The following is a 41,035-nucleotide window of genomic DNA, read 5'->3' on the forward strand; positions in this document are numbered from 1 at the left end:
GATCAGGTTCGGGCGGCGGTGCGGCAGGAAATCCGAACGGCGGTAATGGTTCCAACGGAGGCGGGGGAGGCGGCGGCGACGGGGGCGGCACGAATGCTGGCGGCACCGGTGCCCCAGATACCACCTGGACCCAAACAAGTGATAGCGCAACTGCTGGACCGGGCGGTGGTGGTGGTGGTGGCGGTGCACGCGTTGGTGGCACTGCCGGGGCAGGTACGATTTCAAACGGTTCCGGTGGTGGCGGCGCTGGGGGTGGTGGCGGAGCGACCACAGGCAACGGCGCTGATGGCCGTCAGGGCATCATCGTCATTACCTACACGCCGGTAGTATCTCCCGACGCTCCCACTAATCTCCTCACGACATCAATAGTCGGCGGTGTTTCTCTAAGTTGGGCCGCTCCCGCGAGCTCCGGAAGTTCCGGCATTACCAGCTACAAGATCTATCGCAACACGACTTCGCCGGCGACGACACTTCTTGCCACGGAGACAAGCACAACTACGGCAACCCACTCCGACACGTCCGCTGTTCACGGCACTGTCTACTACTACCGCGTGACCGCGGTGAATGCCGCCGGAGAAAGTGACTACTCCAACCAAAGAGCATCAGGCTCCAATAGCGGGCGCATCATCCGCCTGGGGGGCATGCGATTGCACTGACGCGCGCGGCAGCAGCTCAGGGTGCACGCGCCCGACCAATCAAATGCAATACTCACATCCGCTAAACGATTGATCCCATAGCGCAACGCTGCTACGCTCACCGTCAATAGTGATCCTTGTTACATTAGGTAGCGTAATGGCATGACAGCAACGGCTATTCCTCATATTTCACCTGAGCTGATCGGTCAGCTAGCACCGCTTGGTATGACCATTATGCTCGGAGGTCGCGTTATTCGTGTGTCGGCGCAGCGAGCTGAACGTATCGCTTTTTGGCACAAAGCTGAGTCGGGTGCCTGGGAAGACTGCACGCTGCGATTCGTCAAGGATACAACTGACCGAGAAACAACCTTCATCGACATCGGGGCCTGGATAGGTCCTATTGCGGTTGTCGCCGGAGCACTAGCCAAGAGGGTTATCGCAGTCGAGCCCGATCCGGTGGCCGCAAGCGAGCTTGAAGAGAATGTAGCTCTCAACAACGCACCAGTAGAAGTTTGGCGCGCTGGAATTGATACCGGGTCAGGCTCACTCAAGCTTTTCGCAAAGACGGGCTTTGGCGGCTCAATGACCTCGTCTCTCGGCGATCCTTCTTCCGAATCCATAAGTGTTGCGACTGTGTCATTCGACGATATCACCGCCGCTATAACGAGCAGGGCGGGGAACGCGGGTAGAGTTGTCTTAAAGATGGACGTGGAGGGCCACGAGTTTACGGTCGGGGAACAGCTTGTTGCTTTTGCGCGCAAGCACCGCGCACCCATGAACCTATCGTTGCATCCCGCAATATTTTATCGCGCCGCTCGCCGCACGGAAGGACCTCTTGCCGCGCGTTTGCAGACGTTCTTGGCAACTAAGACTCTGCTTGACCGCTTGGCGTCTTATGGGCGCGTACGTGTTTCCAAAACCGGGCAACCCCTTACACTCCCGCTCTTGGCTTCCTTTGTATTCCTTCGCCGGCGGCCGAAAAATTTCAGCGTCGATGTGTTCCCGGATAGTCGGAACATGGCACCGCGGTTTCAACGTTCGCCTCAGAGACGAGCTGCTCGACGGTGATATTTTCTACTCCCTCCGCGAGGCTCAGATCGTGATCAAGAGTTGGCACCGGCATTACAACCGTCCGTCCGCACGGATCGCCCGGTTACGACCACCGGCGCCCGAAGTGTTCGTCCCTGGGCTCACGAGAGCGTACCATCTGCGCAACCCCATCCAGCTCCGACGGCCACGCTCTCGCTGGCGTCGAACATGCCCCTAAACTAACACTCCACCTGGACCACTCAGTGGGGGCTGATCCACGGCTTCACTACTCTTTTGCCTCCGGCCCGAAGCGGGAAGTACTCGTCGATCACCGCCGCCCATTCGGGACGGCCTCCGGGGGGTAATGCTTGATCTGAGATGTGTCTGCGAGCATGAGCCTAAGCCACTGCAAACCACAGAGATCGCATATGAGCTAGGAGCATAATCTATGGCGAACGCCGCTGTTGAGTATTTACGCAAAGCGTTCCGGCTTTCTGCGCTAAATCAGCTTAGGAGAAGGCTCCGCCCCCGTCGCTCGCAACTATTTGGCGTGGGAATGGCAAAAAGCGGCACCCATTCCATAGCCGAGATGTTTGACGACACAGTCAACGCGAGGCATGAGCCTGAAGGCCGGAAGTTAATTCTCAAGATCCTCGAAATCGCTGCCGGGCGTATGACACAGGCGGACCAGCGGTCCTATGTTCGGCACAGAGATCGGCGCCTAAATCTAGACGTCGACTCGTCGCAACTAAACTTTTTCATATTGGAGGCGCTTATATCGGAGTTCGAAGACGCGCGATATTTGCTAACTATTCGTGATCCTTATTCGTGGCTCGACTCATTTATAAATGACTCGCTTCGACGCCAAATAACGGATCAATGGAGGCGACTGCGGGATCTACGCTTTCGCCCGGAAGTTTTTGGGCATTCAACTCTCGAGCAGGTGCTGAAGCAGAAAGGCCTGTATACCTTAGATGGGTATCTGTCTTATTGGTCGATGCACAATCAAAGAGTCCTCGATATCGTGTCGCCAGACAAGCTGCTTGTTGTCCGTACGGACCAAATATCAGCTAAAGCTGCCATTATCGCTGACTTTGCTCGCCTTCCACGCGAAACCGTTCGCATGGAGCGGTCCCACGCTTTCCAAAACCCAATGAAATTTGAAGTTCTCGGGCAGATAGATCAGGCCTATCTCAAGCACAAAGTAGAACAGTATTGCCGACCTTTGATGACCCGGTTTTTCCCTGAAATATTGTCGCTAGGGACGCGGTCAATCCCCAATAAGCCTGCGCGACCCGACCTCTCTCATAAGGATGGGACACCAAGCGTAGGCTAACTTTTTCGGTATAAGCCCATTTCTACTCGGAAACAGGCGTGCAGCCGACCGTCTCCAACCTTGTCGCCACTGTCTGCAGTAGGCGTTGTCTGACCGGCGAAATATCGAGCGGTCTGGGTGACCAATCAATCATACCTTGGCTAAGCAGCGGGACCCTGTAAAGGCGCTTGTTATAAATGATACCGCCGATGTCGCTGACGATCATTGTGCGGGTATCCTTCGGATTTCCGAAGAACACAGTTGGAATCCCCATGGCAATGCACGGAAGAGCGCAATGCAGGCGACGGGTTATGACGAGCGCGGCGTTTTCGCGGTAGAACTCGATAAGCTCTTTCGCGTATTGAAGCTTCGTCGCTGTGTTCATCCCAGGAATGATGTGCGTCAATCGAACGGCTCCCCGACGAAGCGTTCTAGGTACGCTGATGTCGTTCGCGTCGACGATTACCACCTTGCCGCGTACTGGCACCTTATTGCGGGGCGGCAGCGTTAAGGTAACGCAGTAGGTGACCTCCGTACTTATTCCGTGCGAATTCAGATAGTGAGCGGTGCCGCGATCGCGCACACCGATCGGTTCATAGCGACGAAGATACTCGCTGTGTCTCCCTATCTTAGGTTGCGACCCCGGTGTCGTGTGAAAGCCGACAAAGATTGGACGAACAAAAGGGGACGGCGGCCAACCGTCACCGGCCATGAACCACGCATTCATTATGATGCATACGGGTTTCGGACCCGGCACTGAATTCAGTGACTCTCGATCGACATATTGATCCACTTGCGGCAACAACCGTGCGGCGGCGACTGACTGAATATCATCACCAATGTTGACGCTCATCGCACAAATCATCTGAGCAAATTTCATGCAGACACCCCCACACATCCCAGCCAAATAGTGACCCGACGACCTGGCTCTCGTCCATGGTTATTTACGCGTCTAACTTATCCGCCATCCGCATCAAAAGTAACTTTTCCGATTGGGCTCTTCCTGGGGGACGACGCATTCGAGGCCCTTCGGCTCGCAGCAGGCCATTGGTTAATCAAAGAACTAAATGGTCCTGAATTGAAGCGGCCCCAACAGTTACGGTCCGAGCGGCTGTACTAATGGGACGCAGCGCAGCTGCGAAAATAGCACCTTAGCTCGTTAAGCTCGATGGACTGCAACTTGGTCTTCGAACTGGAGGTGGTAAAGGCGGGCATAAAAATCGTTCCTACGCAGGAGCTCTTTGTGAGTGCCGGACTCGACGACACGGCCTTGATCGATGAGGTGAATATTTTGGGCACGAAGAACAGTTCCGAACCGATGGGCGATTACAATCGTCGTACGGCCCTTCATTAGCTCGCCAAGTGCCTCCTGAACGTTCTTCTCGGCCTCGCTATCGAGTGCGGAGGTGGGTTCATCCAACAAGAGGATCGGTGCATCTTTCAGGAAAGCGCGCGCGATGGCAATACGCTGCCTTTGACCTCCGGATATCATATCCCCGAGCTCACCGACGGGGGTCTCATAGCCGTGTGGAAGCTGTTCAATGAACTCGTGGGCATAAGCGGCACGAGCGGCGGCTTTGAGCTCTGCATCAGTCGCGCTCGGTCGGGCGGCCATAATGTTGTCGCGAATAGAGCCTTCGAACAGGAAGACGTCCTGACTGACGAGTGCGATTTTTTGCCTCCAAGAGGCGAGCGCAACAGACTCAATCGATTGCCCGTCAATCGTGATCTGACCGGCGCCCGCTTTCCAGAACCTCTGCAACAAGCCAAAGACCGTGGTCTTGCCGCCCCCCGAGGGGCCGACCAGGGCAGTCGTCTCTCCTCCGTTGGCCGCCAACGAAAGACCTCGCAGAATTGGTTTGCCATTCACATAAGCGAAGCTAACGTCGTCGAGGCGGACGTTGCCTGAACGAATGACCAGATGAGGCCCCTTACCCTTCTTTGACTCAGCAACAGGCGTATCAAAGATCTCAAACATCAATTCCACGCCAACAGCGAACGACTTCAGCTCAAGGTGGCATTTGGAGAGGCGTCGCGCTGGATCTGCTGCGAGCAGCAGCGCAGTGACAAACGCCATCAGGTGGCCTGGCGTCTCGATCCCCAGCGTTATCTGCCAGCCGGCGTAGGCAACAACGCCCGCAACCGACAGCCCCCCCAAAGTCTCGATAAGCGGATTCACACCGGCACGGACGGTCGCCGCCTTATTCGCCGTGATCTCCATCGTCTCGACGGCGGAAGACATGCGCTTGCTAAGCAAATCCTCAAGCTTAAACGACTTGATGATTCGGGCGCCTTGGGACGTCTCTCTAATAATCCCAATCGTGGTTGCTGTGGTCGCGGCCTGAACTCGTGCTGCCTTCCTCGCCATATGGCCCATTTTGCGAACCGCGAGCCCGACAATCGGGCCGACAATCAGCACGATGACCGACATGAGCGGGTCCTGGCTCACCATCACGACGACGAGAGCGACAAGTGTGAGAAGATCCCGACCGAGACTCACGGCAACTAGGTTGATCAAACCCCGCGCCGCTTCCGCACCTTTCGTCGTGCGCATGATGAGATCATTGGATTTATATTTCTGAAAAAAAGCCACGTTCATCTGCAACAGATGCTCGTAGATTTTTCTCTGATAGTCGGCGACGAGACGATTTCCGATGCGGCTTAGCCAAACCTCCTGAGCATAGATCGCCGAGCCCTTAACAACGAAAATGACAACAATCGCGATTGGTATCCACACCATGGCGGTTTCGTCGCGCCGCACGAAGATATCGTTCACGACATCCTTCATCATCCACGCCGTAAAAGCGGTCGCACCCGATGTAATAGCCATGAAGACGAGTGCGATCGCGTAACGCCCTGCGTATTCGCGCCAACGCTCTCTAACCAAACGCTCAAGCACCGCCCAAGGTGATGCTATCGATGAGCGGGCCTTGTTTTGCCTAGGTGCGGCAGCCCACTCACTCGCCTTCTGAAGCATTCGCTCGACCCCCAACTTGAACGCTACTGACACTGGAATGTACGCGCAAATATGGTTCAGACTCTGGCTTTTTGTGGCCCTGTTGATCCCTGCAGTGGTGTCGCTGCTCAGCGATAGCCTAGCGCTCTTAAGCTCGGCTAACAGTAGCGATGTTTATCCGCGATCCGCGGCCAACGATAGGCCCGCGGCCTGCCCGTTCCGCGTAAGGAGGTTCGTGGGGGGACTCGTGCCTCAGACGCCGGTCAATCTCAAGAGCGACCGATGCGCTTCGGCAGATATTTCAGCAGAGGCCATTGGCAAAACTCATGACGGCCAGCCTCTGGCGATGAGCTAGCGTACTCCGCAGATAAAGTGGCCGTCTAAGGTTGCCCCACCAGTCTTTTCAATCCCAGCATACCAGCCGCCCTGGCATACGCGTTCTCCAGCGAGCAGCGCGCCCACGAAAGCGGCCCAAGGGCCCTAAAATTATAGTAGACGCCTTCAGGACAGTGAAGGGGATTTCCTGTCCAGGAATGGAACGACGGTCGAGGTAGGCCGCGGCGCGCCCTTGCGCGACCGCCCATCGACTGGATTGGAGAAGGCAGAGAGTCGCTATGATCTATGATCTTTGGTGCAACGCCATATGTCTCCAGCCCAAACAGCCAAGGACGTCTAAAGTCAGTATCGACGGGCCACGATCTCTTAATTGGCGCCAGGAACTTCCGAGCGCCGCCGCGGCTGATCAAATAACCGACCGTGCCGCTGGGGACGCGCGAATATCGAACGAGTGTTCCACGGTGTTTAAGCCTGCGCACTGGTTTTACGGCACGCCGTGGATCGCCGCACAAATGCACGAGGTCCCACGAGTGAGGAAGACATGCCAGAACGTCGTCAATCACTCTTCGAAGATCGCGCGGGAGGACCGCATCATCCTCCAAGATGAGCGCGTATTCGAGTCCACGCTCGATCATAGTCTTCAGGGCTTTCAGATGACTTGCGTAGCAGCCAACTTCCCCCGGCTTGAGTGCGGAACTCAGTCTCTCGGCGTCAAAGAAGTAGGCCCTCAAATCCTCCGGCACGGCAAGGCCTTCAACGGCGCGAATCCGTTCCGCCGCGATACCGGCTGTCCTCAGCTCGAGCTCGATGGCAGCACGACGATCTTCGTCACAGTCCCTGTTGATGTAGAAGGTGGGAACGGAAAACTGGCATTCCCGAGAGGGCCCGACCTGCGGTTCGAAAAATGGAATCGTGCCGCCACGTAGGTCGACAGCGCCACCCCGCGAAGCGATCTCGGCCGCGGTACTCATACGCACACTCACAAAGTCAAACCGCCACTCTCGGCAGCGAAGGCTACAGGGCGCACCCATTGCTATTCAACGCACAAAACCCGAATGACAACTGCCCGGGCTTTACTTGTGGCGGAATTAACACGCACGGATCAGCTTTCTTGCTACCTGCCAAATTGCTCGTTCGATAGCAGGTCTGATAGGAGATTCGGCAACGAGACCTCTCGCAACGTCTCTTCGAGCACCTTAATCGCGCGCTCCCGGCCGCAAATCACCTTAAGGCGCTCGGCGTGCCGCAAAATCGCAAGCTCGTCGACGCGACCCTGCTGCTCGCGTTCTGATGTAAACGTCGTAGAATTAAGGCTCATGGACGCATACTTCCCAATGGCCCCGCTCCACTACACTAGAGCGGATAGAGCATGCTAGCAATCCTCGTGATGCTCTCAGGTAGCGAGCCTACGGGCCCGCGGCCATCGTAGAGCTATCCGCTGTACGGTGAGGCCGGGCTGGACCACCTGTCGGGCGGCTACAATTGGAAGTGTTAAGTACCACCGTCGATGGTCTCCCCCTCTGGGGCCATCATGTCGAAGGAGCGTTCGCTGCTCGACGTTTGCGATCGACGCCCAATGTTCCGCAATTACGGATCATTTGCATCAGGCGTTAAGCTTGCCCGAATAGCTGTGCAGGAAGATTAGGAATCCGTGGACAGGACCCCCGCCCCACTCGCTTCCCTAGAGTTCCAGTCTAAAGTCCGCGATCGCAAGGGGTTACGACGAGCATCCGTAAGCTAGCCGCTGCAGGCGCGGGGTGAGGTAGAGTTCCTTGGCATGGTTCTAGTAGTTAAATCCAGACAGCAGGTGGGGCAATGCGGCACAACATTCTCCTCGACACATCCGTGACGGGCAGCCTCTTTCACACCCTGCGCGCCTTCTTATGGAACGTGAAAACGCTGGGCGTCTGGTGGTGGGTGCGCTGCTTCGTCGAAAACGTGACCCGATCCGCCCTCGAATTTGCCAGGCGCGCAAAGCCAATTCCCATCATGACGAAGACCTCGTGGCTCCAGTCGAACTGATAAGCCTCCCCCGGCGCAAACGAGAGCGGGACATAAGCTTCAGCGATTTGTGCATCCCGAGCTCGTTGCCAGCGCCGCGCATAGCGTCTCACCGCATCGTGGCCACCTTCGCACCTTCGCAGCCTCGGCTTGCTCCGGCGCCCACGCGGCATCTAGCCGATGGAGGTGCCATGAACTAACATTCCACCTGGGCCACTCAGTGGGGGCCGATCAGTCTCACTCGTTCTTAATCCATGGGTTAGAATTTGGGTTAGAACGCCCCTTCAGGCGCTCGGAAAAAATCATTTAATCTCTGATGCTTCCGTGGCCGGATTAAATGGCTAACAACTGCTGCGCTGATCTCGAGGAGCGTATTGCCGAGCTCGAGGCTACCACCGCTCGCAAGGGCAACCGTAAGGTCTCGCTCACGGTCTCCGGCTGGGTCGGTGAGCAGGTCATGTGGTGGGACGACGGCGTCGAGCAGAACGTCTACGTCGTCGGCCTTGGATCAACGCTGGCTTCGCACTTCAAGATGACGGGCCAGGCCACGATCTCGCCAGGCTGGTACGCTGGTTACGTGCTGCACATCGAAGCGATCTCCAGCGACAGTCTGACGATCAGCCAGGCAAACGCCATCGGGCCTGCGGCGTTGGCTGGTACAGGTGCTGGTGGCTTTCCGGGTTATGCGACCCAGCTGCTGCAGTCGTTCTGGTTCGTCAAGAGCGATCACCTCGGCAAGCTGTCGGTCGGTCTGCAGTCGCAGGCGTCGGACAACACCGCGATTCTCGTTGACGGTTCGGGCTCGCTCGTTCCGGCCAACTGGGTGGCGTTCGAGTACAACAGCTTCAACATCATCAACTCGGCCACTGGTGTCAGCTCCGGCTTCCAGTGGGGCGATAACGTGAAGTGCTTCGGTGGCGGCACCATCGGCGACTGCAACGGCGCCACGCAGCACGTCGTTCGCTACGACTCGCCGACCTTCGGCGGCTTCTCGGTGTCGGCCTCTTGGGGTGAAGACGACATGTGGGACGTCGCCGCTCGCTATGCGGGTGAGTTCAACGGCTTCAAGTTCGCCGCTGCCGCTGCATATAACGAAATCAGCGGATTCAGCAATGTCATCCTCGCTGACACTTTCAAGTACTTCCAGGTCGGTGCCTACCTCGAGCACGTTCCGACTGGCATCTTCGTCTACGGCGCCTATGGCCACAACGAGTCTGATCTGCTCGTCGGTGATGCTGACACGTACTACGTGAAGGCCGGTCTCCGTGAGCGTTGGCACCCGCTGGGCCACACGGTGCTCTACGGCGAGTACGAGAATGCCCAAGGTGATGACAACTTCGCACTGCAGGGCGCTCTTGGCCAGGACTCCGAGTTCCAGCTGTGGGGCGTGGGCGTGGTGCAGGAAATCGACGCAGCAGCCATGTCGCTGTGGGTTTCCTATCGCCACCTCGACCAGGAAGACAGCACGGCCATCGACTTCGAGGACTTCCAGTACGTGAAGGCCGGCGCGCTCATCAACTTCTAAGCCTCGACCATCACTTTCGAAAAATGCGGAAGCCGCCCCACAAGGGCGGCTTCTTGCTTTTCGGCCCCTGGGATGGCGACCACGCATGCGCAACAAAACGTCACCCCGACACCTCCCGTCATTCCGGCGCAGGCCGGAATCCACGCCAGCTCCGCACGCGCTCTTGGTGAGGCGAGTTGAGATGCTTCGGCGTCGATGCTTAACGACAGCCGTGGTGCCCGCGGAGACTTGCGTAGATCCCGCTCTGCAGCGGGATGACGTTTCACGAGGCATACGGCGCGCCGATTCTCGACGCGGCCATGACGAGAGGCAACGCTCACCATTGGGCCACGCCGCGCGGCCAGCCGCAGCGACGCTGCCTTCTTTTGCAGCAAGAAGACTTCGGCTCACAACACGCCAGGAACCGCGATACGAAATGGCCGAAGCCGCGCATTCGCACTCCGAAAAAATCGGCAATTCGCACCCAGAAAGAAATTGCCCAAGCCGATCAAAGGGCCAGCGTCGACGCCGAAAGAAGACGGAACACTTGACGCATAGCCCCCTCGCCACAGCAGTTTTGTCATGAACTGTCACAAAGCCCTTTGCGGTTTATTGTGACAAAGCTCTCCCCTAACTCTCAGCGCAGCGAGGCTCACCGGCGTAACGGCGGTGCAGGCTGAGCGGCGTGGTCGCGTAGTTGTGCGTTCGTGTGTGTGCAGTTGCGTCGATCGAAGGCCTGGTAGAGGCGTACCTTCGTGGGAGTTGCGTATATGTTCGGGGGAGTAGGTAAGGCGGGGTGGGCAACCATCCTCGTGACGGGCGGATTGATGCTGGGAACCAGCGTCTCTGCCCAGGCGGCGGATCTCGGCGGCGATTGCTGCGGAGATCTCGAGGAGCGGGTGGCCGAGCTCGAGGCGACCACGGCCCGCAAAGGCAACCGCAAGGTCAAGCTGACCGTCTACGGCAAAGTCAACCAGGCGGTCATGTTCTGGGACGACGGCGACGAGCAGAACGCTTACGTCGTCACCAACGATGCCTCGCGCTCGCGCTTCGGCTTCAAGGGCGGCGCCAAGATCAACGACGATCTGTCGGCCAACTTCCAGATCGAGATTGGCGTGCGCTCGGCCAACTCCAAGCGCGACAACCAGTTCGACGCCATCAACGCGGACGAGTCGGGCCTCGACGTTCGTCACGCCTGGTGGAACCTGAAGAGCAAGAAGTACGGCACCATCCAGGTCGGCCACACGCCGGGCGCTGCGCAGGAGATCACCGAGATCAACCTCGCCGGCACGAGCGACGTTGGCAAGTACGCCGACGTCGAGGACAGCGGCGGCGGCTTCTTCCTCGTGCGTGAGGGCTCTGCTGCGGCTACAAATGGCCTTCAGTGGCGTCGCTTGATTGCCCGCACGGGCGCGGCTCCGGGTGAAGGCGATCGCCGTGAGGCCGTTCTCTACGAATCGCCGGAGTTCGCCGGCTTCACCGCCAGCGCGGCCTGGGGCGGCGACGACTTCTGGGACGCCGGCCTGCGCTATGAAGGCGAGTTCGGCTCTATCAAGGTCGAGGCCGGCATCGCCTACAGCGAGAACACCGACAACGTCGACGACAGCGCGTCCCACGGCTGCCCGGCGCGAAACGTCGACCCCAACACCAACTCGAAGTGCCAGGGTCTGGCCGGATCGATCAGCGTCCTCGACACCAAGTCCGGTCTCTACGGCAACTTCGCGGCCGGCGAGATGTGGGATGACACCGTCGACTCGGCTGCGAACTTCGCCGGCACCGGTGTCGACGACACCTACAAGTTCTGGGCTGCCGAAGTCGGCATCCAGCAGAAGTGGAACCACCTCGGCAAGACCACGCTGTTCGGCCAGTACTACCAGTACACCGGCGGCGGTATCACCCAGACGGTCAACGGCGGCGATCCGATCAATTCCTTCGGCGCCCAATCCGCGCAAATCTTTAGCAGCGAGGTCGACATGTGGGGTCTCGGCGCCATGCAGAAGATCGATGCTGCCGACATGAAGCTCTACGCGCTCTACCGGCACTACGAGTTCGATCTGCAGCTTGCCCGCGGCGGCGTCGTCCAGGACTCCGAGCCGCTCGAGGACTTCCAGGTCCTGATGACGGGCGCGGTGATCAACTTCTGATCGCCTGCCTGTCACTTCAAAAATGCGGAAGCCGCCCCACAAAGGGCGGCTTCTTGCGTTCCGGCCCCCTGCCCGATGACATCTATCCTCTATCGCGGCGACATCTCTGCCCTACGGCGCGGCGCTCGTGGCGCGCCAACGTTGCAGCCGCAATCGCTGGCGCCGCCCAGTCAGCCGCGCCGCTCACGCAGCGCATGTGCGGCTGACCCAAGCGATATCCACATCCCATCCCCAGCGGAATATGACGGCCGGCGAGGGCTGCATGGCAACCGCTGACGGCGCTCGGGCGACCGCTCATCGGCGCCCCATAGGCGCGGCCCGTCGCGCCCCGCGGCAGCGGCGGCAAACCCTTGACCCTTCCTCGCTTTCCTGACCAGGTGCGGGGCGCGCCCAGGCGCCGGCCGGCGCATAGATTGCGTCGGTTTCAAAAGTGTTACCGTCCGCACTCTCGTGGCCCCACCGCCACACTCGTGGACTCGTCACCACGAATTCGGCACTGCCTAATTGTTGCACTCCTACGAATCACAGCAGTGTCCGCCCTGGCACGCAGCGATCCTTGAGGGATACGCATTGCGCATTGCTAGGGCGGTTTTTTGTCTCGCGTTCCTTTTGTTCAGCGTCCGCCATCAGCTGAGACGAAGACGGGAGACTAATGATGAATAAATTCAGCCTTAGCGCCCTGGTGGCAGCGGGCCTGCTAGCGGGCGGTCTCTCCGCTGGCAGCGCATCCGCAGCCGACCTCGGGGGGAATTGCTGCGCAGATCTCGAAGAGCGTATCGCTGAACTCGAAGCAACCACGGCCCGCAAGGGCAACCGCAAGGTCTCGCTCACCGTATCCGGCTGGGTCGGCGAGCAGGTCATGTACTGGGACGACGGCGCAGAGCAGAACGTCTACGTGACGGGTCTGGGCTCGACGCTCGCCTCGCACTTCAAGTTCACCGGTCAGGCGACCATCTCTCCAGGCTGGTCGGCCGGCTACGTGATCCACGTGGAAGCGATGGACAGCGACTCGCTCACCATCGACCAGTTCTCGCAGCACAACGTGTCGGCGCTGCAGCCCAACAACCTTTCGTCGGGCGCCTATTCGGTGCAGCTCCTGCAGTCCTACTGGTTCATCAAGAGCGACCACCTCGGCAAGCTCGGCGTCGGCCTGCAGTCGTCGGCGTCGGATAACGCCGCGATCCTGGTCGACGGCTCCGGCTCGCTGGTTCCGGCGAACTGGGTCATGTTCGACTACAACGCCTTCCTCGTCCGCAACAGCACCACCGGTGGTCTGACCGCTCTCAACTGGCAGACGCTGGGCGGCTTCTGCTACGGTGGTGGCGGCACCGGCGGTGACTGCTTCGGCGCTCCGCGTGACTCGGTCCGCTACGACTCGCCGACCTTCGGTGGGTTCTCGGTCTCCGCGGCCTGGGGTGAGGACGACTTCTGGGACGTCGCGGCCCGCTACTCGGGTGAGTGGAACGGCATCAAGCTCGCTGTCGCCGCTGCCTATTCGCAGTGGAGCCAGGACTTCTTCAGAGAGCCGGGCTTGGTCAACACTGGCATCACGATCAACGCCTACAACAACATCCTCGCGCTCAACCCGACTTCGGCGCAGGGTGACAACCGCTGGATCGACTACTTCCAGCTCGGCGCTTACATCGAGCACGTGCCGACCGGCCTGTGGCTGTACGGCGCCTACGGTCACATCGATCCGGATGGTGTCACTGCCACAGTCAACTTCACGAACACTGCCGGCGCCGTCACCAACACGTTCGTCGGTGGTCTGAACCGGGCTTCGGGCGACACCTACTACATCAAGGGCGGTCTGCGCGAGCGCTGGCATCCGCTGGGCCACACGGTGCTCTATGGCGAGTACGAGAAGTTCTCGAACGCCAACCCGGACATCCTGGTCGACATGGGCTTCAGCGCCAGCTCGCAGCTCTGGGGTCTCGGTGTGGTGCAGGAAATCGACGCGGCCGCCATGTCGCTGTGGATCTCCTACCGCCACATCTCGGCTGACATCTCGGGCGCGGGTTGCGCCAGCGCCGTCAACACGGCCCTTCTGGGATTGTCCGTTGGCTGCGCCACCGATGACTTCGACTACGTGAAGGGCGGCGCTCTGATCAACTTCTGATCGCCACTCTTCTATCTCTCTCGGTTACTGAACCGCCCCGGTACCCCCGGGGCGGTTTTTTTGTGCGCCGTGCGTCGCCACCTCGTGCGGATGCGCACGCGCATCACTTCGTCCATTTGCACAGGCAAGCGCATTGCCGCGCGCCGGAGCGATGCTCCGAATCACCGCGCGTGTTAGCGACGACCTTCCCAGGGGGCGGGTTCAAGGCGCGGTGGCTGTGACGGACAATCGAGGCGAGCGCACGCGGCGGACCGGGCTGCGCGCGGCGGCAGCGGCGGCGCGGCGGGGCGCTATGATGGCGGTGCTGGCAACGGCACTTGGCGGCTGCGCCTATCAGGGCAGCGGCCCCATCGAGGTCCACTACCAGAAATACAAGGCGCGCCTGCCCGAGAAGGACAAGGTGTTCGTGTGCAGCTCCTACGGCTGCCGCACGCAGACGCCCTTCAAGTTCACCCCGGCCGACATCGCCGAGGTCTCTAAGATCATGGCCAAGGGGGCCGCTTCGCCGGCTGCCGAGCGCGAGGCGACCAAGGCGGCCTTGGCGTGGATGGGCCACCGCGCCGACACTGCCGTCGGCACGGCCGGCGACCGGCCGGGCGACGACCTGGCCGGCAACGGCGATCCGGGCCAGATGGATTGCGTGGACGTCGCCACCAACCTGACGAGCTACATGCTGGTCATGGAGCGCCACAAGCTGTTCCGCCATCACAGCGTCGGCTCGATGCACGTCAAGGAGGACCTGCGCCGCGGCATCGACGGCTGGACGCATTACGCCGGCATCCTCGTCGAGAACAAGACGAAGCAGCAATACGCCGTCGACGGTTGGCTCCTCGCCAGCGGCAAGCCGCCGGAGATCGTCGAGACCGAGCGCTGGTACATCGACGACAACGATCTGCTGTTCGGCGGCAAGGGCGCCGTCGCCGCGATGAAGCCGTCCACCGACAAGAAGTAAGCCCGCCAGGCCAAGGCACACCGACCCGCCGCACCACACTGACGTCACCCCGACGTCATGGCGGAGCCATGCTTCGCGGCTGGCTCAACCCTCCCTTGACGGTAGCGCTAGCGGATATTTGCGTGGATGCCGGCCTTCGCCGGCATGACGTTGGAGGGGAGGTTGCCTGTCCGCCCGGCCACACCGTCATCGCGGCGCAGGCCGCGATCCACGCAAGTCTCCACGGATGCTCGCTTGAAGTTGCCTAGCTAGCGCTAAGGGGCCGCGTCCCTTTATCCTAGGCAAACATCCGTTGAGGACTGCCGATGTTCGTCACGTTTTTCCATGCCCTGAAGCGAGCGGGGCTGCCCGTCACCTTGAAGGAGTATCTCACGCTGCTCGAGGGGCTGGAGGCCGGCGTCACCGGGCGCCAGGTGGAGGACTTCTACTTCCTGTCGCGCGCCTGCCTCGTCAAGGACGAGCGCAACCTCGACCGCTTCGACCGCGTGTTCGGCGAGGTGTTCAAGGGCATTGCGGCTCTGCCCGATGCCATCGAGGCGGAGATCCCCGAGGAGTGGCTGCGCCTCGTCTCGGAGTTGCACCTCTCCGAGGAGGACAAGCGGCGCATCGAGGAGCTCGGCGGCTGGGAGAAGATCATGGAGACGCTGAGGAAGCGTCTCGAGGAGCAGAAGGAGCGCCACGCGGGCGGCAACAAATGGATCGGCACCGGCGGCACCTCGCCCTTCGGCGCCTACGGCTACAATCCGGCCGGCGTGCGCATCGGCCAGAAGGAGAGCCGCCACCGCCGCGCGATCAAGGTGTGGGACAAGCGCGAGTTCAAGGACCTCGACGACACCGTCGAGATCGGCACGCGCAACATCAAGGTGGCGCTGCGCCGCCTGCGCTCGTTTGCACGCACCGGCGCTGCCGAGGAGCTCGATCTTTCCGGCACCATCCGCGGCACGGCCGAGAAGGGCTATCTCGACATCCGCATGGTCCCCGAGCGCCACAACGCGGTGAAGGTGTTGATGTTCTTCGACGTCGGCGGCTCGATGGACTGGCACATCAAGGGCGCCGAGGAGCTGTTCTCGGCCGCGCGCTCAGAGTTCAAGCACCTTGAATACTACTACTTCCACAACTGCCTCTATGAACAGCTCTGGAAGCACAACGTGCGCCGGCGCAGCGAGCTCTCCCCCACCTGGGACGTGCTCCATACCTACCCGCCCGACTACAAGGTGATCTTTGTCGGCGATGCCTCGATGAGCCCCTACGAGCTGACGCACGTCGGCGGCGCCGTCGAGCACATGAACGACGAGCCGGGCGCCCTGTGGCTACGCCGGGTTGCGCAGACCTGGCGCCACTGCGTGTGGCTCAACCCGGTTGCCGAGCGGCATTGGGGCTATACGCCATCAATTGCCATGATCCGGGACATAATGGAGGGGCGCATGTACCCCCTGACGCTCGAGGGGCTCGATCGGGCGATGGTCGAGCTGATGCGCTAGGCGGCTCCGGCTCCGTTAAGAGTTGCCTAGATCGCTTGGGCGAACACAGCGGGAAGCCGGCATACGGCAATTGACGGCACCGCAATTGGCGCTAAGGTCCGCCGAAATGGATGGGCCGGATGGATGGGAATGAGGGGCACGCCATGAAGGCCGCAGGCTCGCTGCTCGCGCTTCTCGCCGCGGTGGCTCTCAGCGCCTGCTCGGGAAGCTCCGGGTTGACGACGGGCGCACTGCTCGGCGAGGACAAGCCGGCGGCGCCGGTGAACGATGCACCCGCGCGCGCTTTTCAGGTCGGCACCGTCTCGGCCCGCGCCGTCAAATGCGGCTTCAATTTCGACCCCGGAAAACTGAAGGCAAACTACCTCGCCTACGAGCGCCAGCAGCCCGGCGCGCAGGACGTTGCCAAGATCGAGCGCATCTACGACGTCTCCTTCAACGGTGTCGCCAAGGCCGTGGCCGCCGAGGGCGAGTACTGCACCGATGCGAAGACGAAGATCATCAAGGCCGACCTTGGCCGTCACTTGGTGGGGGACTACACGCCGAGACCGCAGCCCAAACAGGAGGAAGAGGGCCTGTTCTCCGGCTGGGGCAGTGGCGGCGACGGCCCCGGGATGAAGATCAAGCATCCCATGGACAACAGCGATTGAGCGCCGCGTTCAGCGCGCGCAGCGGAGCACCGCTGAAGTGCAGCAGCTCCTTTGGATCGAGACCCTGCTGAAATTCGTCCCCGGCGTTCTGCTCGTGCTCGCGCCTTTAACCACGTTGCGCGTCCTTGGACTGCCGCGTCCCGAAATCGGCTTTTGGCCCCGTCTTACCGGCGCGCTGCTGGTCGGCATTGCCGGCGCGCTGTTCCTGGAAGGCGCATGGCCCGGTCACGGCGGCCTCGGTCTCGCCGGCGCCATCGTCATTAACCTTTGCGGGGCCTCGGTACTGGGGAGCCTGCTCGTCCTCGAGGCCGGACCGACCGCCACGCGCGGGCGGGCTGCCATCTGGCTCATCGTTTGCGTGCTCCTAGTCGTGAGCGTTTTCGAAATCGCAACACTCTGACGTCTCTTAGTCTTCCGATGGCATGCCGCTTGCTCCGCAAGCCAGCCCAGGCAGCTCGGAAGCACCCATGAGATCGACATCAGCCGCTCGGCTCCCCCGCATCGCCGACGAGCCCGCGGCGCACGCCACTCCGGCCGTGCGTCCGCAACAGCCGCCCGAGCCGTGCCGATACGACGTCGTCACCGCGCGGACTGAGTTCGACGCGCTCGCTCCAGAGTGGAACGAGCTGTTTGCACGCGCCGGGCGCAGCACGCAGCTGTTCCAAACGTTCAATTGGAGCTGGCACTGGTGCAATCACTACCTAGGCAAGTCGCCCGCGGAGGGGCCTGCGCTCGCCCTTCTCATCGCCAGGCGCTCAGGCAAGCTCGTCATGGTGTGGCCGCTCGTCACCGAGCGCATCGCCGGCCTGCTGCAGCTCACGTGGATGGGGGCGCCCGTCAGCCAATACGGCGACGTCCTCGTCGACGACGTTCCCGATAGGGCGGCACTGATGCGCGCTGCCTGGGCGCACGTCGTCGGCACCGTCAAGCCGGACGTCGTGCGGCTGACCCGCGTGCGCGCAGACGCCGCTATCGCACCGCTCATCACCGAGCTCGGTGGGATCGCGACGCAGCGCCTTGCCGCCCCTTACCTCGATCTTTCAAGTGCGCCGGACTTCGAGACCTATATGCAGCGCCACTCGGGCCGATCGCGCAAGAAGATGCGCGCTGCCGCCAGGAAGCTCGCACAACTGGGGACTGTCGAGTTCGTTCGGCGCTCCGGCGGGCACGAGGCGAGCGAGATGGTGGCCGCCGCCATTGATGCCAAGCGCCGCCAGCTGGTCGAGCGCGGCATCATTTCCCCGGCCTTGGCCGATCCGCGCATGCAGCGCTTCTTCGCCGATGCCGCCGACGGCAGCGGACACCCGGCCGGGGTCATCGTCTATGCTCTTGAGATCAATGGCGACAAGACTGCCATCGACGTGCTCGTCGGCTGCAAGGATCGCATCGCGACCCACATCTTCGCCTACGATCCCAAGTACGCGAAGGATCGGGTCGGCGCGCACCTGCTCGAGCGCACGATCGCGCAGTCGTTCGCCGACGGGTGCCCCACGTTCGATCTGCTGGCGCCGGCCGACCCCTACAAGCTGCAATGGGCCGACGGCACGGTCGACGTCACCGACTGGGCAATACCTGTCTCTATGAAGGGAGCGGCCTATACGCGCCTCTACTTGCGCGCGCTGCGCCCGCTGCTGAAAGCCCTGCTCAATTCGCTGCCGACGCCCTTGTCGCGCGTCTTGGCGGAGCGCTATGCGCGGCTGAAATCGCTCAGCTGACGCCGAGCTTCTTCTGCAGGCTCGACGACGAGGTCGTGTACTGGAACAGCAGCTTCTTGCCGGGGTACACGTATTTATGCGCCTGCTGCGCCATCAGCGCCACCTCGTGGAAGCCGGACAGGATCAGCTTCAGCTTGCCGGGGTAGGTGTTGATGTCGCCGACCGCGAAGATGCCCTTCTCGCTGGTCTCGAACTTCTCGGTATCGACGGGAATGAGATTCTCGTTGAGCACCAACCCCCAGTCGGCCACCGGTCCGAGCTTCATCGTCAGCCCGAAGAACGGCAGCATCGCATCGACGTCGATGCGCTCCTCGCCATCCTTGGTCTTGACGGTTACGGACTGCAGCGCGTCGCCGGCGCCGTGCAACTCCGTGACCTGACCGATCATCAGCCGCACATCGCCGGTCTCGACCAGCATGCGCATCTTCTCGACCGAATGCGGCGCGGCGCGGAACTCGTCGCGCCGGTGCAATAGGGTGAGGCTCTTGGCCAGTGGCTGCAGGCTCAACGTCCAGTCGAGCGCAGAATCGCCGCCGCCGACGATCAGCACCCGTTTGCCCTTCAGCGCCTCCATGCGGCGAACCGAGTAGAGCACCGAAGTGCCTTCGTAGGCCTCGATGCCGGGGAGCGGCGGGCGCTTGGGCGTGAACGATCCGCCGCCCGCGGCGATCACCACCACCTTGCACAGGAACTCGGTGCCGGCATCAGTCTTCAGCCGGAAGCGATCGCCCGCCGCGCGCTCGAGCACGTCGATGCGTTCCCCGAGGTGTAACTGAGCGCCGAAGGGCTTGATCTGCTCCAGCAAGCGGTCGGTGAGCTCCTGCCCGGTGACCACCGGCAGGCCGGGGATGTCGTAGATCGGCTTCTCGGGATAGAGCTCGGCGCATTGGCCGCCCGCCTTATCGAGGATGTCGACGACGTGCGCCTTGATGTCGACGAGGCCGAGCTCGAACACGGCGAACAGGCCGACGGGTCCGGCGCCGATGATCACGGCATCGGTTTCGATGGGAGCCGCAGTGGCCGGGCTGGCGTCCATCCCTAACCCCTTCTTCAGTGTTCAGAACTGCTTCGCTGGCACGCGCACGATGAGCCCGTCGTGCTCGGGCGTCAGCTTGATCTGGCAGCTGAGGCGGCTCGCCTCGCGCACATCGAAGGCGAAGTCGAGCATGTCCTCCTCCATCTGCGACGGAGTGCCGGTCTTCTCGCGCCAGGCTTCGTCCACATAGACATGGCAGGTTGCACAGGCGCAGGCGCCCCCACATTCCGCTTCGATGCCGGGAACGTCATTCATCTTGGCCGATTCCATGAGCGTCACGCCCGGCTCGGTCTCGACCACCTGTTCGCTACCGTCAGGCTGAATGAACGTGATCTTGAGCATCGTGCTGGTGCGGGGCTCCGAATGGCGGGCCGGCGCACACAGGCGGCCGGGCAACGCCGCCGGCTAACGGCGGTCGATGCCCCGCACCAATAGTCGGCACGGCCTGCAAATTCAAGCGTAGCACAGGGTCGCAAGGGCAACCGACGCGCGTCAGGCGGCGCGGCAGAGCGAGGCGATATAGTCGCGCGCCTCGCCGGCCGCTTCCTCGAGGCGGCGAACGACCAAACCGCGCTCGTTGGCGTCGGGCAAGCGGTGCAGCTTCTCGGCGGTCTCGGCGATGGTCGCCAGCGACCACGCACCGACGGCGCGCGCCGAGCCCTTTAGCGTGTGCGCCGCGATGCCCCACTCCTTGGCCGACGGAGCGTTCTTCAAAGCGCCGATGGTGATCGGAAGCTGGTCGGCAAAGAGGCCGAGAATTTCCGCCTCGAGCGCGCGGTCACCCATGGTGTAGCGGCGCAGGTGCGCAAGATCGACGGGCTGTCCCGCCCCGCCGGGGCCGCCGCCATGGGCGCGCACGTCTATGGAATCACCCGCCATTCTTGCGACCCGTTCCTGACCGGCCCGGCGCGAAACACCGCCTCGCGCAGCCTAAAGGGTGGGGCAACGACCCTCACACACAGGAATATAAATGCCCGTAAATTGCGCCCCCTCAACTTGAGCATTAACCTTTGGCCGACTCGCACGCCAAATGGCCGCGGGGCGAAAGTCGTTGAACCTTTCTTTCGCCCCAAACTGCGGCCAAGCGTTGAGCGACGGGTGGATTAGCATTTCTGATGGCGGGCGTTGGAGTTGGCCTTTCAAGAGGCCGCGGGCCGTTGTCGATTGCTGGGGACCCTCCCGTTTTGATCGCGTGCTCTCGACGACCGGGTGAGGAGCACGTCAGGCATGGACGGGCGGATGGCTCAGGACAACAACAGGCTCGACGTGAACGAGGGCGAAACGCGCCCCGAGCCGGCGCTGCCCTTGCCCAGCGAAACCGCCACGCCCAGCACTGCAGCCGCCAACGGCACCAGCGAGCCGCCGTTCGAGCAGCCCGTGCCGATGCAGCTCGTGCCTCCGCCCATCCCCAAGAAGGCGCCCGATTTCATCCCCAGCGGGGGAACCGACTTCATACCAAAGTCTGAGGCTGGGTTTATCCCCGCCACGCCGGCGCCAGAGCTGCCGGCCGAAGAGAAGCCCGTCGGCGAGGAGCCGCCGCAGGCCGAGGCGCCCGATGCCGCTACGCCGCGCCGCCGCATGGCGCGCCGCCGTCCGGCCGGCCCTTCGCGCAATCGCATCGCCGCCAACGATGACGGGCCCAGCATCGGCGGCCTGATCTTCGCCCTGCAGCAGAAGCCGTCCAACACCCCGTTCAAGTTTGCGGCCATCGCCAGCGTCATCTGGGGTGCCATCGGCGTTGCCTTCGCCATCGCGTCGATGGGTTCCGACGCCCCGATCCTCGGCTGGCTCGATCTCGTTACGCGGCCGACGACGTTCCTCACCATTGCCGCCATCGTCGTCCCCATCGGGCTCTTGTGGCTGATGGCGCTGCTCGCCTGGCGCACCGAGGAGCTGCGCCTCAGATCCTCGACCATGACCGAGGTCGCCATCCGTCTCGCCGAGCCGGATCGCCTGGCGGAGCAGAACGCCGCCTCGCTCGGCCAGGCCGTGCGCCGCCAGGTCGGCTTCATGAACGATGCCATCTCGCGCGCCTTGGGACGCGCCGGCGAACTCGAAGCCATGGTGCACAACGAGGTCGCCGTGCTCGAGCGGTCCTACGAGGACAACGAGCGCAAGATCCGCGGCCTCATCTCCGAGCTTTCGGGCGAGCGCCACGCCCTCGTCAACACCTCCGACCGCGTCACCGAGAGCTTGATGCGGCTCGGCAGCGAGATCCCGACCCTGATCGAGAAGCTTTCAGATCAGCAGGTCAAGCTCGCCAAGGTGATCGAAGGCGCCGGCGAGAACCTCACCACGCTGGAGACCTCGCTCGCCTCTAGCGTCGGCAATCTCGAAACCGCCGTCGGCGGCCGCACCGAGCAGCTGCAAGCTGTGCTCGAGAACTATACGACGGGCCTGGCGGGCGCCCTCAGCAGCCGCGCCGAGCAGCTACAGATCACCTTCGACAACCAGCTGCAGCAGCTCGATAGCTCGCTCGTCAATCGCACCGAGAACCTGCAGACGGTGTTCGAGGAGTACGCGCGCGCCCTCGATGCGGCACTCGCCAACCGTGCCCAGGCGCTCGACTACCAGCTCGTCGAGCGCACGCGCTCCTTGGACGAGGCCTTCGGCGAGCGCCTGCGGCTCTTCGATGAGTCGATCATGCGCTCGACCTCCGCCATAGATACCGCCGTCGTCGACAAGACGCAGGCGCTGACCAACGCCCTCGACGCCCACGCCATCAGCTTCCGCGAGACCATCGGCAAGCAGGCGACCGATCTCGACGAGGCGCTGATGCACGGCATCAACTCGGTGCGTCGTGCCTCCGAGAACATCACGCGCCAGTCGATCAAGGCGATGGAGGGCCTCGCAAACCAGTCCGACCTGTTGAAGAACATCTCGGAAAATCTGCTCAACCAGATCAGCGGCGTCACCGGGCGCTTCGAGAACCAGGGCCAGCAGATCATGAAGGCGGCCAACGCCCTGGAGAGCGCCAACTTCAAGATCGACAAGACCCTGCAGAACCGCCACGCCGAGCTGACGCAGACCCTCGATCGCCTCTCCGGCAAGGCCGACGAGTTCTCGACCTTCGTCGGCGACTATTCGTCGTCGATCGCCGGCTCCCTGTCGGAGGCCGATCTGCGCGCCCGCAGCGAGCTCGAGCGCATACGCGCCGGCGCCGCCGCCGAAAGCGAGCGCACGCTGGAAGACCTGCGCAGCCGGCTGACGACCGTATCGTCGGCGGTCACCAGCGAGCTCGGCTCGCTCACCGATCGGTTCACCTCGACTTCCGAGGAGATGCGCCAGCAGGCCACCCGCACCGCCTCCGAGATCGCCACCGAGCAGGCTCGGCTGCGCAGCGAGATGGAGCGGCTGCCGCTTACCGCCCAGGAAAGCTCCGAAGGCATGCGCCGGGCGCTGCAGGACCAGATCAAGGCGCTCGATCAGCTGTCGCAGCTCGCCGCCCGCTCGGCGGTGCAGCGCGACGTGACCCCGCCGCCGCCGCTGCACGCCGAGACGCTGACTTCGGGCCACACCCCGCATCGCGCCGGCGGCCAGGGACAGGGCCGCTCGCTCACGTCGCTGTCCTCGACCATCGCCCAGGAGCTCGGCAATCGGCAGCGCCAGCGCGGCATGCCGGCCGACAATCGCGAGGGCTGGTCGCTGGGCGATCTCCTCGCCCGCGCCTCACGCGATGAGGATGGGCATGGAGGACAGGCGCGCCCCGTCTCGAGCGCCTTCAACCTCGACCTCGAAGCCATCGCCCGCGCGCTCGACCCGGCCACCGCAGCGGCGATCTGGTCGCGGTTGCGGTCCGGTCAACGCGGCGTCATGGTGCGCTCAATCTACGGCAACGAGGGGCGCGCGGTGTTCGACGACGTCAGCCACCGCTGCCGCAACGACGGCGAGCTGTCGCGCACGGTGAGCCGCTACCTCTCCGACTTCGAGCGCATCATCGCCGAATCCGACGCGCGCGACCCGAGCGGGCGGCTGTCGAACAGCCAGCTCGTCTCCGACACTGGCCGCGTCTACCTCTTCCTCGCCCACGCCTCCGGCCGGCTCGGCTGACGAGGCGATGACGCACGTCGTCGAGGCTCAGCTTGTTGAGGCCGACGCCGAGGCGTGGCCGCTCGCCCAGCCCTTCGTCATTTCGCGCGGCACCAAAACCGAGGCGCACGTCATTGTTGCTCGTGTCGCCGCCGCAGGACGCACAGGCCGCGGCGAGGCGGTTCCCTACGCACGCTACGGCGAGACCGTCGACGGCGCGCTGCAAGCCTTGCGCGGGCTCGCCGGCCCGCTGACGCGCGCACGGCTGCCTGCATTGCTGCCTGCCGGCGCGGCGCGCAACGCACTCGACTGCGCGCTGTGGGATCTGGAAGCGAAGCTCGCCGGCCGGCGGGCGTGGGAGCTCGCCGGACTGCCGGCGCCGCAAACCGTCATCACCTGCTACACGCTGAGCCTCGGGACACCGGAGCGGATGGCGGCCGACGCCAAGGCGGTGCCGCATCTCAAATTATTGAAGCTGAAGCTCGGCGGCGATGGCGATGATGCGCGCATGGCGGCCGTGCGCGCGGCGCGGCCCGATGCGCGCCTGGTCGCAGATGCCAACGAGGCATGGCACCCGGCGCAGCTTGCGCCGTTCCTCGCCGCCGCCGCGGCCGCCGGCATCGAGCTCATCGAGCAACCGTTGCCAGCCGGCGCCGATCAAGCCCTCGCCGACATCCTGCGCGCCGTGCCGGTATGCGCCGACGAGAGCGCCCACACCAGCGCCGCCCTCACCGCGCTCGCTCATCGCTACGACGCCGTCAACATCAAGCTCGATAAGACCGGCGGCCTCACTGAGGCGTTGCAGATGGCGAAAGCCGCCCAGGCGCGCGGCTTCAAGATCATGGTCGGCTCGATGGTGGCAACCTCGCTCGCCGCCGCCCCGGCGCTGGTGCTCGCCTGTTACGCCGACTGGATCGATCTCGACGGCCCGTTGCTCTTGGCGCGCGACCGCGATCCCCCACTCGCCATCGACGACGGCTGGATCAGCCCGCCGCCACCGGAGCTGTGGGGCTAGGCCATCATCGGTCTTCTTATATTGGCGCCCGCACCTCGCCATCCTCGGCCCACAGCGGCCGCCCGTCCCAGCCGCGCAGCAGCATCACCCCGGCCGCGCAGCCGATCATCGCCACGCTCGCCGGCACCAAGAAGACTTCGCCGCCGATGCGCTCGTAGAGCGCTCCCGAGGCGAGCCCGACGATGCCCAGCGCCAGCCCCGCGGCGATGGTGGCATAGAACGCCTGGGCGCTCCCCATGCCCTTGTGCGGCACGGCGCGCGTGATGAACAGGATCGCTCCAAGATGCGCAGCGCCATAGGTGAGCGCGTGCAGCACCTGCAAGGGAATGAGCAGGGCGAGCGGCGGATCGAACGCCATCGCTCCCCAGCGCACGACCGAGGCGGCAGCGCCGGCGACGATCAACTCCGCCGGGCCGAAGCGCCGCACCACCGGAGCCGACAGTGCAAACAGCACGACCTCGGCGAAGACGCCGATCGCCCACAGCGCACCGACCCAGGCCGCGGAGAGGCCCTGCGCCTGCCAGTAGAGGGCGCCGAAGGTATAGAACGTGGCGTGCGCACCGTGCGTGCAGCCGATGGCGATGAGGAACAGGATGAACAGCGGCGAGCCCAAAAGGCGCGCCGGCGACGAGGTGCGCCAGTCGATCCGCTCGGGCATGCTGGTGCGTGCCGCGACCTGCGGCGACGGCAATGCATGCGCCGCGGCGATGGTGAGTGCGGCGGCGAAGGCGATGAGCCACAGCGCGAAGCCGCCGCCCAGCGCCTCGATGGCGATGCCGCCGGCGAAGTTGGCGATAATGAAAGTGATCGAGCCCCACAGCCGCATGCGGCCGTAGTCGAGCCCCTCGTTGCGCACCCCGCGCACCGCCACAGTCTCGATCAGCGGCAGCATGGTGCCGTTGGCGAGCAGGAACGCGACGCCGAGGAGGAGGATCGGCGCGTAGCCGTAAGCGAGGCTGAGCCCCAGGATCAGTGCCAGCGCGCTCCAGGCGAGGGCGGCGATCACCAGCCGATAGTTTCCCAGCCTGTCGGCCAACAGACCGATGCCAGGGGTGACCAGCAGGCGGATGAACAGCGGCGCCGCGGTGACGGTCGAGATCTGCAGCGGGTCGAGACCGCGCGCGTCGAGCCACACGGGGAAATACGGAACGACGACCCCGTAGGCGAGGAACAGGGCGGCAAAGAACAGCGCTATACGCACCCCGAGTGGGCTTGCCGTGGGCCCATTACCGAGGGCGTAGCTCGATAGGGCGGCTCTTGCGCGCATTTGCATGGACGGCCTTCTCCGCGGCCCCGAGACGCTTTCCGGGCCGTCGCCGCGCCGTTCTAATGGATGCTGAGGCGGCAGGGAAAAGGCCAATCGCTCGGCACAAAAAGAAACCGGTCCGGATGGTCCGGACCGGTTCTTCAGCCAAGTCGGGCGGCGCCCCTAATCGCCAATCCCGACGCTCCCCCCGGAGCTCGAAAACGATGCTGTGGCATCGCGTTGCCCAAATTTGTTACAGAAGCCCGTGCTGCCCGCAAGAGGGCAGAATCATATTCAGTAACTATCGATGCACCGGCGCCACAGCCAGCCCGGAGCCTCGCTCGAAGCCTCAGCCTTTGCGGGGGTTGCGCAGGCTATGCAGGTGGTCGACAGGCCCGGCGCCGGTCCCGATTTTGGCCCCTGTGGCCGCCTCGAGGGCGGCATGCACGTAGCGCTTGGCGGCACTGACAGCCTCCTCCAATGGGGCTCCGCAAGCGAGGTAGGCCGTGATCGCCGCCGACAAGGTGCAGCCCGTGCCGTGCGTGTTGGGCGTGGCGACGCGCGCCAGGGCGAGGCGAAGCGGCGCCGCATCGCGCGTGACCAGAATGTCGAGGGCCTCGCTGCCCTCGCCATGACCGCCCTTGATGAGCACGGCCTTGGGCCCCAGTGCCAGCAGTGCCCGTGCCTGCGCCTCCATTTCCTCCTCGCCGGTCGCCTGCAGCCGATCGAGCAGGCGCGCCGCCTCGGCGAGGTTGGGCGTGATGACGTCGGCCAGGGGGAGCAGCTCGTGGCGCACCGCCTCGACCGCGTCGGGCTGCAACAGCATGTCGCCGCTCGTTGCCACCATCACCGGGTCGACCACTAACGGATGCAGCGCGTGGCGGCGCACGCCGGCGGCAACCGCCAGCACGGTGGCGCGGTCATTGAGCATGCCGGTCTTGGTGGCGGCGATGTCGAGATCGCCGGCGACGGCGTCGATCTGCTGCGTCACGAACTCCGGCGGCACGGGCAGGATCGCGTCGACGCCGCGCGTGCTCTGCGCGGTGAGCGCCGTCAGCACGCTGGCGCCGTAGACGCCGAGCACCGTGAAGGTCTTGAGATCGGCCTGGATGCCGGCGCCGCCGGAGGAATCCGATCCGGCAATGGTCAGGGCGATGGGCGTCGCGGTGGCGTCGGCCATGCTCACCTGCCGCGCTGCATGATCTCGCTGCCGAGGTCTTGCGGCGTCACTAGCCCCTCGATTTGCGTGAGCCCGGGAAAGGTCTCGATGAGCCATTGACCGAGCCCGTTGATCGATCCGCCGAATAGAACCACCCCAAGCACGAGCAATGCGACACCAGCCAGAGTCTCGAAGCGCCTCGAAAGCGGGCTCGACGCATCAAAGGCATTCTCTATCCAGCGAACACCACCAAATACGATCAGGACACCCAGTAGCTGCAGCAGCAAACCAACGGTTCTGCCTGTTCCGAGACCCGGAACGTGCTCCAAGAGCCACTCACGAAGTGGACTTAGAGGTCCGTTGAGGAAGAGTAGTCCCGCAACAAGAAGAATGATTCCCATCCCCGTCTCCACCTTGCCGAGGTGGCTGCGGAAGCGCTGCATGAAGGCGATGAACGGCTGTACGGCGACGGCGGCGAGTATGAACGGGATGCCGAGGCCCAGCGAATAGACGAAGAGCAGCTTCACGCCCGTCGTCAGGCTGCCCTCGTTGGCGGCCAGCGCCAGCACCGTCGCCAGCACCGGGCCGATGCACGGCGTCCACCCGAAGGCGAAAGCCAGCCCGATCAGGTAGGCGCCGACGTAGCTGACGCCGTGATGATGGGCATGGTGGTAGCGCGCCTCGCGATACAGCAGGGCGATGCGGAAGATGCCGAGGAAGTGCAGCCCGAACAGGATGATGACCAGACCGGCGATGATCTCCAGCTCGCGCTTGTAGGTCTGGATGAGCTGGCCGAACAGCGAGGCGCCGGCGCCGAGGCCGACGAACACGGTCGTAAATCCGAGCACGAACAGGACCGAGGCGGCGACCACGCGCCCCCACACGTGCTTCGGCACGCCCTCCTCGGCCGCGAACTCGTCGATGGTGGTGCCGCCGAGGTAGCCGAGATAGGGCGGCACCAGCGGCAGCACGCACGGAGAGAGGAAGCTGACGAGCCCCGCGAGCGCCACGCCGAAATAGATCTGCAGATCACCCAACATGCACGCACTCTCAGCCGAGCCCGGACCCATACCCTACGCGAGGCACCGGTCAGAGGTTACAGCGTGTCTCAGGCTTGCGCGCGCACGAGCGCCGCTACCCCCGGAAGGTCCCGCCCCTCGAGCCATTCGAGGAAGGCGCCGCCCGCCGTCGACACGTAGGTGAAATCTTGGGTAACGCCGGCGGCATTCAAGGCGGCGACCGTATCGCCGCCGCCAGCCACCGTCGTCAGCCGGCCCTGCTTGGTCAGTTGCGCCGCCGCCCGGGCGAGCGCGAACGTGCCCTCACCGAAGGGGGCGATCTCGAAGGCGCCCAGCGGCCCGTTCCACAGCAGCGTGCGGCACTCCTTCAACACATCGGTCATGTGCGCCACCGACCGCGGACCGACGTCGAGGATGAGTGCGTCGCTCGGCACGGCGAGCGTCGGCACGACGGCGTGCGCAACGCCGCTCTTGAACTCGCGCGCGATCACCGCGTCCTCGGGCAGCACCACCGCGCAGCCGCGCGCCTTCGCCTCCGCCATGATCTCGCGCGCCGTGTCGACGAAATCCGGCTCGGCCAGCGATTTGCCGATATCGACGCCGTGCGACATGAGGAACGTGTTGGCCATGCCGCCGCCGATGATCAGCTTGTCGACCTTGCTCAACAGATGCTTGAGGATCGGAATCTTGCTCGACACCTTGGCACCGCCGACCAGCGCCGCCGTCGGGCGTTGCGGGGCTTCAAGCACGGCGCGCAGGGCGCTGATCTCCTCCAGCATCAGGGGGCCGGCGTAGGCCGGCAGCACGTGCGCAAGGCCCTCGGTCGAGGCGTGTGCGCGGTGCGCCGCGGAGAAGGCGTCGTTGACGAACACATCGCCCGAGCGTGCGAGCGCGGTGACGAACGCCTCGTCGTTCTTCTCCTCGCCGGCATGGAAGCGCAGGTTTTCCAGAACCGCGATGTCGCCGGGGGCAAGGCGCGAGATGGCGTCCTCCGCCTTGTCGCCGATGCACGCATCGACGAACTGCACCGGCCGGCCGAGCAACTCGGCGAGCTTGGCGGCGACCGGAGCGAGACTCATCGTCGGGTCAGGCCCTCCCTTGGGGCGCCCGAAATGCGAGATGACGACGACCCGCGCCTTGCGCGCCGAGAGGTCCTTGAGGCCAGCCAGAATCCGTTCGAGGCGCGTCGCGTCGGTCACCTTGCCGTCGGCCACCGGCACGTTGAGATCGGCGCGCACCAAGACGCGCTTGCCCGCGACGTCGGCGTCGGCGATCGACTTGAGATTGGTCAGATCCATGCGCCGCCGCTCACTTCTTGACGAGGCTGCGCGCTGCCTCGGCGACGGCCGCGGCGGTCAAGCCGAAGTGCGCATAAAGCTTTGACGCCGGCGCCGAGGCGCCGAAATCGCTGAGGCCGACGAAGCGACCGTTGTCGCCGATCCACTCGTGCCAGCATTGCGCGACACCGGCCTCCACGGCGACGCGCGGCTTGTCTCCCAGCACCTGGGCGCGGTAGCCCTCCGGCTGGGCGCGGAACAACTCCATCGACGGCATGGAGACGACCGCGGCACGGATGCCCTCACTGGCCAGCGTCTTGGCCGCCTCGACGGCGAGCACCAGCTCCGAGCCGGTGCCGATCAAGGTGACATCACGATCGCCTTCCGGCTCGCTCAGCACGTAGGCGCCCTTGGCGCTCAAGTTCTCCGACGACGGCGTCTTGCGCAGGTTCTCCACCGCCTGGCGCGACAGGGCCAGCACCGACGGGTTGGCATCGTGCTGCACGGCGATCTCCCAGCACTCGGCCGTCTCCAGTCCTTCGGCCGGCCGCATGACGAGCAGGTGCGGAATAGCGCGCAGCGCCGCGAGGTGCTCGATCGGCTGATGCGTCGGGCCGTCCTCGCCGAGGCCGATTGAATCGTGCGTCATCACGTAGACGACGCGCTGACGCATCAGCGCCGACAGGCGGATCGAGGCGCGGCAGTAGTCGGTGAAGACGAGGAACGTGCCCCCGTAGGGGATGAGGCCGCCGGACAGTGCGATGCCGTTCATGGCCGCCGCCATGCCGTGCTCGCGCACGCCGTAGTGGATGTAGTTGCCGGCGAAGCTGCCCTTGCCCACGGGCACGTGATCCTTGGTGCGCGTGCCGTTGGAGCCGGTGAGGTCGGCGGAGCCGCCGATCAGCTCCGGCAGCACCGGCAAGAGGTGCTCGAGCGTCAGTTGCGACCACACGCGGGTGGCGCGCTTGGCCTCGTCGGTGGCAAACGCCGTCTTGGCGGCGCCGACCGCCTTCGACACGTCCGCGAGGCGTGCCGATGCGGCGGGATTGGCGAGCGCGGCGGCGACGTGCGGACCCGCCTGCGCCACACGCTGCTTCCAGCTCGCGCGCTCCTTGGCGCCGTGCTGGCCGACGGCGCGCCAGGCGAGCAGCACCGGCTCGGGCATGTCGAACGGATCATGCGGCCACACGAGCTTCTCGCGCGTACCTTTGATCTCCTCCTCGCCCAGCGGCTCGCCGTGCGTCGACGCCTTGCCGGCCTTGGTCGGGGCGCCATAGCCGATGGTGGTCTTGCAGGCGATCAGCCACGGCTTGGAGGAATTGGCGCGCGCGTTCGCCAGCGCCGCCGAGATCGCTTCGGGATCGTGTCCGTCGATGGCCACCGCGTTCCACCCGGAAGCCTTGAAGCGCGCCACCTGGTCGTCGGTCACCGTCAGGCTGGTCGGCCCGTCGATGGAGATGCCGTTGTCGTCGAACAGCACGATGAGCTTGCCGAGCCCGAGATGCCCGGCGAGCGATATCGCCTCGTGGCTGATGCCCTCCATGAGGCAGCCGTCGCCGGCGATGACATAGGTATGGTGATCGATGATGTCGTCGCCGAGCCGCGCGTTGAGCAAGCGCTCGGACAGCGCCATGCCGACCGCGTTGGCGAGCCCCTGCCCCAGCGGACCCGTCGTCGTCTCGATGCCGGCGGCGTGGCCGTGCTCGGGATGGCCGGCGGTCTTGGCGCCGAGCTGGCGAAAGCGCTTCAGCTCGCTGATCTCCATGCCCGGATAGCCGGTCAGATAGAGCAATGCGTAGAGCAGCATGGAGCCGTGGCCGGCCGACAGCACGAAGCGGTCACGGTTCGGCCAGTTCGGGTCGGCGGCGTCGAAGCGTAGCGCCTCGCGAAACAGCACCGTGGCCACGTCCGCCATGCCCATGGGCATCCCCGGGTGGCCGGATTTTGCCGCCTGCACGGCATCCATGGCCAGCGCCCGGATGGCGTTCGCCATGTCGCTGTGGGCGACGGCTTTCGCCTCGGTGATGGTCTCGCGCGCCTCGGTCATCGATCTGTCCCTGCCTGGCCCGCGGCTATACCCCGGGCTCCGCCTTGCGTCAGGCACGTTTAGCGAGGCGGCCGCCCCCCGTCCATGCCTTGCGCCCCGAAAGCGGTGATGGAGTTGGCCTCAATCCACACGCGCGGCGAGGAATTCATCGAGCTCGGCGCGCGTTGGCAGGCCCGCCCGGGCCCCCAGCCGGCGGCATTTTAGGGCCGCGGCCGCCGCGGCAATGCGCGCGCATTCTGCCGGCGGGCGCCCGTTGGCGAGTGCCCAGGCAAAGGCGCCGTGGAAGGCATCGCCGGCACCGGTCGTGTCGACGATCTCGACCGCAAATGCCGGCTGGTGTCCGGCGGCGCCACTCTGCGACAGCCACGAATACCCGCCCGCGCCACGCGTGACGCCGGCGTGGCGCACGCCAGCGGCCAGCACGCGAGCGAGTTGCCCGCGCTCATCGAGCGCGGGCGCGAAAGCGTCGAGGGCTGGACCCGAGAATATCGCGTAGTCAGCGAGACAGAGAAATTCGGCCAGCATGCCACCGCCGCCGAGGTCGGCGTCGAGCAGGGTCGGCACGCCCTGCGCCCGCGCCTCGATGAAGGCCTCGCGCGTGCCTTCGACCCAGCGCAGATCGCTGAGCACGGCCGCGGCACCCGCAATGCGGGCGAGCGGCAGCCAGCTCGCATCCATCGGCATGGCATGGTCGCGCTCGCCGACGATCAGCCGCTCGCCGGCCCTGTCGACGATCACCGCCGAGGTCGAGGAGCGCGCATGCTCGAAGGTGCGCACGAACTGCGTGTCTACACCGTCCGCCTGCAAGAACTTGTGAATGCGCTCGCCGGCGCTGTCGCCACCCGTGCGGCTCCACAGCTCCACCTCGCCGCCGAGCCGGGCGATGGTGGCGGCCGCATTCGCCGCCATGCCGCCGCCGCTCTCCAGATGCTCCAGCGAGCGGACTTTCGTCGGCGCGGGCGGGAACGCCTCGATGCGATAGACGTAGTCCAGCGCCGCGTGACCGACGCAGATGATCGGCTTCACCGGGAAGCCTCCTCCGCTTGCGCGACCTCCCGCAGACGCGCTTCCTCGGCGGCGTCCTCCTCGAAGAGCTTTTCCAGGGTCTTTACGTCTGAGCGGGCTCGCTCGCGCAGCTTATCGAGATCGCTGGCCAGCTTGTAGTCCTCGATCAGGCGCCGCTCGTCGTGGGTGCGGAAGGTGTGGATGATGCGGCCTGCCTCGCGTTCGGAGACGCTCAGCCCTTTCAGGAGCTGCTTGGTGATATCGAGCGAGGACAGGAACGTTGCGCGCTGCAGGTAGGTGACGCCAAGGTCGAGCAGGCGGTGGGCATGGGCGCGGTTGCGGGCGCGGGCATAAATCGGCAGGTCCGGATACTTCGAACGTACGAGTTCGGCGGTGCGCATCGAAGCTTCGACGTCGTCGATGGCCAGCACGAAGGCCCGGGCGGCGTGCGCATCCGCCGCTTCGAGGATCTCCGGCCGGCTGGCGTCGCCGTAGAACGCCTGGGCGCCGAAGCGGCGCACGAACTCGACCTGCTCGGCGCTGATGTCGAGCGCGGTGAACGGAATGCGCTTGGCGGTGAGGATGCGGGCGACGATCTGCCCGACGCGGCCGAAGCCGGCGATGATGACATGGCCATCGTTGGCGGGCGGGATTTCATAGGCCGGCGCCGGTCCCTTGCGACGGCGTGACAGCAGGCTCTCGATCTTCAAGAGGATCGGCGTCGCCGCCATCGACAGCGTGACGATGACCGTCAAGAGCTCGGTGTTTTCGCTGGTGAGCGCCCCCGCGGCGTAGCCGACCGTGAACAAGACGAAGGCGAATTCGCCGCCCTGCGACAGCGCGATGCCGAGCCGCCGCGCGGGTCCTGGCTCCAAGCCCTGCCAGCGCCCCAGCACATAGAGGATCACCGCCTTCACCGCGATCAGACCGGCGACCAGCGTCAGGATGATGACCGGCGCGTCGAGCAACAGCCGCACGTCGATGGTCATGCCGATGGCGGTGAAGAACAGGCCGAGCAGCAAGCCCTCGAACGGCTGAATGTCGGCCTCGAGCTGATGCCGGTAGGAGGATTCCGCCAGCAGCGCGCCGGCGATGAAGGCGCCGAGCGAAGCCGAAAGGCCCGCCTGCTGCATGATGATCGTCACGCCGACGACGGTCAGCAGCGCTGCCGCCGTCATGGCCTCCTTCACCCGCGTGAGCGCCACGAGCCGCAACAAATAGTCGAGCACGAAGTGGCCGACGATCACCACCGCCGCGATGAGACCGAGGCCCTTCAGGACCGAGACGATGTCCATCTCCGGCGTCGCTGCCGCCGTCGCCACCGCCGTGGTGGCGAACAGTGGTGCAAAGGCGAGAAGCGGAATGGCCGCGAGGTCCTGGAACAGCAGCACCGAGAACCCGAGCCGTCCGTGGCGCGTATTGAGATCGCCGGTCTCCTCCATCACCTGCAGGGCGAGGGCGGTCGACGACAGGGCCAGCGCCAGGCCGGCGAAAATCGCCGTCTGCCAGGAGAAGCCGACCAACAGCCCGATCCCCGCTAGCACCGCGCCGGTGAGAATGACCTGCTCGCTGCCGAGCGCGAACACGGCGTTGCGCATCGACCATAGGCGCTTGGGGCGCAGCTCGAGCCCAATGAGGAACAGCAACAGGACGATGCCGAATTCGGCGAAGTGCAGGATTTCTTTCGCCTTGTAGTCGGAGAACGACCAGCCGATCGTGTTGGGGCCGAGCATCATGCCGACGACGAGGTAGCCGAGCACCTCGCTGATGCCGAGCCAGCGCGCTAACGGCCCGGCGATGGCGAGCGCGGCGAGCAGTATCGCGATTTCGTTCAGTGAAACGCCGACCATTCCCCGTTCATCCCCTCACCCGAACCCTGCGCCCATCGCAATGCCAACTTAAGCGCCCGAAGCGCGCATCGTTAGGCCTACGTCTAACATGGACGTGAGCTACGTCGCCGCTGGCAAACGGCGAAAAGCGAGGCACCCGGTCGGCGGCGGACGATCGTGGACGTGCGCCTCGTCGAAGCGACAGGAATCTGCGATACTGGTGCGCCGGCGCGATTTGATTGGCGGAGCAGAGCTTTCGCCGAATCGGCGCGCTTAACCGACGCGTAACCTTAACGTCGCGTTAAGGGCTCTTTCCATACGATGAACGCGTCGGCCGATCGTCCGCGTCACGGCTCGGACAGGCGGCGCGATCGATGTGCAAGCAGCTTTCACGATAGGGGGGTCGCGCGATGTCTTTCGATCTCGTCATGCGTACGCTGGGGGTGCTCACGTGCCTCTATACCGTCGCCTACTTCGTCACCACGATGAGCGTCGCCGCACTCAACGGCGTCACCTATAACTCCGGGCCGATGTGCGGCCAGAGCGGATGCGTCACCGTCGCCAGCAAGCAGCAGTCGGGGCCGCGCTACGCGTTCGCGACCGACGACGCGCCGCTGTGGACGGCGGCCTCGTTCCTACCCATCGACTGATCGGAAAAAACCGCCCAACCGGCCAGGACTTTCAGGAGCGCGTGCCCTTGGCTGCGCTCCTTTGTTTTTTGATGAGCTCGTCGATAGCCATCAGCTCCGACATGAGCGGGCCGAAATCCTTGAGCGGCACCATGTTGGGTCCGTCGGAAGGTGCGCGGTCGGGATCCTCGTGCGTCTCGATGAAGACGCCGGCGATGCCCACGGCCACTGCCGCGCGGGCCAGCACCGGCACGAAGCGCCGGTCGCCGCCCGAACTCGTTCCCTGCCCGCCCGGCTGTTGCACCGAGTGCGTGGCATCGAAGATGACCGGGCAGCCCGTCTCGGCCATGATCGGCAGGCCGCGCATGTCGACGACGAGCGTGTTGTAGCCGAATGAGGAGCCGCGCTCGGTCAGCAGCACGTTGGGGTTGCCCGACCCGACGATCTTGGCGACGACGTTCTTCATGTCCCAGGGCGCTAGGAACTGCCCCTTCTTCACCTTCACGACGCGCCCCGTCTTGGCCGCGGCGATAAGTAGGTCCGTCTGTCGGCATAGGAAGGCGGGGATTTGCAGCACGTCGACGACCGGAGCAACGAGCGCGCATTGCGCGGCGTCGTGGATGTCGGTGACGACCGGCAGACCCAGCGTTCCACGGATCTCGGCGAACACCGGCAGCGCTGCTTCCAGCCCAATGCCGCGCTTGCCCGACAGCGAGGTGCGGTTGGCCTTGTCGAACGAGGATTTGTAGACGAGGCCGAAGCCCAGCTTCGCCGCCGCCTCTTTCAGCGCCGCCGCCATCTCGAGGGCGTGGGCGCGGCTCTCCATCTGGCACGGCCCGGCGAACACCATGAGGCGGGCATCGTTCGCCACCTCGATGCCGCCGATGTCGACGCGCGCATTGGGCTTTAAGGGGTCATGCTTGGTCATGGCGGTTCTATATCACGGCCCTTGGGCGCCGGTCGCAACAAGCGCCGCTAACGCAAATGGCCGCGCCCCAGAACGGCGCGGCCACCGCAAATTTCCCCGATCCGGCGCTAGGCGACGCGCCGAATGAGGCCGATCACAACCAGTAGGATAATCGCTCCCAGCGTCGCCGAGAGAATGATGCCGGGATAGCCTGGAAGATCCCACAGACCGAGCGAGGGAAACAGCCACTGGCCGATGAACGCGCCGACGATGCCGACGACGATATTGCCGATGAGGCCGAACCCATAGCCTTTGACGACGAGGCCGGCCAGCCAGCCGGCGATGGCACCGATAATCAACAGTATGATGAGTGATTCAAGACCTGGCATGTGTGTTGACTCCCCTGAGCGCGAGCGCTTTTTCTCGCCGCGATAGCCGCGGCCTCGTTCAGGAGGACGTGCCTCTTGTCTTCACGTCTACTGGAGCCCCTGCGGCGACGTCCTCCGCCTTCCCCTTATCGCCCGATTCGGGCTACGGGACCCCGCAGACTGTTTACATCGAGTTGCAGGCACACGATAGGCGGGCGCCGCCGGACGAGCAATGCGCACGTGGCGCTCAAGACACACTGGCGAGCCGGTGTATGAGAGGGAGGGCCCGCCGGGACCAGCGCCGCGTGGGCGACGCAGAATCCCGGCGAGGAGGGCGGCAACAGGTGCCGCGAAATCAAAGAGCGGCCTCGGCCGTCTCACCGGTGCGGATGCGCACCATGGCCTCGATCGGCGAAACGAAGATCTTGCCGTCGCCGATGGAGCCCGTGTTGGCCGCCTGGCGGATGGCCGCCACGACGCCGTCGGCCTGCCCCGAGGCAACGGCGAGCTCGATCTTCACCTTCGGCAGCAAGTTCACCGAGTACTCGGCACCGCGATAAATCTCGGTATGACCCTTCTGGCGGCCGAAGCCCTTCACCTCGGTCACGGTCATGCCGTTGATGCCGAGCTTGGTCAGCGCGGCGCGCACTTCGTCCAGCTTGAAGGGCTTGATGATGGCAGTAACGAGCTTCATGGGGAGCACTCCTTGTGTTGTCCCTATCGCCCTCTCGGGCACCCCGACGATTGGTTAACGCCAATAGGGCTAATCAATAACCGTGCCAGTTCAGCCAAGATTGCGCTAAGTCAATGTGATTGCAGAGTTTTTTGCGGAATTTTTAGGCGTCATAACGCCTTCGCAATAGGCTGCTTCGGGAGAGCCCTGCTTAAACTTTAGGCGCTCGATTGGCGAGGAAAGAAGTCGACGACCGCATCGCAGCGGCGCGATGCAGCGCACAGTTGCAGCTACCGGCGCTCGCCCCCGGTCGACATCCAATTCCCTTTGCGGCGCGCCAAGCGCGGCCGCGGCTTCGCCTTTTCGGCCAGGCCCGCAGCCAGGCGAGCGACGAGATCACCAACCGTTGCCAGCTCTTCGAGTTCCTCCCCATGCCCGACCTGGACGTCGAAGGCGTCCTCGACGTCGAGACAGATCATCGGAAGATCCAGGTGGTCGATGTCGAGCTCACCCAAGGGCGTCGTGCTGCCAACGCTGGCGCTCGGGTCGCGCATGTATTTGCGCAGGATGGCGATCAGTCGTGGGGTCAGGTCGTTCATGGACGAGCACTCGGCGATGGCTGCGAACGCACTTGCCTGCCAATCTGCAGTGCCGCGGCGGAGTACGCCGTTCCCTGCGGAACCAGCCCGCCGGGCTACAGATCAGCCTTGCCGGGCTACAGATCAGACGAGGCGGCTCTGCTCGACCGCGGCGGCGATGAAGGAGCGGAACAGCGGGTGCGGCTCGAACGGCCGGCTCTTGAGCTCGGGGTGATACTGCACGCCGATGAACCACGGGTGGTCGCTGTATTCCACCGTCTCGGGCAACAACCCGTCGGGCGACAGCCCTGCAAAGCGCAGGCCGGCCGCCTCCAGGCGCTCGCGGTACTTGGTGTTGACCTCGTAGCGATGGCGGTGGCGCTCGGAGATTTGCTTGGCCCCGTAGACCGCGGCGATGCGGCTGCCTTCCTTCAGCTCGGCAGGGTACGCCCCGAGCCGCATGGTGCCGCCGAGATCGCCGCCCTGGCGGCGGCGCTCCAGCTCGTTGCCGCGCATCCACTCGGTCATCAGGCCGATCACCGGCTCGGGCGTGGGCCCGAACTCGGTGGAGTTGGCGTCCTTGATGCCGACCAGATTGCGCGCCGCTTCGAGGCAGGCCATCTGCATCCCGAAGCAGATGCCGAAATAGGGCACCTTGCGCTCGCGCGCGAACTTGGCGGCGAGGATCTTGCCCTCCGAGCCGCGCTCGCCGAAGCCGCCGGGAACGAGAATGCCGTTGACGCCTTCCAGGTACGGCGCCGGATCCTCGCGCTCGAAGATCTCGCTTTCGATCCACTCGATCTTGACGCGCACATGGTTGGCGATGCCGCCGTGCACCAGCGCCTCGATCAGGGATTTATAGGCGTCCTTCAGACCAGTGTACTTGCCGACGACGGCGATGGTCACGTCGCCTTCCGGCGTTTCGATGCCGCGCGTGATCGCCTCCCAGCGCGACAGATCCGGTTTCGGTGCGCCCGAAATGTTGAAGGCGCGCAGCACCTGCTCATCGAGCCCCTCGCGGTGATAGGCGAGCGGCACCTCGTAGATCGACGACACATCGAGCGCCTGGATCACCGCTTCCTCGCGCACGTTGCAGAACAGGGCGATCTTGCGCCGCTCGGACGGCGGCACCGGGCGATCGGAGCGGCACAGGAGGATGTTCGGCTGGATGCCGATCGAGCGCAGCTCCTTCACCGAATGCTGCGTCGGCTTGGTCTTCAACTCGCCGGCCGAGGGGATGTACGGCATCAGCGTTAGATGGATGAAGATCGAAGTGAGTGGCGGCAGGTCGTTGCCGAGCTGGCGGATGGCCTCGAAGAACGGCAGACCTTCGATGTCGCCCACCGTGCCGCCGATCTCGACGAGCACGAAGTCGATACCCTCATTGCCGCTGGTGACGAACTCCTTGATGGCGTCGGTGACGTGCGGAATTACCTGCACGGTGCCGCCCAGGTACGCGCCCCGCCGCTCCTTGGCGAGGATGTCCTGGTAGATGCGGCCCGTGGTGATGTTGTCCGACTTGCGTGCCGGCACGCCGGTGAAGCGCTCGTAGTGTCCTAAGTCGAGGTCCGTTTCCGCACCGTCGTCGGTCACGAACACTTCGCCGTGCTGATATGGCGACATCGTGCCGGGGTCGACGTTGAGGTACGGATCGAGCTTGCGAAGCCGAACCGAATAGCCGCGCGCCTGAAGAAGCGCGCCGAGAGCGGCGGACGCGAGGCCTTTGCCGAGGGAGGACACCACGCCGCCGGTAATGAAGATGTACCGCTGCATGGGCCTTGAGGCTTACACGAGGTGACGGACGATTCGAAGCGTCTTTATCGCCTCATCCCCGGCGAGGGCCGGAAAGCGGCGATTTGGCAGGGGCGACGTGCCGGAAATGCGTCAGGTGGCCTGGCCGCAGCCGGCTCGCGCTTCCTGCTCCGCGGCGGCCTTGGCCTCGGGCGGGATCACCTCGTTGCTCAGCTCGCCGCTGAGCGCGTCGTAGCTCTCCGAGGCGCTGAGGTAGGTGGCATCGAGCGGCTCCTTGGCATAGACGACGTCGAGCAACACCGTCTGGCGGTTCCCCGGCTGCGTCGCGCCGCCCTTGTAGAACTCGTGCTTCTTGCTGCAGGTGACGCCGAACTGCACGTTGGCGACCTTGTAGTACTTCAGCTTCTGCTCGACGCCGATCTGCGCCGCGCGAGCGCGGGCGATTTTCTCGATGCGTACTTTCGGCGTCGCCTCTGTCCCGGTCGCCTTCACCTGATATTGCGTGTCGCTGAGCTTCGTCTCCGAGTAGCCGGACGGCGCCAGCGCGTTCGAGGCGCTCAGCGTGGCGATGGGTTTCAGATCGGTGCCGGCACAGGCGCCGAGCAGTGCCGCGCAAGGCAATAGCGTGAGGAGGCCTGCATTAATCCGGCGCATGCGACTTCCTGTGCCCGTTGGTGGAATCCAACGACGAGTCTAGCGCGCAGGTTGTCGCCGCATAGTGCGTGAAAGCAACAGGTCAACAGCTGGCCGCGTTGCGTCACGCCAAGGCTGACGCCGCCTCAGCGCGTCTGCGGGACGGACGGCTCCTGCAGCTTGTCGAGGATGCCGCCGCGGCCGCCCTCGGGGGCCTTGGTCGCGGGCGCCGGTGCCGTGCCCGGAGCCGTGGTCGCGGGCGGCGTTGCGCCCGGCGTCCCGTCGAAGATCGAGCGCGACGGAGCGCTGTTCTGGGCGACGAGCGTCAACAGGATGCTCGTGGCGAAGAACGCCGCCGCGAGCCCGGCCGTGGTGCGCGTCAACAGGTTTGCCGTTCCGCGGCCGGTGAGGAAGCCCCCGCCCCCGCCGCCGCCGATGCCGAGCGCGCCGCCCTCCGAGCGCTGCAGCAGCACCACCGCCACCAGCGCGGAAGCAATCATCAGATGCAGAACGAGAAGGGCGGTCGCCATAGCAATCTCTTGCAGCTCGAGGGAATGCCCGTCACGGGCGCTGGCGGCCTTCTATAGCAGATGGCCCTTGGGTGCTAGAGGGGCTGCCCCAGTTGCCAAAAAGCCGGCCTCAACGGCTGCGCATTCCGGGCAGCGAATATGGGCTCACCTCGCTGGGCGACACATAGGCGCTGCTCGAATTGCGCCGCGAATTCTTCTTGCGCGCCGCCTGCGCGGCCGGGTCGCCAGATTTCTTTGCCGCCGGAGCGGTGCCTGGAGCCGGTTGGGCGGCTGCCGGCGAAGCGGGCGATGCACCTGCCGCACTCGGCAGCGGGCCGAGCTTGGTGACGGGCGGCGTCGCCGGGGCGGTCGCCTCGGGTGCGGTGACCGGTGGATTGGCGGCAACGACGGGTTGCTGCGCGGACGTTGCCCCCGCGGGTGTTGGCGTAGTGGGAGCGGCGGCTGGAGGCGCGGTGCCCGTGGTGACGGG

The 41,035-nt window shown here is 64.4% G+C and carries 37 protein-coding genes and 3 pseudogenes; 18 read left to right on the forward strand and 22 right to left on the reverse strand.

Translation table 11 applies throughout. The annotated features are described in order from the left end of the window. From F9K20_RS19090 to F9K20_RS19105, 5 genes and pseudogenes are all read left to right on the forward strand, one after another. A partial coding sequence (locus tag F9K20_RS19090) for a hypothetical protein (protein WP_291005718.1) occupies positions 1-327 on the forward strand: 327 nt, incomplete at its 5' end. After that, on the forward strand, positions 309-656 hold the full coding sequence (locus F9K20_RS21380; protein WP_367238419.1) for a fibronectin type III domain-containing protein: 348 nt from the start codon (positions 309-311) through the stop codon (positions 654-656). The genes F9K20_RS19090 and F9K20_RS21380, both read left to right, overlap by 19 nt. Positions 657-869: 213 nt before the next feature. After that, positions 870-1,703 carry an FkbM family methyltransferase gene (locus F9K20_RS19095; RefSeq protein ID WP_291005794.1) on the forward strand — a complete coding sequence of 278 codons (834 nt, stop codon included), beginning with the start codon at positions 870-872 and terminating at the stop codon, positions 1,701-1,703. Next, positions 1,666-1,902: pseudogene (locus F9K20_RS19100) on the forward strand (integrase core domain-containing protein); the annotation flags it as partial. The gene F9K20_RS19095 and the pseudogene F9K20_RS19100, both read left to right, overlap by 38 nt. Before the next feature lie 210 nt (positions 1,903-2,112). Next, positions 2,113-3,000 carry a sulfotransferase gene (locus F9K20_RS19105; protein ID WP_291005720.1) on the forward strand — a complete coding sequence of 296 codons (888 nt, stop codon included), beginning with the start codon at positions 2,113-2,115 and terminating at the stop codon, positions 2,998-3,000. 22 nt (positions 3,001-3,022) lie between these two features. Here F9K20_RS19105 and F9K20_RS19110 read toward each other — a convergent pair whose 3' ends face one another. From F9K20_RS19110 to F9K20_RS21385, 3 genes are all read right to left on the reverse strand, one after another. Further along, complete coding sequence (locus F9K20_RS19110; protein ID WP_291005723.1) at positions 3,023-3,859, reverse strand: polysaccharide pyruvyl transferase family protein; 837 nt, start codon at positions 3,857-3,859, stop codon at positions 3,023-3,025. Between the two features lie 279 nt (positions 3,860-4,138). Beyond that, complete coding sequence (locus F9K20_RS19115; protein ID WP_291005725.1) at positions 4,139-5,956, reverse strand: ABC transporter ATP-binding protein; 1,818 nt, start codon at positions 5,954-5,956, stop codon at positions 4,139-4,141. A gap of 359 nt (positions 5,957-6,315) precedes the next feature. Then, positions 6,316-7,302 (reverse strand): glycosyltransferase family 25 protein, encoded by a 987-nt coding sequence (locus F9K20_RS21385; protein WP_367115886.1) that lies wholly within the window; start codon positions 7,300-7,302, stop codon positions 6,316-6,318. A 784-nt stretch (positions 7,303-8,086) separates the two neighbouring features. On the opposite strand from F9K20_RS21385, the gene F9K20_RS19125 reads away from it, so the two are divergent. Next, positions 8,087-8,293, forward strand: a complete 207-nt coding sequence (locus F9K20_RS19125) for a hypothetical protein (RefSeq protein ID WP_291005802.1) — start codon at positions 8,087-8,089, stop codon at positions 8,291-8,293. On the opposite strand, the pseudogene F9K20_RS19130 reads toward F9K20_RS19125, so the two are convergent. After that, positions 8,254-8,403 (reverse strand): annotated as a pseudogene (locus F9K20_RS19130) (IS21 family transposase); the annotation flags it as partial. The gene F9K20_RS19125 and the pseudogene F9K20_RS19130 sit on opposite strands and share 40 nt — an antisense overlap. 206 nt (positions 8,404-8,609) lie before the next feature. On the opposite strand from F9K20_RS19130, the gene F9K20_RS19135 reads away from it, so the two are divergent. The 9 genes from F9K20_RS19135 (at position 8,610) to F9K20_RS19175 (ending at position 18,834) form a co-directional block, all read left to right on the forward strand. Further along, a complete protein-coding gene (locus tag F9K20_RS19135) occupies positions 8,610-9,797 on the forward strand; it encodes a porin (RefSeq protein WP_367115888.1) in 1,188 nt (395 codons plus the stop codon). 254 nt (positions 9,798-10,051) lie between these two features. After that, a complete protein-coding gene (locus F9K20_RS19140; RefSeq protein ID WP_291005731.1) occupies positions 10,052-10,327 on the forward strand; it encodes a hypothetical protein in 276 nt (91 codons plus the stop codon). Positions 10,328-10,546: 219 nt separating this feature from the next. After that, positions 10,547-11,920 carry a porin gene (locus tag F9K20_RS19145; protein WP_291005732.1) on the forward strand — a complete coding sequence of 458 codons (1,374 nt, stop codon included), beginning with the start codon at positions 10,547-10,549 and terminating at the stop codon, positions 11,918-11,920. Positions 11,921-12,575: 655 nt separating this feature from the next. After that, the gene (locus F9K20_RS19150; RefSeq protein WP_291005796.1) at positions 12,576-14,039 is read left to right on the forward strand and encodes a porin; all 1,464 of its coding nucleotides are present in this window, start codon (positions 12,576-12,578) and stop codon (positions 14,037-14,039) included. Between the two features lie 217 nt (positions 14,040-14,256). Beyond that, positions 14,257-14,991, forward strand: coding sequence for a hypothetical protein (locus F9K20_RS19155; protein WP_291005735.1), 735 nt, complete (start codon positions 14,257-14,259; stop codon positions 14,989-14,991). A gap of 305 nt (positions 14,992-15,296) precedes the next feature. Then, positions 15,297-16,472, forward strand: coding sequence for a VWA domain-containing protein (locus F9K20_RS19160; RefSeq protein ID WP_291005738.1), 1,176 nt, complete (start codon positions 15,297-15,299; stop codon positions 16,470-16,472). A 143-nt stretch (positions 16,473-16,615) separates the two neighbouring features. Then, positions 16,616-17,119, forward strand: a complete 504-nt coding sequence (locus F9K20_RS19165) for a hypothetical protein (RefSeq protein ID WP_291005740.1) — start codon at positions 16,616-16,618, stop codon at positions 17,117-17,119. Positions 17,120-17,156: 37 nt separating this feature from the next. Then, entirely contained in the window at positions 17,157-17,519 is a 363-nt protein-coding gene (locus F9K20_RS19170) for an ABC transporter permease (protein ID WP_291005742.1), read from the forward strand. A 67-nt stretch (positions 17,520-17,586) separates the two neighbouring features. Continuing rightward, positions 17,587-18,834 carry a GNAT family N-acetyltransferase gene (locus F9K20_RS19175; protein WP_291005743.1) on the forward strand — a complete coding sequence of 416 codons (1,248 nt, stop codon included), beginning with the start codon at positions 17,587-17,589 and terminating at the stop codon, positions 18,832-18,834. On the opposite strand, the gene F9K20_RS19180 is transcribed toward F9K20_RS19175, so the two are convergent. The 3 genes from F9K20_RS19180 to F9K20_RS19190 form a co-directional block, all read right to left on the reverse strand. Beyond that, positions 18,827-19,870, reverse strand: coding sequence for an NAD(P)/FAD-dependent oxidoreductase (locus F9K20_RS19180; protein ID WP_291005745.1), 1,044 nt, complete (start codon positions 19,868-19,870; stop codon positions 18,827-18,829). The genes F9K20_RS19175 and F9K20_RS19180 overlap by 8 nt on opposite strands. Before the next feature lie 21 nt (positions 19,871-19,891). Then, positions 19,892-20,212 (reverse strand): 2Fe-2S iron-sulfur cluster-binding protein, encoded by a 321-nt coding sequence (locus F9K20_RS19185; protein WP_291005747.1) that lies wholly within the window; start codon positions 20,210-20,212, stop codon positions 19,892-19,894. Positions 20,213-20,362: 150 nt separating this feature from the next. Next, positions 20,363-20,749, reverse strand: coding sequence for an Hpt domain-containing protein (locus F9K20_RS19190; RefSeq protein ID WP_291005750.1), 387 nt, complete (start codon positions 20,747-20,749; stop codon positions 20,363-20,365). Between the two features lie 348 nt (positions 20,750-21,097). Here F9K20_RS19190 and F9K20_RS19195 point away from each other — a divergent pair, with 348 nt between their 5' ends. After that, positions 21,098-23,920 (forward strand): hypothetical protein, encoded by a 2,823-nt coding sequence (locus tag F9K20_RS19195; RefSeq protein ID WP_291005752.1) that lies wholly within the window; start codon positions 21,098-21,100, stop codon positions 23,918-23,920. Positions 23,921-23,927: 7 nt separating this feature from the next. Then, positions 23,928-24,914, forward strand: a complete 987-nt coding sequence (gene dgcA / locus F9K20_RS19200; protein WP_291005755.1) for an N-acetyl-D-Glu racemase DgcA — start codon at positions 23,928-23,930, stop codon at positions 24,912-24,914. Positions 24,915-24,930: 16 nt separating this feature from the next. Here the strand turns inward: dgcA and F9K20_RS19205 are convergent, their stop codons facing one another. The 7 genes from F9K20_RS19205 to F9K20_RS19235 form a co-directional block, all read right to left on the reverse strand. Then, positions 24,931-26,187 carry an MFS transporter gene (locus F9K20_RS19205; RefSeq protein WP_291005757.1) on the reverse strand — a complete coding sequence of 419 codons (1,257 nt, stop codon included), beginning with the start codon at positions 26,185-26,187 and terminating at the stop codon, positions 24,931-24,933. Between the two features lie 322 nt (positions 26,188-26,509). Next, entirely contained in the window at positions 26,510-27,340 is an 831-nt protein-coding gene (thiD, locus tag F9K20_RS19210; RefSeq protein ID WP_291005760.1) for a bifunctional hydroxymethylpyrimidine kinase/phosphomethylpyrimidine kinase, read from the reverse strand. 2 nt (positions 27,341-27,342) lie between these two features. Beyond that, positions 27,343-28,359 carry a cytochrome c biogenesis CcdA family protein gene (locus F9K20_RS19215; RefSeq protein ID WP_367115889.1) on the reverse strand — a complete coding sequence of 339 codons (1,017 nt, stop codon included), beginning with the start codon at positions 28,357-28,359 and terminating at the stop codon, positions 27,343-27,345. 68 nt (positions 28,360-28,427) lie between these two features. Continuing rightward, entirely contained in the window at positions 28,428-29,630 is a 1,203-nt protein-coding gene (gene pgk / locus F9K20_RS19220) for a phosphoglycerate kinase (protein ID WP_291005799.1), read from the reverse strand. A 16-nt stretch (positions 29,631-29,646) separates the two neighbouring features. After that, complete coding sequence (gene tkt / locus F9K20_RS19225; protein ID WP_291005763.1) at positions 29,647-31,662, reverse strand: transketolase; 2,016 nt, start codon at positions 31,660-31,662, stop codon at positions 29,647-29,649. A gap of 120 nt (positions 31,663-31,782) precedes the next feature. Next, on the reverse strand, positions 31,783-32,688 hold the full coding sequence (locus tag F9K20_RS19230) for a PfkB family carbohydrate kinase (RefSeq protein ID WP_291005766.1): 906 nt from the start codon (positions 32,686-32,688) through the stop codon (positions 31,783-31,785). Then, positions 32,685-34,517, reverse strand: a complete 1,833-nt coding sequence (locus tag F9K20_RS19235) for a cation:proton antiporter (RefSeq protein ID WP_291005769.1) — start codon at positions 34,515-34,517, stop codon at positions 32,685-32,687. Before F9K20_RS19235 ends, F9K20_RS19230 begins: the two co-directional genes overlap by 4 nt. A gap of 389 nt (positions 34,518-34,906) precedes the next feature. Between F9K20_RS19235 and F9K20_RS19240 the strand changes: the two genes are divergently transcribed. Beyond that, complete coding sequence (locus F9K20_RS19240) at positions 34,907-35,146, forward strand: hypothetical protein (protein ID WP_291005771.1); 240 nt, start codon at positions 34,907-34,909, stop codon at positions 35,144-35,146. Between the two features lie 31 nt (positions 35,147-35,177). Here F9K20_RS19240 and kdsA read toward each other — a convergent pair whose 3' ends face one another. The 8 genes and pseudogenes from kdsA to F9K20_RS19280 form a co-directional block, all read right to left on the reverse strand. After that, on the reverse strand, positions 35,178-36,053 hold the full coding sequence (gene kdsA / locus F9K20_RS19245) for a 3-deoxy-8-phosphooctulonate synthase (RefSeq protein ID WP_291005774.1): 876 nt from the start codon (positions 36,051-36,053) through the stop codon (positions 35,178-35,180). A gap of 107 nt (positions 36,054-36,160) precedes the next feature. After that, positions 36,161-36,421, reverse strand: coding sequence for a GlsB/YeaQ/YmgE family stress response membrane protein (locus F9K20_RS19250; protein WP_291005776.1), 261 nt, complete (start codon positions 36,419-36,421; stop codon positions 36,161-36,163). A 334-nt stretch (positions 36,422-36,755) separates the two neighbouring features. Then, positions 36,756-37,094 (reverse strand): P-II family nitrogen regulator, encoded by a 339-nt coding sequence (locus F9K20_RS19255; RefSeq protein ID WP_291005779.1) that lies wholly within the window; start codon positions 37,092-37,094, stop codon positions 36,756-36,758. 269 nt (positions 37,095-37,363) lie between these two features. Continuing rightward, the gene (locus tag F9K20_RS19260) at positions 37,364-37,672 is read right to left on the reverse strand and encodes an acyl carrier protein (protein WP_291005782.1); all 309 of its coding nucleotides are present in this window, start codon (positions 37,670-37,672) and stop codon (positions 37,364-37,366) included. Positions 37,673-37,795: 123 nt separating this feature from the next. Continuing rightward, on the reverse strand, positions 37,796-39,424 hold the full coding sequence (locus F9K20_RS19265) for a CTP synthase (protein WP_291005785.1): 1,629 nt from the start codon (positions 39,422-39,424) through the stop codon (positions 37,796-37,798). A 111-nt stretch (positions 39,425-39,535) separates the two neighbouring features. Next, positions 39,536-40,057, reverse strand: coding sequence for a hypothetical protein (locus F9K20_RS19270; RefSeq protein ID WP_291005788.1), 522 nt, complete (start codon positions 40,055-40,057; stop codon positions 39,536-39,538). A gap of 125 nt (positions 40,058-40,182) precedes the next feature. Continuing rightward, a complete protein-coding gene (gene secG / locus F9K20_RS19275) occupies positions 40,183-40,566 on the reverse strand; it encodes a preprotein translocase subunit SecG (protein ID WP_291005791.1) in 384 nt (127 codons plus the stop codon). Between the two features lie 109 nt (positions 40,567-40,675). Then, positions 40,676-41,035, reverse strand: a pseudogene (locus tag F9K20_RS19280) (hypothetical protein); the annotation flags it as partial.

The organism is Hyphomicrobium sp., assembly GCF_009026145.1.
Lineage (GTDB): Bacteria > Pseudomonadota > Alphaproteobacteria > Rhizobiales > Hyphomicrobiaceae > Hyphomicrobium_A.

Bases quoted from the DNA above. Each gene is read 5' to 3' on its own strand.
- F9K20_RS19095 (WP_291005794.1), top strand. From the start codon at position 870: ATGCTCGGAGGTCGCGTTATTCGTGTGTCGGCGCAGCGAGCTGAACGT.
- F9K20_RS19105 (WP_291005720.1), top strand. From the start codon at position 2,113: ATGGCGAACGCCGCTGTTGAGTATTTACGCAAAGCGTTCCGGCTTTCT.
- F9K20_RS19110 (WP_291005723.1), bottom strand. From the start codon at position 3,859: ATGAAATTTGCTCAGATGATTTGTGCGATGAGCGTCAACATTGGTGAT.
- F9K20_RS19115 (WP_291005725.1), bottom strand. From the start codon at position 5,956: ATGCTTCAGAAGGCGAGTGAGTGGGCTGCCGCACCTAGGCAAAACAAG.
- F9K20_RS21385 (WP_367115886.1), bottom strand. From the start codon at position 7,302: ATGGGTGCGCCCTGTAGCCTTCGCTGCCGAGAGTGGCGGTTTGACTTT.
- F9K20_RS19125 (WP_291005802.1), top strand. From the start codon at position 8,087: ATGCGGCACAACATTCTCCTCGACACATCCGTGACGGGCAGCCTCTTT.
- F9K20_RS19135 (WP_367115888.1), top strand. From the start codon at position 8,610: ATGGCTAACAACTGCTGCGCTGATCTCGAGGAGCGTATTGCCGAGCTC.
- F9K20_RS19140 (WP_291005731.1), top strand. From the start codon at position 10,052: ATGACGTTTCACGAGGCATACGGCGCGCCGATTCTCGACGCGGCCATG.
- F9K20_RS19145 (WP_291005732.1), top strand. From the start codon at position 10,547: ATGTTCGGGGGAGTAGGTAAGGCGGGGTGGGCAACCATCCTCGTGACG.
- F9K20_RS19150 (WP_291005796.1), top strand. From the start codon at position 12,576: ATGAATAAATTCAGCCTTAGCGCCCTGGTGGCAGCGGGCCTGCTAGCG.
- F9K20_RS19160 (WP_291005738.1), top strand. From the start codon at position 15,297: ATGTTCGTCACGTTTTTCCATGCCCTGAAGCGAGCGGGGCTGCCCGTC.
- F9K20_RS19165 (WP_291005740.1), top strand. From the start codon at position 16,616: ATGAAGGCCGCAGGCTCGCTGCTCGCGCTTCTCGCCGCGGTGGCTCTC.
- F9K20_RS19175 (WP_291005743.1), top strand. From the start codon at position 17,587: ATGAGATCGACATCAGCCGCTCGGCTCCCCCGCATCGCCGACGAGCCC.
- F9K20_RS19180 (WP_291005745.1), bottom strand. From the start codon at position 19,870: ATGGACGCCAGCCCGGCCACTGCGGCTCCCATCGAAACCGATGCCGTG.
- F9K20_RS19185 (WP_291005747.1), bottom strand. From the start codon at position 20,212: ATGCTCAAGATCACGTTCATTCAGCCTGACGGTAGCGAACAGGTGGTC.
- F9K20_RS19190 (WP_291005750.1), bottom strand. From the start codon at position 20,749: ATGGCGGGTGATTCCATAGACGTGCGCGCCCATGGCGGCGGCCCCGGC.
- F9K20_RS19195 (WP_291005752.1), top strand. From the start codon at position 21,098: ATGGACGGGCGGATGGCTCAGGACAACAACAGGCTCGACGTGAACGAG.
- dgcA (WP_291005755.1), top strand. From the start codon at position 23,928: ATGACGCACGTCGTCGAGGCTCAGCTTGTTGAGGCCGACGCCGAGGCG.
- F9K20_RS19205 (WP_291005757.1), bottom strand. From the start codon at position 26,187: ATGCAAATGCGCGCAAGAGCCGCCCTATCGAGCTACGCCCTCGGTAAT.
- thiD (WP_291005760.1), bottom strand. From the start codon at position 27,340: ATGGCCGACGCCACCGCGACGCCCATCGCCCTGACCATTGCCGGATCG.
- F9K20_RS19215 (WP_367115889.1), bottom strand. From the start codon at position 28,359: ATGTTGGGTGATCTGCAGATCTATTTCGGCGTGGCGCTCGCGGGGCTC.
- tkt (WP_291005763.1), bottom strand. From the start codon at position 31,662: ATGACCGAGGCGCGCGAGACCATCACCGAGGCGAAAGCCGTCGCCCAC.
- F9K20_RS19235 (WP_291005769.1), bottom strand. From the start codon at position 34,517: ATGGTCGGCGTTTCACTGAACGAAATCGCGATACTGCTCGCCGCGCTC.
- F9K20_RS19240 (WP_291005771.1), top strand. From the start codon at position 34,907: ATGTCTTTCGATCTCGTCATGCGTACGCTGGGGGTGCTCACGTGCCTC.
- kdsA (WP_291005774.1), bottom strand. From the start codon at position 36,053: ATGACCAAGCATGACCCCTTAAAGCCCAATGCGCGCGTCGACATCGGC.
- F9K20_RS19250 (WP_291005776.1), bottom strand. From the start codon at position 36,421: ATGCCAGGTCTTGAATCACTCATCATACTGTTGATTATCGGTGCCATC.
- F9K20_RS19255 (WP_291005779.1), bottom strand. From the start codon at position 37,094: ATGAAGCTCGTTACTGCCATCATCAAGCCCTTCAAGCTGGACGAAGTG.
- F9K20_RS19260 (WP_291005782.1), bottom strand. From the start codon at position 37,672: ATGAACGACCTGACCCCACGACTGATCGCCATCCTGCGCAAATACATG.
- F9K20_RS19265 (WP_291005785.1), bottom strand. From the start codon at position 39,424: ATGCAGCGGTACATCTTCATTACCGGCGGCGTGGTGTCCTCCCTCGGC.
- F9K20_RS19270 (WP_291005788.1), bottom strand. From the start codon at position 40,057: ATGCGCCGGATTAATGCAGGCCTCCTCACGCTATTGCCTTGCGCGGCA.
- secG (WP_291005791.1), bottom strand. From the start codon at position 40,566: ATGGCGACCGCCCTTCTCGTTCTGCATCTGATGATTGCTTCCGCGCTG.